The organism is Nemorincola caseinilytica (genome assembly GCF_039540515.1).
In the GTDB taxonomy this organism is placed as follows: Bacteria; Bacteroidota; Bacteroidia; order Chitinophagales; family Chitinophagaceae; genus Nemorincola; species Nemorincola caseinilytica.
Window position 1 is genome coordinate 230,687 of the sequence record NZ_BAABFA010000019.1, and the last position, 57,671, is coordinate 288,357.

The window sequence follows — 57,671 nt, forward strand, 5'->3', positions numbered from 1 at the left end:
CGATGATGATGCTCTTCTGCGGGAATCGTTTTGCCATCTTTACGGCAAATGTCAACCCGGCTATGCCCGAGCCTATGATAAGCAGATCTGTCTTCATAAGTATGTGTCCGTTACCCAAATGTAGGTCAGTAGGCCGAAGTAAATTTCATTAGACATCTAAAGTAGGTACGAAAATGTGAGACAGGGCACCTTAAGATCTATCTCCTCCCCACGGGGGAGGCCTGGAGGGGCTAAAGGGAGGTGACGAATATGCGGTTCTCTCCCTTGTCTATGATGGTATGCCGGGGAAAGACGATACTGAACGCATCGCAGGCCTGCTGCCACTCCTGCTCATCGTTGATGATGTAGTTGAACGCGAGGTGACCGCCGGGCGCCATAGCTGCGCGGCACTGCCGCAGGAACGCCAGAGAGATAACGAATGACGGAACCCGCCTGCCTATGAAAATGTCTATGAAAATAAGGTGGTATGTGGCGCTATTCTGCGCCATATGCTGTTCCGCATCGGCACATACGGGCTCTATATGGGCTGCAAGGCCGGCCGGTGCGAATTCCAGCGCCCATTGCAGTATGGTCTTATCGGCCTCTACCAGTGTATAGCGAGGGGTATAGCCCCGTTCTGCCAGTATCTGCATGGTGCTGCCCATGCCCGACCCCAGAATCAGCATATTTTGCACGCCGGAAAGTACATTGCGGAAATGATGTGCCACCGCCAGCGCGGGCATATACCTGTTGCCATCAGAGTAGAGGGCATCTGCCGTGCCTAGCTGCAGCCGGTCCCGGTATAGTATCAGTTCGGTAAATGCATTGCCGGTCCCAGTATGGCGCAGCCGTACAGGGAAAAGATAACTCAGGTACTTCTTGTAGGCAGGTATGCTGATATGATGCGTATTGGCTATCGCTGTTTTACTGGCGCATGCGGCGCTTGCGGAAGAGCGGCACCTTGCTCTCGTTACCGCTTATAAGGCGGCTTATGTTCTTATGATGCGTCAGCACTACCAGGAAGGCCGTAGCTATGGCGAACAGCCTGTAGCTGAGCTCTTGCGCCTGTGCATTGAAAATGAACAGTATAAGCAGCGGGAAGGCTATGCTGGCAGCTATGGAGCTGAGCGACACATAACGTGTGAGCAGCAGCATCATAACGAACACCAGCACCAGGCTTACGGCCACTATGGGGTGTATGGACAGTATCATGCCGAAGAGGGTGGCTATACCCTTGCCGCCACGGAAATCGGCCCATATGGGGAATATATGGCCTATGACGGCCGCAAGGCCCAGGAATATCTGCAGGTTCACGAAAGGCTCGCTTGTCCAGGCGTAGGAGGAAAGTATAGAAAGCTTCACTGCTATGAAACCCTTCATCATGTCGGCTATCATCACACCCGAACCCGCCCTCGGACCTAATATCCTGAAGGTGTTGGTAGCACCGGCATTGCCGCTGCCATGTTCGCGGATGTCTATGCCATATATCCATTTGCTCACCCATACCGCAGACGGTACAGAACCAAGAAGGTAAGCCAGAACTATCAATATTGCTATGGTCATTTCCACTTATTCGAATTGGCGAAGGTAACAAATATAGACCTTGTGTTTCAGAAATCCTAACCGACACGCTCCCCTACTCACATTCTTTTAACATTGCGCAGGCACATATTATACTATTGCTTTATCGCTTTTACCGATATCCAGCCATTCAGTTGTTCTACCGCCTCTATCACGAAGCCGGCCTCTTTTGCAGCATCGGCTATCACGGCCTCATCCTCGGTGAGCAGGCCGCTCATCAGCAGTATGCCCTTGCTTACCAGCATACCATACATGGCCGGCATATGGTGCAGCAGTATGTGCCTGTTTATATTGGCCAGCACCACATCATATTCCTGTGCCTCTATATCCTCCAGCGATGCCTGTGCTATCTCCATTCCCACACTACCGTTCCGCTCGGCATTCTCGCGGGCGTTCTCTACGGCCCATTCGTCATTGTCTATGGCCACTGTCTTAGCGGCGCCCAGCATACCGGCCAGTATGGCCAGCACACCTGTACCGGTGCCAAAGTCCAGTACGGTCTTGCCGGAAAAGGGTATATGGCGCATGGCCATCATCATAAGCTGCGTAGTGGCATGGTGGCCCGTACCAAAGGACATTTTGGGTGTTATCACCACGCAGTAGGGCGTATCTACCTCGGGGCTATGGAAATGGGCGCGCACCGTGCAGAATCCATCTACCACTACAGGCTGTATACCGGCCTCCCATACCTCGTTCCAGTTGCGCGGCTCTATGGTCTCGGCAGCATGCTGCACCTGGTACATGCTTAGTGTTTCTGCCACCTGCGCAGCATCATACGCCTCTTCGGGCACATAGGCATGCACCACGTTATCGGTCTCCTCAAAGCCCTCATAACCCGTATCGGCCAGCAATGCTATCAGCACATCCCGCTCATCGCCGGGCGGCACCTCGAAAGATATCTTTATATGTCGCATTGGTATGTATTATGGCGGCAAAGGTCGTCATAAAAAGCAGGAATAGCTAGGTGGTAAGCCCGGCCTATGGGTTATAGTACTTCATAGCCTCGGGCAGGAAGCCCTGTATGTCCTTTATGCGCTGGTCGTCATTGGGGTGCGTACTCAGGAATACCGGAGGCTTGGCGCCACTGCTGCTGGCCTTCATCCGCTCCCAGAACGATACCGCGGTATTGGGATCGTAACCTGCGGTGGCCATTATGTACAGACCCATCTCATCGGCCTCGGTCTCCTGCTTGCGCGAGTAGGCCAGCACACCCAGCGTACTGCTGATGCCATATACGTTCGAGAACAGCTCGCGCGTTTCCTGCGGCTTGGTAGAAAGCATGGTAGAAAGCGCAGCGCCGCCATACTGCACCAGCAATTGCTGGCTCATACGCTCATTGCCATGTTTCAGAATGGCATGGGCTATCTCGTGGCCCATCACTACGGCCAGGTCGGCATCGGTAGGCATCAGCGGCATTATACCGCTGTATACCACTATCTTGCCGCCGGGCAAGCACCATGCGTTCACCTCAGCATTGTTCACCAGGTTGAATTCCCACTGGTAGCCGCTCACCAGGTCGCTCTTGCCCTTACCGGCCAGGTAGGTGTTCACTGCGGCCGTCAGCTTGGCACCTACACGCTGCACCATAGCGGCCTCGGGCGTACCTGTTACAGGCGGGTTGGCCGCCATGAAGGTACCATACTCCTGCGTGGATAGCGACAACACTGTAGCATCATCTACCAGCGACAGCGTATTGCGCCCGTTAGCATTCTTCTTGCAGGCATAAAAAATGCCCCCTGTTACGAACAGGCAGGCGATACATGCATATGTCAGTAGCTTTTTCATGAGTGGCATGTTTTACCTGCAAAGGTCGGCAAAGGAGCCGGTACCCGTTTACAAAATGTACCTTTGCCTTTATAATATTTACACATGCCAGTGTACCTGAATAGAAAAAGGGCAGAAACCTTACGCTTGCTGCGCTTTGTTTCTGCCCTTTAGTGGTGGTGTGGGAGGGAATAATTTTTTAACATATAAACAACCGCATGTGTATTCAAACGCATACTGGGCAACAATTTAGCGAATATCGAGGTTTACCTTTATGTTGCTTTAGACACGATTGAGGAAGGCAGAACTGCCACCTTTCTGCCACCTGTAGGGTTAAAACAAACCCATACTGATTTATAGAAAGCAGCCGCAGTACTGTTGTTTGGATTAAACAAAATCTCCCAATAGCATTAAGTAAAGTTGTGTCTTCACAACGAACGAAAATTAAGTCTTCCTATTTAAACAATTCTGTTCCATATGTATTATGTTGCAATCGTCCTTAAATAATTCATTATTCAACGTTACTTATGAAGACAGACCTTACCCTATTTTTTTTGTTTTCTCTCTTTTCAGTCTTCTTATTCACCTCAGCATCTTCGTCTATTTCGCCTGGGTCAGTATCTTTCTCATTATCCTCTTCGTCATTTTCTTCTTCGCTTGCAGCCTTTACGTTTACCGCAGTTGTTGCAACTGTGGTCAAAGTTTCGTCAGCAGCCTTTTCTTCGGCAAGTGTCTTTTCGAGAATAGAAGCTACATCTGCTAATCCGAGCGTTGCAGCAAATTGACGCAGTGTGCCATACGTGGCGATTTCATAGTGTTCCACCTTTTGTCCGGCCGAAATGATGCCAGCATCGCACATTGCGCCAGCGTCACATTCTTCCATAATCTCTTCAGCCTCTTTGATCAATCCTTCCATTGCTTCGCATTTTTTTGCCACAGCTTTTTTGCCTATGATCTGGAAGACCATCTCAAGGCGAATAACATGTTCGTGGGTTTCTTCAAGATGGCTCTGTAATGCCTCAGTCAGTTCCATGGCCGTTGCATTCTTAATCATTTTAGGGATTGCCTTTGTCAGCGCCTTTTCTGCCCAATAAATATCTTTTAATTCATCCTCGAACAGTTTCATCAGCTTAGATGCTTCTATTGCCGTGTTGTCGGATGTTTTTTGCTTCGCATTCTTCTCAGTAGCGCTTACTGCTTGCTTTTTCATATGGTTATTTAAAATCGGGAATTTTACCCATTTAATTGATTCATCAAAGGTGGCATATTGCTGCATGTGTTTAGTTGTGCAACTTAAAGTAATGATTACATCAATCACACCTTATCACTATAACTGACACATAGCATTTGCAAACGGGTATGTTATAACAGCCCTCATCATCAATGGAATTCGTCTTTACAGTTCACATGGACAGTACGATTTAACAAAGCACTTCGGTAATGACCGATGTGTTATAGCTAACTTTACTAATGTCGGTACTTTGACTCTACAACTTTAGACCATACGTGCATGCACTTTACACAAATTCCCTATCATGCCTTTATTCTCTTCTTTTACCAAACCGTTTGCCAGCGCCGGAGATCAGGCAGTTTTCCTTGGTCACTTTTTCCGTAATATTTTTCAGCGTGGTTTCGAATGGAACGAATTCTTACGCCAGTGCTATATAATTGGTAATAAGTCTCTTTCCCTGGTCGGCATTACCGGTTTTATACTGGGTTTCGTACTTACGCTACAGTCCGAACCTACTTTGAAAGCATTCGGAGCAGAAAGTTTTGTGCCAAGCATGGTGGCTATATCTGTGATAAGGGAAATAGGCCCTGTTATTATTGCCCTTATATGTGCGGGTAAAATTGCTTCAAGCATTGGCGCAGAACTGGGCAGTATGAAGGTAAGCGAGCAAATAGATGCCATGGAGGTATCGGGCGCTAATCCAGTGCAATACCTTGTGGTAACGCGTATACTTGCGTGTATCATAATGATTCCCTTGCTGACGCTTATAGCCGATGCACTGGCCCTTATAGGAGGATATTGCGCATCCAATATCAGTAACAAAGTAAACCTCACGCTTTATTTCAACAAGGCATTCTCCTCATTGAGCTTTACAGACCTTATACCGGCAGTTATCAAAACAATATTCTTCGGGTTTGCTATAGGGTTTGTGGGATGCTACAAAGGGTATAATTCTGACAGGGGGACTGAAAGCGTGGGCGTAGCTGCCAATTCAGCCGTGGTATCTGCATCCTTGTGGGTCATTTTGCTGGATGCCATTGCAGTTCAGCTCACTTCCGTATTTGCCTATAACTAAACTACTATGAACGATGCATATCACGATAACAACAACTTTCTGTGTGAAGCCCCGTCAGCTGCTGCAAATGATACAGTGATCGCTATTTGTGATCTTAAGAAAGCATTTGGTGACAAGGTGGTTCTTTCCGGCATTGATATGAATCTTTTGCGCGGAGAGAACTTAGTGGTGTTAGGAAAGTCGGGCTCCGGTAAATCTGTGTCTATAAAATGTATGGTAGGATTGTTGACGCAAGACTCCGGCAGTTTAAAGATATTCGATAAGGAGGTCAGCGAACTTTCGGTAACAGAATTAAAAATGCTGCGTATGAAAGTGGGTTTTCTTTTTCAAAGCGGGGCATTATATGATTCCATGACTGTGGAACAAAACCTGGAGTTCCCCCTTACGCGTGTGCTGAAACTAAAAGACAAAAACGGGATACGCGCAAGCGTAGAAGAAGTGCTGGAAGGGGTGGGATTGCTGGACGCTATCAACAAAATGCCGTCCGACCTTTCGGGCGGCATGCGCAAGCGTGTGGGGCTTGCACGCACCCTGATATTAAGACCCGAGATAATGCTATACGATGAGCCTACAACCGGTTTGGACCCCATTACATCGCGCGAGATAAGCGAGCTCATTCTACAGATGCAGCAGAAGTATAAAATATCGTCAATCATCATCACTCACGATATGGCATGTGCCAGGATAACAGCAGACAGGTTACTCGTTCTCAACCAAGGAAAGTTTATAGCAGAAGGTAATTATGAACAATTGGAGCACAGCCCGGATGAGCTTGTTCGTTCATTTTTTAAATAGAAACACTATGAAAGCAACTACAGGGCAAAAAATAAAGATCGGCATATTTACCATCTCCGGTTTGCTGATACTCGTAGCGGGTATCTTCCTTATCGGCAGCAAGAAGAATATGTTCAACGATACCTTCATTATATATGGCACGTTTAAGAACGTAGGTGGATTGGAAATAGGAAATAATATCCGTTTTGCAGGCATCAATGTAGGCACCGTGAAAGATATACGCATTGTTGCGGACACACAGATACGGGTGGATATGCTGATGAAAGAAGAAGTGAGGCCTTTTCTTAAAAGCGATGCACTGGCATCAATAGGCTCTGACGGGTTGATGGGAGATAAACTGATAACTATTGTATCGGGTTCAGACAATGGGATGAAATTGCTGTCGGGAGGTTCGCGCATCAGAACCGTAGACCCTATAGACCTTGATAGGGTGATATCCCAATTTACTCACATTGCCAGCAATGCAGAAATTATTACCGGTGAGCTTGCCAGTATGGCGGTGCAAATAAGAAAAGGAGATGGCACTATCAGCAGGTTGCTATATTCTGATGATCTGTCCGAAAGCATGGAAGGCACAGCTCGTAATGCAGAGAAGATCACAGGTTCATTGGCCGGTATCGCATCCCAATTGCAGTCCGGCAGGGGATCTGTCGGCCAGCTGATATATACGGACTCATTTTCGAACCTGCTTACATCTGCCGGTACAATAGCTAATTCTGCAATGCTCACTATACAGGAAGGCGCTTCAGGATTCAGTGAGAACATGAAAGCACTGCAAAGCAATTTCCTGTTTCGCAAATATTTTAAAAATAAGACCAAACAGCCGGATAACGGCCTACTTGTAGAAGACACAGCAGCATACAGCGAGGCAGATGAAGATGAATTACGCACAATTATTAGCGAAGCTCAAAAGGCACTGGATGCCAAACAAAAGAAAAAATAACTGCTGACTAAAGGAATACGGCTTTATGGCCTATATCCGTTTTGAGTACATAGAATCCTATCACGAATACATTTTTCTCTTCGCCTATGCTTACGGAAAGATATAAACACATGAACTAATTGACAGGTCGTACTGCAGCTATCTTTTGATCTCAATTTTTTAAGTTCCCATCACATTTATGAAAAAAGTAACTGCCACAGTTTTTGATGTTCTATCCCAATTCCGCAAGTATTTTCAGGAAGACAGTGGTTCTGCTGAAAGCAATGAAGACCCATTTTTCTCTGAGCTCTACAGCTCGGAGAAAATGAATAAACATGGCATCGCGATAGCAACATCGCATAAATTGCTGACTGCAAAAAAGCATAAAGACCAACTGTTGGGCCGGCTGGACGACAATGAAGAAACTCTTCTGAAAGTGCGACAGTTATTGGTTGAAAATATCAGGTCGGGGAAGGCGATAACCCCCGGTGCTGAATGGCTGCTCGATAATTTTTATCTTATAGAAGAGCAAATATTGCTGGCAAAAAAGCACTTGCCTAAGGGATACAGTCAGGGGCTTCCATATCTTGAAAACGGTATAGCTCCTTCCAGGCCGCGTGTATACAATATTGTGCTGGAGATCATTTCTCACAGTGATGGAAGGGTAGATGTAACTAATCTGAGCAGCTTTATCTCTGCTTATCAATCATATGCGTTGCTTACAATAGGTGAGCTATGGGCAATACCAATAATGCTGCGGCTGGCGGTAATAGAGAACCTCAGGAGAGTGTGCGCAAAGATAGCGCTTGACATGGTAGACAATAACCTTGCAGAATATTGGGCTGAACGTATGATGGTAACCGCAAAAGAAGAACCGGCAGACCTTGTCTTGACCATATCCGACATGGCTCGGTCAAATCCTATGCTCAGTAACACTTTTGTGGCAGCTTTCACCCGGTATTTACAGGGCAAAGGCCCGGTATTGGCATTGCCACTTAGCTGGATGGAGCAACAATTGTCGCGCGTGGGAGCAAGCAGCAACGAGATGGTGCGGCAGGAAAACCAGAAACAGGCAGCAGACCAGGTTTCGGTTCGCAACAGCATAGGGACCTTACGGTTTATTGGTGCTACCGACTGGCGTGAGTTTGTTGAAACACTCAGCAGCATAGAACAGGTTTTACGCCTGGATCCGGCAGGCATCTATTCTTTAATGGACTTTGCGACACGGGATAAGTACAGGCATGTGGTAGAAGCCATTGCAAAAAGATCATGCCTGTCAGAAACTGAAGTGGCGCAAAAGGCATTGCAGTTAGCGGCAGCGAATGAACATAGAAACGCACCATTTTACAGGCAAAGGCACATAGGTTACTTCCTTTGGGATCACGGCAGAAAACAGCTGGAATCACTGGCTGAAATAAAGTATACGGTAAGAAATAAGTTGTTACACATCATCAAAGCCAAGCCTTTGTGTGTGTATATGTTCTCGATCTTTTTGTTTACAATGCTGTCCGTAACCTTTTTATATTCCCTTGTTCATAGTTATTATACCGGAAGCGAATGGATTTTGGTTATCACATCGCTTGTCATTTTATCAGGGGCGGTACAATTAGCCGTTTCCATCGTCAATTGGTTGTCTGCAATTCTGGTTCGGCCGCAGCTGTTGCCGCGCATGGACTTTTCAAAAACCATTCCCAATGAGTGTCGCACACTTATAGTGGTGCCCACTATGCTTTCTGGCAAAAGATACATCGAAGCGCTTATAGAAGGACTGGAGATACGTTTTCTTGCCAACAAAGGAACGAACCTGTATTATGGTCTGCTTACAGACTTTCTGGATGCTGACAAAGAAATACTTGATGAAGATCAGGAATTACTTAGGTTCGCTAACGAACATATTCAAGCATTGAATGAAAAATATAAAGGAGATGGGGACACTGTTTTCTTTCTATTTCACAGATCACGTTTATGGAATGCATCTGAATGTAAATGGATGGGATATGAGCGGAAAAGAGGAAAACTGTATGCGCTGAATGCCTTTCTGCGTGGCGGAGAAGAAGGTCAATTCTCTTTTATCAGCAAAGATAGCGACACGCTCAAAGGAATAAAATATGTCATAACGCTTGATTCAGATACACAATTGCCGCGTGATGCCGCGCGAAAATTAATTGCAACAATGGCACACCCGCTTAACACCGCGGTGTATGACACAGTAAAGAAACGGGTGACAGAAGGATACGGTATTCTACAGCCAAGATTGGACTCTGCCATTCCACAGATGGGCACCTCGCTTTACCTGCGCATGCAGGGCGATATGGCCGGAATAGATCCTTATACCCTAGTATCCTCTGATGTTTATCAGGATCTTTTCGGAGAGGGCTCTTTTATAGGTAAGGGCATTTATGATGTAGATATATTTGAACAGGCAGTCGCCGGTGTATTTCAGGAAAACAGGATATTGAGCCATGACCTTATAGAGGGATGCTATACACGTTCAGGATTGGTGAGCGATGTGTATCTATATGAGAATAATCCTGCTGAATACAGTTCCAATATAAAGCGGCATGAAAGATGGATAAGAGGAGACTGGCAAATAGGCGCATGGATGCTGCCTTTTACCACAACAGGCAATGGCCGCCTTACAAAAAACAAGTTGTCTACAATATCACGTTGGAAGATACTCGATAACCTCCGGCGGAGCCTGTTGCCCTTATCTTCTTTAATTCTGTTATTGCTGGGCTGGACAATATTGCCGCATCCGTGGATCTGGACGATCACGGTCGCTGCAATGCTACTGCTGCCTGCCTTGTTCGCTTCAGGGTGGGAATTGTTACATAAGCCTGTTGATCTTACGCTGAACGCACATTTGAGGGAAGTAGGTGTAACAATTCGTAATAGCATGTTACGGTTTGCTTTCAACATTTCGCTTTTGCCATATGAAGCATACAAATACAGTGCAGCCATAGTGCGCACCAACTGGCGTATGCTTATCTCTAAGAAAAAGCTGCTTGAATGGATGCCCTCTGCAGCTATCTCTGATAACAGTTCGTATAACAGTGTATGGGCTTCTTATAAAGCAATGTGGGTAGCACCGGTGCTCGCTCTTATATGCTTCGCCTTATTGTATGGTAGGTCAGATGCCCTGCTTACAGCCATACCCATTCTTATATTGTGGAGCTTGTCTCCTGCATTGGTGTGGAAGCTTTCCGCACCTGAAACTAACGAAGAACCCGCATTGCCCGAAGAGCAATTACAATTTTTAAACAAGACGGCGCGTAAAACATGGGCCTACTTTGAAGCGTTTGTAACTGCTGAAGATAACTGGCTTCCCCCAGATAATTTTCAGGAACATCCCGCTGCTGTAATAGCACACAGAACATCACCCACCAATTTGGGTCTTGCTTTGCTTGCAAATATAACAGCGTGGGATTTTGGCTACATATCGGGCGGAAGGCTCATTTCCCGCTGCAATGATGCGCTGCGGTCAATGCAGAAGCTGGAAAGATACAGAGGTCACTTCTTAAACTGGTACGACACCGAAAGTTTAGCTCCGCTGAAGCCAAGGTATGTCTCTGCTGTTGACAGTGGCAATCTTGCAGGACATTTACTGACCTTACGCCAGGCCCTGCTCGGGTTGTGCGACCAGCCTGTATTTGGCATCCATGTTTACACCGGACTGAAATCTACAGTCGAAGTTATACGGAGTATTCCCGGTGGAGTGAACGCAATAACAGACAGCATACTGAGTAAGCTCCAAATGGCGATGAACGACAGCCGTGGAACACTTGACGTTGCAAACGAACACTTAAATGAGCTGGCGAGGCTTATCAGTGAATTGAACATGCTTCCTCATGATAACGGCCCCGTGTTTGCTACATGGATGAATAGGCTGTTATTACAGATAAGCGATCTGAAAGATGACCTGATCTTAATGGCTCCATGGCTTGCAGGCATGCCATCACAGCACGGTTTTGCTGCATTGAACGAAATACCCACATTGTCCGCATTGATAAACGACCAGGATGTATTCCTTCATCAAATAGATGCATATGAACAGCTGGAGAACAGTATTGTAGAAAAAGAATGGCTGGCACAGGTACGCAGGCACATTGCCACCGCTTCGGCAGAGGCCAGGAGGAGAAGTGAATTGCTGAAAAGCATGGCTGAACAATGTGAGCAAATGAGTCAATTTGAATATGGCTTTCTACTTGACGCTTCCACCTCCCTGCTGAGGATAGGATACAATATAGATGACCAACGGAAAGACAACAGCTTTTATGACCTTCTGGCATCGGAAGCCCGGTTGGGCATATTCACAGGAATAGCTCAGGGAAAGCTGCCACAGGAAAGTTGGTTTGCATTAGGCCGCTTGTTGACAAACTCTTCCCGCGATCCGATACTGCTTTCATGGAGCGGCTCCATGTTTGAATATCTCATGCCTCAGCTTGTGATGCCTTCATATGAGAACACCCTGCTGCATCAAACAAGCAAGGCCACTGTAAAGCGACAAATAGAGTATGGCGCTCAGAAGGGAACTCCATGGGGTATCTCAGAATCGGCCTACAACGCGGTCGATACGAATATGAATTATCAATACCGGGCCTTCGGTGTACCCGGGTTAGGATTAAAGCGAGGCTTGGAAGAAGATCTGGTAATTGCTCCATATGCAACCATGATGGCATTGATGGTATCGCCTGCCAAAGCAAGCAGTAACCTTCAACTATTGGCAGAACGAGGCATGGAAGGCGAGTTTGGCTTTTATGAGGCAATAGATTACACCAAGGCGCGTTTGCCACGCGGCCAGACACACAGTGTCATACGGTCTTATATGGCGCACCACCAGGGCATGGGGCTGCTTTCACTTGCTTATCACCTATTGAACCGGCCTATGCAAAAGAGATTTGTAAGGGATCTGCGCTTCCAGGCCACCCTGCTGCTGTTGCAGGAACGTATACCGCGTGCCACAGTTTTTTATGCGCACACTGCCGATGTGGTCAGGAAAACAACTGTGTCTACCGACATCCCGGTACGTGTTATTTCCACCCCTCACACAGCCGCGCCCGAAGTGCAGCTTTTGGGAAACGCACGCTATCATGTTATGGTCACTAATTCAGGCGGTGGTTACAGCCGCTGGAATGACTTGGCTGTAAATCGATGGAGGGAAGATACCACAAGGGATAATCACGGTATTTTCTGCTACATTAAAGATGTGCAGACCGATGACATATGGTCGAACACCTATCAGCCAACTCAGCGGCCGGGCAAAAATTACGAAGCAATATTTTCACAGGGACATGCAGAATTTCGCCGGCACGATCACGGTATTGATACAAAGACCGAGATAATAGTGTCGCCGGAAGATGACACGGAGATAAGGAGGATCAAGATCACAAACAGGACCTTATCAGTGAAACAGCTTGACATAACCAGCTATGCAGAGGTGGTGCTGGCAAAACAAAGTTCCGACGAGGCGCATCCGGCATTCAGCAACTTATTTGTTCAGACAGAAATTCTCCGGGAATACAAAGCCATCCTTTGCACACGTCGCTCCCGTTCAAAAGAAGAGCACCCACCGTGGATGATGCATATGATGGACGTGCGTGGCGTAAAGGCTGAAACTGTATCTTATGAAACTGACAGAATGAAGTTCATAGGCAGAGACAGGAACCTTGCAAACCCACAGGCTATGATTGGCGCAACTCTTTCAAACAGCCAGGGCGCGGTATTGGATCCCATTGTTGCCATTCGCTGCCGTATTAGTTTGAAGCCTAACCAGGCTGTTACTGTCGATCTGATCTACAGCATGGGAGAAACAAAAGAAATGTGTGAGCGGCTTATATATAAATACCGAGACCAACATCTTAAGGACCGTGCCTTTGAACTTTCATGGACGCACAGCCAGGTACTTTTGCGGCAGATAAATGCTACAGAGGCTGACGCTTTGCTGTATGACAAGCTAGCTGCCTCAGTGATCTATAATAACCCGGAACTCCGGGCAGCAGCTGCAGTTATCCTCAACAATGCCAGGGGGCAATCCGGACTGTGGAGTCATTCTGTGTCAGGCGATCTGCCTATAGTGCTGTTACATATATATGATGCGGAACATTTTGACATTGTAAAGCAAATGGTTCAGGCACATGCCTACTGGCGCTTGAAGGGGCTTAAGGTCGATCTCGTTATCTGGAATGAAGACCATGGCTCTTACCGCCGCTTATTACAGGAGCAAATAATGGATCTTGTTGCTTCAACCGGCAGCACTCATGATAGTAATGGCACAGGTCATATTTTTGTCCGGTCTGCCGACCACATATCAGCTGATGACCGTCTTCTTTTCGAAAGCGTGGCACGTGTCATTATTTCTGCCAATAAGGGTACTTTATCCGAACAGGTAAACAGACTTGGCTCTAAAAAAACTACGCCACCCTTATTAGTTACCAAGCCGATCATACAAAACAGCAATTCTACAATAGCATTACCTCACGACCTTTTTTTTCCAAATGGCATAGGAGGATTCACCCCATGTGGCAGAGAGTATAAAATAATAACCGACTATCAGCAAACAACACCTGCACCATGGGTAAATGTTCTTGCCAATCCGAAATTCGGCACTGTTATTTCCCAGAGCGGATCGGCTTATACGTGGGCTGGCAATGCGCATGAGTATCGCCTCACTCCCTGGAGCAATGATCCGGTAAGTGATATCGGAGGGGAAGCGTTTTACGTACGTGATGAAGAAAGCGGACAGTTTTGGTCGCCTATGCCTTTTCCAGCTGTTGGCCTGTCGCCCTATGTTACAACACATGGATTTGGCTATTCTGTTTTTGAACACACTGAGAACGGCATTGCCACCGAAATGCGCGTCTTCGTCGATAAAGAGTTGCCTGTCAAGTTCATAAGCCTTAAAGTGAAAAATGTGTCTGCAAGACACAGAAGCCTTTCCGCCACAGGATTTATGGAGATCATACTGGGTGATGTGCGTGCGAGAACTAATATGCATATCATTTCAGAATATGACAATGAAACCAACACGGTGCTGCTACGCAACAGATATAATACCGCATTTGCAGACAGGGTAACTTTCTTCAGGGTAAATGACAATAGTCAACTCAGTTTTACAGCCGACCGCACTGAGTTCATAGGTCGCAACAAGGATCTTACCGACCCTCAGGCATTGTATTATAAAAGGCTGCTGGGGAAGGTCGGTGCGTGTATGGATGCGTGTGCAGCCCTACAACTTAAATTCGAACTGCAGGATGGGGAAGAGAAAGAGATCGTCTTCCAGCTGGGCAGCGAAGAGAACAATACAGCTGCACGGCTGCTCATAAGGCAACTGATGAACGTAGATATAGCTGAGAGTACGTTGCAAAATGTTATAGCATACTGGAAAGACATCCTTGGCGCTGTGCAGGTGTCCACTCCCGATCCTGCTCTGAACATACTGGCAAATGGTTGGCTCACTTATCAGGGTCTTGCGTGCAGAATATTCGCGCGGAGCGGCTTTTACCAGTCAGGTGGCGCATTCGGGTTCAGAGATCAGTTACAGGACGTTCTGGCCTTGCTGCATACCCAGCCGCAGCTGGTGCGCGAACAGATATTATTGCACGCATCAAGGCAATTCAGCGAAGGAGATGTGCAGCATTGGTGGCACCCGCCTGAAGGCAAAGGCGTGCGCACCAGGTGTTCCGATGATATGCTTTGGCTGCCATTTGTGGTCTCAAAGTATATTAGCGCCACAGGTGATATTGAAATACTGAAAACATCAGTAGGATTCCTGGAATGTCGTCCACTGCATGAGAATGAAGATTCACTATATGATCTGCCTGTTAGCGGCAATCTGGAAGGGTCATTGTATGAACACTGTGTGCGTGCTATAAAGCACAGCCTTCATTTTGGAAAACATGGCCTGCCTCTTATGGGTTCAGGCGACTGGAATGATGGAATGGACCGTGTGGGTAATAAAGGCTTGGGGGAAAGCGCGTGGCTTGCATTCTTTTTGTATGATATACTTCAAGACTTTTCCAAACTTGCCGCTGACCATGGTGACACTGACTTCGCTGACATATGCGCGAATGAGGCAGTCCTTCTACAGACCAATATTGAAACATCGGGCTGGGATGGACAATGGTACAAACGTGCATATTTTGATGATGGGCATATTTTGGGGTCAAAAGAGAACAATGAATGCCGCATAGATGCTATCGCCCAATGCTGGGCTGTTCTGTCCGGTGCAGCAAGTGATACGAGGGCACGCATGGCCATGGCATCGCTGGACAAACATCTGGTGAAACGGGAACTCAGGCTTATTCAGCTCCTCGATCCGCCGTTCAATTCAGATGAGCTGGATCCCGGCTATATCAAAGGGTACGTAACAGGAGTGCGCGAAAATGGGGGACAGTATTCTCACGCTGCCGTTTGGACATTGATGGCATTTGCGGCCTTAAAAGACAGGGAGAAGGTATGGGAACTGTTCAATATGATCCACCCGATAAACCACACTTTGGATGCTGATGCGGTGCAACTTTATAAAACGGAACCGTATGTAATGGCCGCTGATGTTTATGCAAATGAACTGCACAAAGGACGTGGAGGATGGACATGGTACACTGGTTCTGCAGGCTGGATGTATCAGTTCATTATCGGTTCACTATTAGGCATGCAGCTACGCGCCGACAAATTGGTGTTTGATCCATGTTTTCCGCTGAGCTGGCCTTCTGTATCAATAACATATCGTTACATGTCCACAGTTTACAATATAGAGGTCTTTCAGGTTCACAACAATTCCAGCCCATGTTGGGAAATGGACAGTAGGCAAAGAGAAGGAAATGAAGTGCAGCTGACAAATGATGGCTTTACCCATAAAGTTGCAGTTTACACTTAGTTTCATTTTAGGAGACGTGTGAACTATACAACTAATACATTTAATTGTGTACAAAGGGGCATCACGCCAGAGATACCTTTGCATAGCGCAGACCAACATTCATTTCTCAGGAATATCTTGATTCCTCTGTGCACTATCACGTCACAATTAAAACCATCACATGAAAAAAAAGTACTTTATTCTACCAGTAATAATGGGGTTGCTGTCGTTACCGTCATATGCTCAGCGCATGATGGGCGTGGCCACCGGCAACTGGAGCGGCACAACAGGATTGTATTTGAACCCGGCTTCCATTGCTGATTCCAGGAACAAACTGGTTATAGACCTGTTTGCCATAAACGGATTTGCAGAAAATGACCTTGGCACATTAAGCAAGGACAATTTGCTGCAGAAAATAAACAATCGCAGTGTATTGAGCGTAAACGATGTGTTCAAGTTCGACAACAAAACATCTGTAAACCTGATGGCTCCCTATGCCGAAGTACGCGGTCCGGGGTTTATGTGGAATATAGACCATAAGAACAGCATAGCGCTCACCACGAGGCTGAGAGGAGCTAACCAGTATACAGATGTAAACCAGAAAGTGTACCGTTCCATACTGGACCCACAATTTGCCGTTAACGGCGGTGGTAATTACACCGTTAACTCAAAAGACTTTCAATGGAATGCTGCCACTTGGAGCGAAATAGGTCTATCATACGGACGAGTTCTGGTGGACCATGGCAAGAACTTCCTGAGCGTGGGTGTTACAGCACGTTATTTGGGAGGCATAGGCTACCTGAGTATGCAAGGCGATAATATTGACGCCTCTTATTATACATCCAGTGATTCTCTGCAGTTGAATAACACCAAGGTGTCTTATTCCAGCAACATTCTTAACAGTACAGCCACAGTAAACGAAGGCACTTCCAATTCCGAACTGTTCAGCCGCTATTTCGGTAAAAAAGGAGGCTCAGGAATAGGCGGAGATGTTGGCTTCTACTACGAATTCCGACCCAACCATGAAAAATACCAGTATGACATGGATGGTAAAACAAAGATCACCGATCACAGTGTTCCCCGGTACAAGCTCAGATTATCTGCGGCTATCACCGACATTGGCGGTATAACTTTTAAAACTGCCGACAACAGGCAAGCTGCGCTTTCCGGCAATGGTTATTTAAGGGGAAGTGAATTGGCCAACAGCGTTAATAACTACAGAGACTTCAAGGCATATGCACAATCTCGCGGCTTTACGGTGGACTCCAGTGTGAAGAGCACGGTATATCATATGCCTACGGCAATGTTGCTGGCTCTGGATTATAAAATAAGCGGTGATTTCTACGTGAATGTCACCTCTCTTACAAACCTGGCAGACCGCAAACAAATAGGCAACTATTACTACAGCCAGATAACTGTAACCCCCCGGTACGACACGCGCGTTTTCAGCGTTGGCCTACCTGTAACCTATAATATGCAATCTCAATCCATCAAGGCTGGCATAGGTGCACGTGTTGCTGGCTTCTTTGCAGGCAGCGACGATATGCTGGGGCTGCTGGGCAATAACCAGTATGGTGTTAACTTCTATATGGGGGCTTTTGTTCCCATCAACTACCGTAAGCCAAAAGACAGCGATGGCGACCGAGTATCGAATAAAATAGACAGCTGCCCAGGAATTGTAGGCGAATGGGCGTATAAAGGATGTCCTAATCCCGATACTGACAAAGACGGCATATTCGATTCTGTAGACAAATGCCCTACTGTTGCAGGCATGCCCACAGCAATGGGCTGTCCTGATAAAGATCTTGATAGTGTTGCTGATGCCTCAGACCGCTGCCCTGACCTTGCCGGTCCAGTTGCAATGGGTGGCTGCCCCGACCGCGACAAAGACGGCATAGCTGATATAGACGACATTTGCCCTGACCAAGCTGGCACTGCGGCATTTAAAGGCTGCCCTGATACAGATGGCGATGGGATACCCGACAACACAGACAAATGTCCGCTGAAAGCTGGCCCAATAGCCTTTAACGGATGCCCGGACACCGATGGTGATGGCGTGCCTGACAATACCGACCGTTGCCCCACAAAACCTGGAACAATAAGTAATTATGGCTGCCCTGAAGTGAGCGTGCAAGTGAAAAAACGCCTGGCATTTGCAGCCACAGCGCTGGAGTTTGAAACCGGCAAAGCCATAATCAAGAAGAAATCTTACGTGCTGCTGGACGAAATAGTGGGCATATTGAACGAGTACAAAGATTACTACATGTTGATAGATGGTCACACTGATGACGTAGGCTCTGAAGAAAATAACCTCACTCTTTCAAGAGACCGTGCAGCCTCTGTGAAAAACTACTTCGTAAGCAAAGGAATAGCAAGTGATCGCTTAGACACTGAAGGTCACGGTGAATCAGTACCCGTAGCAACCAATAAGACCGCTGCCGGAAAAGCTAAGAACCGCCGTGTGGAAATGAGTCTGAAACTTCGGGACAATAAATAATTACCGGAACACTCAGAAAAGTTTACGTTCACAACACTTCAAACACACTCATTCAAAAGAATGAGTGTGTTTCTTTCTACACAATTGGATTTTCCTTAACCTTGATTTAGCTAATTTTACTATCGTTACAAGCAGTAACACTCAAGACACGATTTTCCATTCTTTGCGGTCCTTTGCTCATTCTTCCTATCAATGCAAGGCCATTCATAAAATGTACTTCCTTTCTTGAAATTTTCTTCACTCCTTCAAAAAAGGTTAAGTATGTCTATTGTCATTTTGTTTATTACCGTATGGTATTTGTCACTTTTTGCCCAAACCTTCTTCCATCATCGTTATGCTTCACACGGGGCATTTACCATGAGCAAAGGTTGGGAGCGTTTTTTCTTCATTTTCACTTACATTACACAAGGTCCCCACTACATGAGTCCTCGAGCATATGCCATTATGCACCGCCTGCATCATGCCCATACCGATACAGAGCTTGACCCTCACTCTCCTGCTTTCTCCTCTAACCTGCTAAGTATGATGCTGCGTACACGTCGTTTTTACTGCGATGTGGTAGAGGGTAAGCTGCAGGTTGAGAAACGCTTTATGAAAAACCTGCCTGAATGGAAAGGTTTTGATAAATGGGCCAATTCTACGCCCTCACGTATACTTTGGAGTGTTGCATATCTTACATTCTTCTTCATCTTCGCCACTAGCTGGTGGATGTATCTCCTGCTTCCGGTGTTATTGGCCCTTGGCGCTTTCCATGGCGCGCTTATCAATTGGTTTGCTCATAAATATGGCTATATCAATTTCAGGCTAAAGAACACTTCTCGCAACTTGCTTTTTATAGATGTGCTTATGCTTGGTGAATCTTATCACAACAATCATCACAAACGTCCTTCAGCCGTCAATTTTGGCAAGCGCTGGCACGAGATAGACCCTGTGTATCCGATTATTCGCCTTATGGTTTGGATGCGCATCATAAAATTGTCGAAACTCTCGGTAGCGCCTGCTGAAAATATTGTCCACCTACATACTGATAAGCACTAACATGATCACAGCAGCTATAATAATCTTCATCTGTAAGTACCTGCGCAAGCGCGGATATAACCTTACATTCAGCCTTAAGCCGGTGAAAATCTCATTGCTAAGAAGAGCAGAACTCTAAAAATAAAAAATATGCATTTATATAAAAGCTTGCAGCGTACAACTCAGGTTGCTTGCAAAAAAGTAAACCTGTTGATATTCCTTTTGTCGTTATCATGTTACCCAGCCTTGGCAAATGAATGGCAGCTAAAGAAAAGCGGCTCAGGCATCAACATTTATACTAAAAGCCAACAGGCTTCGGAAGTAAAAGTCCTGAAAGCAGAATTCGAAGCCGATGGGACTGTGAAGCAATTGGCTAACTTACTTGCCGATGTAGACAAACAGAAGAACTGGGTATATAGCACTAATTCTACCAGATTGATAAAACGGCTGAATGATAATGAGCTTATATACTATACTGAGAAAGCAATGCCTTGGCCCCTTAGCCATCGGGATGTTGTAATGCAGATGAAATGGATGGTGGATACCATTGTGGGCACATTGACCATGAATGCCCACAGCATTGAAAATTCAATTCCTCCCCCAAAAGGAATGGTAAGGGTGCCTGTTTCGAAAGTCGTCTGGAAGGTATCAACTATAAAGCCCGGCACAATAAGAGTTGAATATTTTGCAGAAGCAGATCCTGGCGGAGTAATACCCGCATGGGTAACAAATATCTTTTTGACAAAAGGGCCGTATGAAACTTTCTTAAACTTACGAAAGCAACTTGTCAACTATAATTAATGCCACATATTATGACGCAGAAGACTAACAGAATTAAAAGTCGTACTCAATCTTGTCAGAAGTCTCCTCCAGATCAAGAGTGAATTCATAGTCGGCGTTGGGCATAAGCATTTGAACCAAATCGCCCCCATCAACTTGAGCAATTAAGCCATCATTATCAAAAATGTAATAAATATCTGTACCGTGTGTATGCCTCACTAAAGTTGCATTCTTAATTTTCTCTCTTAATTTTTCGAGATTTTGGCCGCCGTTTTCTGACATTAAATAGATTTTGACCGATTATATGAATGTTCTGAACCTAAATTTAGATAATTCTATCTAAAGTCGACAAAGCCAATTAGTAGTTCGGCATTGGGTGTTTTACCCGCTGTTACCCGCATCAACTCAGCGATCTTTTTTATGCCTCATTTTATTGAACAGCGGAATCCAATTTCATCAAAATAATGCTGCATAAAATTTCTTATTTCCTCCTTCTGCGATTGTTTTACACGTAAAGCATCATGAACGGTAAATATCTCGTAGCCTTTATTTATAAGAAAAGGTAGTAGGCCATCTATCATTATCTCCGCTTCTTTTCTCTGTAACAGGTTTGAGAACATCTTATAGCCATACTGCTGTTTGTAGGTATCAACCCACTGCATGAATTTCGGAAATAGCTTTCTTAGGTTCTCAAATTCTGTTGTTGTTTTAGCCTTGTCAAAGGCTACACGGAACATAAGTTGTTTACCTCCTTTGGGCTCAAGACCTAATTGCTGTTCTATGTATTGGTACAAGGTGCCGTTTTGAGCATGATATTTGAAGCTATCATCGATATCACCGTTTATATACGCCGCAATAGCAAACTGAGCATTAGCTATATCCAGCTCAGCAAGATGTTCACTATCGAAAGTTAGTTTGGTACTTGGGATAAGAACAAGCTCAACCTTCAAGAACAATTTAAAATCCTTCTTTTAGATACCGACATGTCATGTCTAGGTGTTTCGCTTATTTGTTCTGGTGGCATTGCCGCCTGCGGCGTTGATAAAAGGCTGGTCTTTGCCTTGGCGTTAAAGGCTAAAGCAACAAAGCTCGTGTTGGCTCACAATCACCCAAGCGGCAACTTGAAGCCAAGCCAATCCGACATCGAGATAACGCAGGACTTTAACCGCGCAGGCGAAATCCTGAACATCAATATTCTCGACCATCTAATCATTACCAACGACAGCTACACATCATTAATGGATGAAGGTCTTTGTACAGGCTCACCCATTCACCTGCACGACAGCAAAGCCATTAGCTGCCTCTAAGTAACAATCCCACGGAGAAAATGAATGAAGCACGGAAGCTTGTTTTCCGGAGGCGGCGGCTTTGACCTTGCCGCTGAAATGGTCGGCTGGACGAATATCTTTCATTGCGAGAAAGACCAATTCTGCCAACGCGTCCTTAAATACTACTGGCCCAATGCCGCAACCCATACCGACATAAAGGAGTTCAACGGTGAAACTTATGCAGGACAAATCGACGTACTCACAGGGGGATTTCCTTGCCAGCCATTCAGTACAGCCGGCAAGCGCCGCGGCACGAAAGATGACCGTTATCTCTGGCCGGAAATGCTTAGAGTTATTGGAAAGATCAAGCCACGCTGGGTCATTGGCGAAAACGTTTACGGCATTGTTAATTGGAGGCATTGTTAATTGGAGCGACGGACTGGTATTCCGTCAGGTCTTACTTGACATGGAAGCTCAAGGTTACAACGTCTGGCCTTATGTACTGCCAGCTGCAGGTATCAACGCCCCGCACCAGCGCGACCGCGTTTGGTTCGTGGCCAGAAGACGCAACAACGCAAGCCCAGTACCTTCAGAAAACTTGGCTCAGGCTGGCGCCCACCCCGATAGCGATAGATGCAACAGGCTTCACGGCAAACGTAAAAAGCTCGCAAACGAAAGCCGGGAAAATGCACAGCATGACGTTAAGCCGCTGGGTATCTCTATTGCCGACCCCGACAGCAAGAGACTGGAAAGGCGCAAGAACGCCCGAAACGCTAAAGCGCATTGGCAGAAGCACATCGAACAGCTTGCCGGATTTTATCCGCTCGGAAATTGGCGCGACTGGCAAACTCAATCCCCGGTTTGTGGCGGAGATGATGGGCTTCCCCTTCAACTGGACGGAATTACCTTTTCAAAGTGGCGAATGAACTCCATCAAGATGTACGGCAATGCAATAGTGCCACAGGTAGCCTATCGAATATTCAGAGCCATCAAGGATTTTGAAGAACACCACATATAACCTGAACTGAAATAGCCTGCTTCCTATCGAATATTCAGAGCCATCAAGGATTTTGAAGAACACCACATATAACCTGAACTGAAATAGCCTGCTTCCTTTCATTGTCATCAGCAATCCCCTTGTGCCGATGAAATACCAAGCGGGCAAGTCTAACCCCTCGCATCCACAGTTACTTCCTGCATCAAGAAGAAAATCGGCTCCCCCTAAAGGTTGCCCCCAATTTTCTTCTTGACGCCGTAACTGTTCCTGCGTGGCCGGGGTATGCCCGCAAGGGTGATTTCAACAAAAGGAGAAATAAACATGACAACAACAGAAAAGAAAAAACCTGACTTCTTCGTATTCAAGCAAGTGGACGGAAAATCGCAAATCGTTGGCTCTGGCTTTAAGCATCGCAACGGAAAAAGCATCAACCTTTATATTGGCGACCTCAAGTGCGTCATTCATCCGGCAAAGGCTCAACCCGTTCAGGAAGGGGAAAGCGGTTAATCCGCTTCCTACAACTCCTCTCCAAAATCATTTCCTGAAAGGTAACTGACATGAGCCAACAACAAGACGTTTATACCCGCATTACAAACAAGATCATTGAAGACCTGGAGAAAGGTGAACTTACATGGCGTAAACCTTGGAGCAGCGACAACCTTGCTAATAATATTGTCCGACCGCTTCGCTGGAATGACAAGCCTTACAGCGGCATTAATACAATTATCCTTTGGGCGAACAATCGGACATAGACATACTTATAGAATTCAACACAAAAGACTATAAAAAGCTGAAGCCCGAAAGTTATCGTACTCAACTGCTCAAATTTGCTGACCAAACCTATCGTAAGTCTGTTGTCGGCAAAGATCATCCCTCTATCGTGATAGAACTCAATTTTATCAAGTTCGACCTCGTGCCATGCATTTTCGACAAGGGGTTTTTCTACGATAGCATAGAAATACCCGATAAAAGCGGAGGTTGGATGGAAACAGAACCAGACGAATTCAACAAAACGCTCACGAAAGCAAACCAAAAGTACAATTCCGTGGTTAAGCCGATTATCCGCCTATTGAAGTACTGGAACGCATGCAATTCTTATCCTTATGCATCCTATGATTTGGAAACGAAAATCGCGGACATGAACTTTAATAATGACAACCAGGAAAGCGGTCTTTTATATGCAATAGATAAACTTTCAACAAGCAACTTGCCATCATGGGCGTCGAATAAAGTAAATACGCTAAAAGCAAATGCTGAAAACTTAGATAGCTATTTGGATAAAGGAGATGTAGCTAAAGCCGATAAAGCACTTTCAAAAATACTACCCTGAAATTAAATATACCGCGACTGAGACTAAAATGAGGTGCATGCAATGTTTCAACAAACCGCCATAAAACAGCACATATTTTTAGGACTTAGAAATTTACCACAGCGCATTGTTTGACCTATGTTTGACCTGAAAAGAAAAACGACTTGTGATTTTTGTCACAAGTCGTTGATTTTCTTGGTGGTGTGGGAGGGAATTGAACCCCCGACACAAGGATTTTCAGTCCTTTGCTCTACCAACTGAGCTACCACACCGTTTCCCTGATGGGAGCGCAAAGATAACAGGCGGGTATCGAATTTCAAAATAAATTCTCAAAGCCTTTCTTACGCCTCTTTCCAGGCGTTCTGCATAGTGTGTGCCGGCGTGTCGCAGGGGCACACCGGTGTGCCACATGTGTACACCTACGGCCCGCTTTGCAACACATACGTCTTCTTTTTAACGTAGCTTTAACCCCCTTCTTTCTTCCATCCATGGGCATACGGATTATTTTTGTAGCCGTCTCAAAATGAAACGCATTATACATAATATGTGGCGTTGTTGCTTTGTATTGCTCTTGCTTACAGGTAGCTGCTATATGGTGTATGCACAGAATGTGGTATTCACAGCTGTGGCCGGCGCTACCAAAATGGGTATAAGAGACCAGGTAAATGTGCAATACACCATACGCGATGCACAGGATCTGCGTACCGTCACCAATCCTTCGGACGCAGACTTTGTGATAGTAGGTGGCCCATACCAGTCTCAAAGCTCCAATACCTCTATATCGGGCAACAGGGTGGTGACCTCGCAGGCCCTTACGCTCACCTACACACTACAGCCACGCAGAGAGGGCACCTTTACCATACCGCCTATAGTGGCCAAGGATGGCGCAGGGCATTCTTATCAGTCCAATTCGGTGACCATACAGGTGGTGGCTGGCTCTCTGGCCCAGCAGCGCCCACAGCAGCGTGGCGGTTTCGACCCCTTCTCTGATGGCGATGATGATATAACCGCCATGATGCGCCAGATGCAACAAATGCAGCAGATGCACATGCAGCAGCTACAGCAGCGGGCACAGGCCGCAAGAGGCCAGCAGCCACAGCAGCAACCCCAGGCTCAGGCCGATGCCGACCCTCCTGTGAATGATGCCGAGATAAAGAAGGACCTCTTCATAAAGGTGACCGCCGACAAGAGCAAGGTGCGCCTGGGCGAGCAAGTGACCATAAGCTACAAGCTGTATTCGCGTGTGCCTATGCAGGTATCTATATCCAAGCTGCCTACGCTGAACGGCTTCTGGGCACAGGACTTCGACATACCCAAGCAGGCCAAGCCTACCGAGGAGGTTGTGAATGGCAAGAAGTTCCAGGTATTCCTGCTGAAGAAATCGGCCCTGTTCCCTACACAGGCCGGTACGCTGGAACTGGACCCTGCCGAGGCAAAGGGTATGGCGCGTGTGGTGCAGCAGGTGCGCCGCAAGATGTCCGACCTCTTCGACCCATTTGGTGCCGGTACGCTGATGATGGATGATCCATACTTCAACAATACCTACTACAATACCATGGTGTATAAGGATGTGCCTGTACACCTGCAGAGCGCACCTGTGAAGATAGAAGTAGCACCCCTGCCCGACAAGAACAAGCCGGAGAGCTTCAGCGGTGCGGTGGGCAATTTCTCCATAACCGGGAAGATAGACAAGCGCACACTTACCACCGACGATGTGGCCACTTATACACTGGATATAAATGGTAACGGCAACCTGAAACTGATAGAGGCGCCGCGCCCTACCCTGCCCAATGGCCTCACCACCTACGACCCTGTGATAATAGATACCATCACAGGGCGCAGTACTACTATATCGGGCTCCAAGATAGTTACCTATGTCATCACCCCGCAAACACCGGGCGACTATACCATACCCCCCGTGACGCTATCCTATTTCGATCCGCAAACGGGTAGCTATACTACCGTGCAGACCAACGAAGTGAAACTGCAGGTAAAACCCGGCAAGAACTACATGAGCCGCAAGCCTGATAACAACGTAAGCAGCTACAAAGACATACACGACATACTGAAACAAACTCCGCCGGAACTGACCTTCGATAGCGGCCCCATTATGCACAAGCCCGGGTATTGGTCGCTCTATGTGCTGCCTATGGCCCTGCTGGCAGGCTATGTGGTATGGCGCCGCAGGGACGAGGAGCTATCGCGCGATACGGTGGCCCTGCGCAAGAAACGCGCCAATAAGGTGGCCTTTCAGCGCCTGGCCACTACACGCACCCTGCTGCAACAGAAGGACAAAAAACCATTCTACGAAGAGATATCTAAGGCCATATGGCTCTACCTTAGCGATAAGCTGTCCATACCACTCTCGGCCCTATCGAGGGAAACGGCCACAGAGGCCATGAACAGCCGCAAGGTACCTGACGATGTACAGAAGAGGCTGGAGCATGTGATAACAGAATGCGAGACATCGCTCTATGCCAGCGGTGGGCTTCGCACCATGAACGATACCTACGAAGATGCCGTAAAAGTGATAAGCGACCTGGAAGATATATTCAAAGCATGAACCGTATAGCAGCCATATTAGCCCTTGTGATGCTGTCGCTGCACGGCATGGCCGCCGACTGGCAGGCCCACTGGAAGAAGGCCACCGGCTACTACATACAAAAGCAGTACGACAGCGCGGCCTGGTACTACGAGCAGGTAGCGGCCCTGCATCCGCACAATGCCGAAGTATACTACAACCTGGGCAATACCTACTACCGCCTGAACAAGATAGCACCCGCCGTGCTGAACTATGAGCGTGCCCTGCATGTGGACCCCGGCCACCGCGATGCGCACGACAATCTCACCATCACACAGGCGCGCATCAGTCACCAGGTAGCGCCGGCAGAAGATATATTTTTCGTAACATGGTGGCGTGGCCTCACCGCCCACACCATGGCAGGTACATGGGCCGCTGTAGCGCTCATAGCCTTCCTTATGGCGCTGGGTATATACTGGGCTCGCCGTTACACACAGGGCGGCGGACGGCTACCCATGCAGCTACCCGGCATACTGGGCTTCGTCAGCGCATGTGCCATCATCTTTGGCCTGGTGGCCGCTGCCAATAGTGTGAACCCGCGCAAGGCAGTTGTCTTTGAGCAGGACACCCCGCTCATGAACGCCCAGCAGATAAAGGGCAAACCCGCCGCCCTGCTGCCCGAGGGCACCACAGTACGCATAATAACCGATGGCGGCAACTGGCTGGAAGTAGCCCTGCCCGACAACCGCACCGGCTGGGTACAGGCCAGCCAGGTGATGAAGGTGTGAGATGTGTTGAACCATACGGTTCCGACAGCGTTTTTCAGGTCATATAGGCGGCAATTATTTATCTTTACAAAAAAGTACCCTATGGATGCGTTGATAAAAATTAAGGTCTCTGAGTTGAATACTGCTTTCCTGGAAAAGCTAAGAGCGCTTTTCAAAGGAAATGATGATGCTGAGTTGACCATATCTTTCAATGAGTATTCGCGGAACTATATGGAAACATTGAATCGCTCCAAGGCAGACCTTGAACAACGCAATGGACTCGTTTCCTTTACTATCGATGAACTGGAAGCCTTTTCAAACAAAAAGTCTGCATGAGAAGGGTGACATTCACTCCTGATGCATTCAGAGAATATAATGAATGGATGGAGGCCGACCCTGAGATCATACAAAAGATCATACTGCTACTGCGAAACATTCAGAATACCCCCTTTACCGGTCTGGGTAAACCCGAACCGCTTAAAGGTGCTTTTTCAGGGTATTGGAGCAGGCGCATCACTCACGAGCACAGGCTCATTTACAAGATCACGAACACCGATATAGAGATAATAAAGTGCAGGGGCCATTACCAGTAGCCCTTCCCGACAACTTCACCATCTGGGAATAAGTACTACCTCAGAGCTGCATACTCCATCATATTACTCCTTGTTTTTTAACCCGAGAGCCATATTGCTTAAAAACGATCTGTTAATTTTTATACTACGCTGCCGGAAACATTGCCAGAATATAGGTTAGCTTACTTTTGCACCACAATTTTCCACACATGCGTTCCCTGCTCTCCCTGTTCTTTGTTTTTCTTTCCACCATAGTATTGGCCCAGCAAAAAGTATCGCTCAGCGGCTATATGCGCGATGCCGCCACGGGCGAGTCGCTCATAGCCGGTACCGTATACATCAAGGGTGCCGACCAGGGTGCCACTACCAACAATTATGGCTTCTACTCTGTTACTGTGCCTGCGGGCAAGTACACCGTCATATACTCCTATGTGGGCTACGAGTCCATATCTATGGAGATGGACCTCAGCGCCAATAAGAAGTATAATGCCGAGCTCTCCAATGGTACCACCATGAAGGAGGTGAAAGTGACCGCCGGACGCAAGGACGAGAACGTGAAAAAGGCCGACATGGGCACCATAAGCCTGTCCATAGGCCGCATAAAGCAACTGCCCGTGCTCTTTGGCGAGGTAGATATACTGAAGACCCTGCAACTGCTGCCCGGTGTGCAGAGCGCAGGCGAGGGCAACTCGGGCTTCTATGTGCGCGGTGGCGGCCCCGACCAGAACCTGGTGCTGCTGGATGATGCCGTGGTATACAATACCGGCCACCTCTTCGGCTTCTTCTCGGTGTTCAATGGCGATGCCATAAAGGATGTGACCCTCATAAAGGGTGCGCCACCTGCCAACTATGGCGGCCGCCTGTCATCGGTGGTAGATGTATCTATGAAGGATGGCAACCTCAAAGAATACCATGCCGAGGGCGGTATAGGTCTCATAGCCTCACGCCTTACCATAGAGGGCCCTATCAAAAAAGAGAAAGGCTCCTTCATGGTATCGGGGCGCAGAACGTATATCGATGTGCTGGCGCGCCCTTTCTCCGACAGGCTGCAGAACACAGGCTACTACTTCTACGATGCTAACCTGAAGGCCAACTACATACTGGGCACCCGCGACAGGCTATACTTGAGCGGCTATACAGGTGTAGATAAATTCAAGTTCGCCAACTCGCGCGGCTCCTTCCAGGCCGATATACCCTGGGGCAATAACACCGCCACCCTGCGCTGGAACCACCAGTTCACCGATAAGCTCTTTGCCAATACCACCCTTGTATACAACGATTACGATTTCGCATCTACCTTCAGCCTCAGCACCTTCTCGGTAAAGCTGTCATCGGGGATAAGGGACTATAATGCCAAGACCGACTTCGACTATTATACATCTTTCAATCACCATATAAAGGCAGGCGCTGCATACACCTACCATACCTTCATACCCAACCAGGTATCGGGCCAGCTGGATACCATTACACTAGAGCCCAGCAATGCCTTTACCAAGTATGCACATGAGGGGGGTATATATATACTGGACGACTTTGACCCTACCGACTGGCTGAAGGTAAATGTAGGTCTGCGCTACTCTGCCTTCGGACAGATAGGCCCCTATACATCGCTGAAGATGGATGCAGCAGGCAATGTGACCGACAGTGCCAAGTACAAAAAGGGAGAACTGGTGAAGACCTATGGCGGCTGGGAGCCACGCCTGAACCTTCGCTTCGCCCTTACGGACAGGTCTTCTATAAAGGCCAGCTTTGCGCAGACCTACCAGTATATACACCTCGTTACCAACAATGGCTCTACCCTGCCTACCGATGTGTGGGCGCCCAGCACTGCCCTGGTGCAGCCGCAGAAGGCACGCCAGGTATCGGCAGGCTACTTCCACAACTTCCTCGACAACAAGCTGGAGACATCGGTAGAGGTATACTATAAGAATATGGAGAACCAGCTACAGTACCGCGAAGGCTATACGCCTAACTCTCTGCGCGATCCCGAGCTGGAGTATGTCTTCGGTAAGGGCGAAAGCTATGGCGCCGAGTTCTTCATCAATAAGACACAGGGCAAATTCACCGGCTGGATAGGCTACACACTGGCCTGGACCAACCAGACCTTCACACAACTGAACGGCGGCGAGACCTTCCCGCTGAAGTACGACCGCAGGCACAATATATCTGTTACCAGCAGCTACAACGTGAACAAAAAGTGGACACTCTCTGCCGTGTTCGTATTCGGCTCGGGCAATGCCGTTACGCTACCTACCGCCTACTACTTCATAGATGGCGAACTGGTGCAGCTCTACAGCAAGATAAATGCATACCGTATACCTGCCTATCACCGCCTGGACCTCTCTGCCACCTACACCCCGCAGCCAAAGAAGAAGCGCAAATGGGAAGGCAGCTGGGCATTCTCGGTATACAATGCATACAACCGCAAGAACCCTTACTTCCTTTATGTGGACAATTCGGGCAATGTGAACCAGGGCATAGATATAAAGGTGTACCAGGTATACATACTACCCATCATACCTGCCATCACCTACAACTTCAAGTTCTAAGCTAACGACATATAAAACGAAAAGGGGTCTCAACGCTGCTGAGACCCCTTTTCTATATCTCCATTGTGTAGTTGCTATCATGCATCACTGCACATATATCTCGTCGCAGGCTATCATAGGTTTCTTGTTCTCGCGGTGGCGCCATGCAGGCAGCGCAGGTATATTGGTGGCCGTTACTCTTACAAAGCGGGCCTTTGTCTTACCTTCTGCCATAAAGGGCGTTACTGCTACGGCATAGTGTTCCTCATCGGCAGGGGTGGCTATGGTGGCATATGGCCTGTAGGTAGCGCCATCATCCGACACCTCTACCACTATCTTCGATGGCAGGAATATCCAATGCCTCGGGTCGTCCAGGAAATGCATCTTTACGCCTGTCATGTTCCTGGCAGCACCCATATCTATGGTAGCCACCATATCGGTACCATAAAAGCCCAGCCAGTTGTAGCTGAAATCGTTATAACCCGGCGTACCGTCCGTAAGCGTACGCGTGCCCTTTGCGGGGTATTCCGGCACAAAGGGGTATTTCAGAGTTACTGCAGCGCCTGTGGCTATAGACGGTGTAACGCCTGCGGCAAATATGGCATCCCATTCGGCCTTATAGGCATCGGGACCTATTCCCCCTTCCGACAGCTCTGTCACCTTTGCTTTCTTGCAGTCAGCTACAAAGCGCGCTACTTTTTCTTTCAGCCCGGATTTTATTGTCCACACACCCTTGCTGTCTTTCTCAAATACGCCATACTTCTCTATACCGTAGAAACGTGTCTGCTGCAGCACCGTATATTCCAGCGGCAGCCATACCCGGGCCACGCGCTCTGCATATATGGGCTTTGTTTCTACCGCTGCGGCTGCAGCCTCCAGTATCTCGCTATAGGCGTTCAGCTTCTCGGGCGCCAGGTAGCTGTTCCATTCGTTCACAGGGTTACCATAGATGTCCAGCTTGCGTTTGCTGTCCTCCATATTGCCATGCAGTTGCCCTATATACTGCAGCAGGAATTTTGCCGCAGGCCCATAGTAGCCCTGCAGGAATTCCCCGGTCAGTTCTTTCACATCGGCCTTCTCATTGTTCAGCAGCCTCGCCTCCAGGTAGCAGCGCAGCTCGGCCCATTCGCCATAGGTATCGCCACTACCCTGCGCGAACACACCCTTTATTCCATTCTCCTTGTAGTACTGCATATTAGGCTGCAGGGTCAGGAAGTTGGGGAAAGGAGCAAGATAGTTGGTGAACTGTGTTATATAATCCCACACAAAGAGGTTCTTTGTAAGCGCGCCCCACTGTTTCACATCATTGCGAAAGGTAGCTGCCGTACCCTCTTGCGCCAGCGGCTTATCGCGGTAGGCATCTATATTGCTCAGGAAGATGTACACATTATCGCCGGGTTCCAGGCTCTTTGGCGCACGGTGCGTATAGCCATAGGCCAGTGTGGTGATGCGCTTGTCGGGAAACTGCTTCGCTACCCTGTTCACGAATTTTATGAGCGAGCCCGCATGTGTGCCCTGCTCATCGTCGGCGGCCTTGCACTGGCCGCATTCGCACCAGCCTATATCATCATTCGGGCTTACAGACCAGTACAGCGCATCGGGGTTAGCGGCCATACGCTTCCTCAGCTCGGCCACAGTAATGTTGAAGACCTCCTCATTGCTCAGACATAGCTGCGTGCCCTGCCTTACGCCCTTTACCAGTGCATAGTACTCCGGGTGCGCTTTGAAGTAAGTACCCACAGGCACCAGCTTATTGTAAGAGTGCCCCCACAGCCCCCACAGGTCTTCGAACTGCTGCAGCCTGTGCCATTCCAGGTACTCCACATCGCGCAGGGCCGGGTAGTATGTTTCGCGGTATACGAACAGGGGCCTGCTTTCGTCCTTCATATCGGCAGGTATCTTCAGCTTCTTTAGCCCGGGTACTACAGCAGGCACATCGGCAAATTTTCGTGCGCCTATATACTTTTCTATAAAGGCATATACACCATATATAAGTCCCCTGCCGCTGCCGCCACATATCACCAGGTCGTTGCCCATCATCTGCAGGCGATAGCTTTCATCGGGCAGCCGGCCCGGCACCAGTATACCTTCTTTTTTGGTGTTGCCTACATATATGGCATTGGCGGTGGTCTTGCGCGGCTCGTTCACTATGGCCAGCTGCATGCCCGTGGCACGCTTTATGTAGTCTTGCAACACTGTTGCAGAGCGCTGCTCCAGATTCGTAGGCTCGGCAGGTACAACTATGGAATAGGTAGAGGTACCGCCATCTATCAGGGTCACTTCCTGGGCGCTGCCGCTGCACGCGCTCACACCCACCAGCAGAAAAGCCAAGTGATATATAAGTTTCATTAGAGTATGTATACTAGAATTTCCTCAGCAAAGTAAGATAAATATCGTATTGGTTCCTGAAGCTCGTCTCGTTCGTCTTCATGTTGTACCAGCTCGCATTCACACCAAAGGTGGTACGATAGTGGAACTGCCTGCGGTAGCCCACGCCACACGTCACTGTCTGGTACTTCGCAAATCCGGTCAGGAAGTAGTTGGTACTGAAATCGTCCGGCACATTACCATAACCGGCAATGAAAGAGAAGTTCTCACTCCTGTTATCGCGCAGGTAATACCTGGCGGTAAATATGCCGGATAAATAGCTATCGTTGATGGTAGTATTGGTATTGGTGTCGTTATAGTTTATCTGCATATAGAACACTCTCATGTTCAGTAGGAAGTCGCCCACTTCCTTCGACAGGCCCACTACCGGAGATGTAGATGTGCTATTGTTCTGCAGTTGCAGGTAGCGCGCACCCAGCTCTACCGTATAGCCATTGCTCAGGGCTATATTGCCCGAGTACGCTAACCTAAGCCCCGGGAACACCAGTGATGTGGGGGAGTAGGCGATAGCCAGGTGAGAGAAGAACTTCTTGGAATGGTTGTAGTAGGTCTCCCCTTCGAACTGGTAACCCGTACCCGTGAGGCGGCCGGCATAGTTCATACGCAGGTACACCACCCCCTTTTTTATATAGCGCCCATACTGTACGGTGGCTATACTATTGATGATAGGTGGCAGGGTAGCCGCCTGTATTATCTTTGAATGCAGGTAGAACAAGCCTATCTCGTTCTTCAGCCTGCGGGCGTACAGCAGCGCTGCATAATCTACATAGCCCGGGCGCTGGCTCATCTTGGCCAGTGTATCGGCGGTACGCCATGCCTCCTCATACTTGCCCTGTGCCTCCAGTACCTCTGCCTTCCTGTGCAGGAAAAAATAGTTCTGCGGGAAGAATGCCCTGCCCCTGTTCAGCAGGGCTATAGCAGTATCGTACTGCTTCATGTCTATCTGCAGGTTTATGGTATGGTATAGCGGTATGGTGTCCTTGGGCGCCACCGATAGTGCCTCGTAGAACTCTACCAGTGCGCTGTCCTTATTGCTCTTTTCCAGGTACTCGCGGCCTGCGCCCAGGTGCTGCTCCATGTATGCCGCCCTGTAACGTATATTGTACGGGTATGCCTTGTATAATGGCCCCGATATCTCGTAGGCCGTCTTGTATTGCTTCGCATCGGCATACACCAGCGACTTGCGGAAAAGCAGGTCCTTGGAATCGGGATAATACCTCAGCCCCTGGTCCACATAGTACAATGCAGAGTCATAGTCCTTTATGGCACTCTCTACATTGATGATGTAGTTCAGCGCATCTATATTGTCGGGTTGTTTGTCCAGTACATCGCGCAGTACTTTCAGCGTATTGTAATAGTCGTCGTACTGCATGGCCTGCCTGCCTGCTGCCAGCGATTGCTCTATGAGGCTGGCCAGGTATTGCCTGTTCTCAGGGTGTGCCTCCAGCAGTTGTTTCGATATGGCCGCAGCATCGGCATAGCGCTGGTAGCCATCCAGCACCACCGCCTTCTTGAAGAGCAGGTGCTCATCATCGGGGTAAGAGGCCAGCGCCTCGTCTATAGTACGCAGGGCATCGTCATAGCGCTTCTGTATGGTATAGATGTTTATCAGGTAATTGGTAGCCGCTATATTGGCCCTGTCGTAAAAGAGTACCGACCGCAGCGCTACTATGGCGCTGTCGTACTCCATTTCGTTCATGTATTGTTTTGCAGCCAGGGTGCGCAGCTCCAGGAAGTTCGTCTTATTGAATTCGTTGGGGTTGTCCCTGAACATGGCCTCTGCTATCACCGATGCCGCACCATAGCGTTTCAGCTCTTCCAGTATGCCCAGCTTCCTTTTCAGCAGCTCAAAATCATTGGGCGATGATCTGAGTCCAAAATTCACCCACTGCAGTGCCAGCAATTCATTGCCACGGCTAAAGCATATGTTGATCATATAGTTCAGCGCGTCGCGATTAGATGGCTCACGATCCAGCACCGCCGCGAATAGCAGGTAGGGGTCGGTATTCATATAGAATTTGCCTGCCGCCATGCGTATATAGGTGTTCAGGCGTTGCACATCGGCATTGGTGGGGTATAGCTTTATCAGCTTCTCTACTACCTCTATCGCCTCTACATAGCGCGACATGGCCTCCAGTATGCCCACCTTCTTCATCAGGTATTCATAAGAGTTGGGGGTAGACTGCAGCGCCCTGTTCGTGAACTGCAGTGAGCTCTCGTAATTGCCCGACCGGAGGTCGAGCCCGAAGATGGCCGTAAGCGCCTCTTTGTTCAGCGGGTCTTGTTCCAGCACGGCCTCATAGGCTCGTTTTGCTATCTCTATATATCCCCTGTGCGAATATTGCCGTGCCACGGCCAGCTTATAGTCCAGATACACACTGCGAATGAAGGGGTCGGCAGAGAAACGGTCGAAGAGGTAATCGGCCAGGCGGTTGCTCTCCATCCAGTCGCCCATCTTCACATATATGTTCAGCTTCTTCAGCAGCAGGTCCCTGTCGTTGGGAAAATACTTCAGGCCCATATCGGCATACTCCAGTGCCTGCAAGTAGTTACACGCCAGGTCTTCCATGTTCACCAGGTATATGTAGGCATCGCGGTAGCGGGGGTTCTTGTTCAGCACATAGTTCAGCTCTGCACGGGCGCTGTCTATTTTCCCTGCCAGCGAGTAGGCATGGCCCAGCAGCAGGTGTATGTCCAGGTTCTTGGGCGATATGTCTATCGCCTTATTGCACATCACTATCGCCTTCTGGTAGTGCTTCAGCTCTATCTCCTTCTTCGCTTCGTTGTACAGGTTATCGGAAGACTCGATCATCTTGAGCCACTGCGCCTGCACGGGCAGCCCCACGAACATCAAGACCAATAATACCGGCAACAACCGTGTCACAAACTTCATTATATATACTCCTTTTACTTTTTTACTACTTCGTAGCGGCCATAGCGGCTGCATCTGTCTTCTTCTTGGTAGGCTGCATACCAAAGCCCTGCCGCTGCATATTGCCCCACACATGCTTACGCCCTGTCACAAAGTTGAAGTAACCCTTGATGGCAAAGAACATGATGAGCGGGTGATAGATGAAGGGCTCCAGGAAGGCCATCAGGCACAGGCCTATGGTCTCGCCCCACGTTTTATAATACTTGAAAGTGAGCTGGTCCCACAGCAGGGCCAGTGTAGTGATCATTACCGAATAGGTATAAACGAAAACGATAAGGATGATGGCGAACGGCCAGTTGATCTGCCCGGTGATGATGAGGTAGATATAGAACAATATACCCGTGAACTCTACTATAGGCGCCAGCAGCTCGTACAGAAAGTTGTAGGGGAATACTATAAGACCCAGCCTGCCGTAGCGGGGGTTGCCTATTATCTTCCTGTGTATGCTCATTATCTGCGCCAGTCCGCGTCCCCAGCGTGAGCGCTGGCGGCCGAACACCTTCAGGGTAGTAGGTCCTTCCGTCCAGCACAGGGTAAGGGGCACATAGCGTACAGAGTATTTCCTTTTGTTGTCCTTCATGAAGGCGCACATACGCGTCACCATGTCCATATCCTCGCCAAAGGATTTAGAGTCGTACCCGCCCGCTTTTACGGCTATCTCCTTATCGAACATACCCAACCCGCCCGATACGTTGGGTACGGCATTGATGAAATCCCATCCCATTTTACCCAGCATGTAGGCGCGTATATACTCCATCTCCTGAAAACGGGGTATGAGCCTGCGCGGCGGGCGCACGCGTATCATCAGGCCCTCGTCCACATCGCAGGAGTTCACCATGCGCAGTGTGGCTCCCGATGCTATGACACGCCTGTAATCCTCTTCTATATGCACATAGCCACACTCCTGGCAGGGTGCGCCCACCTCTTTCACCTTGGTGGTCTCCTCGTCCATGAAGGGCTTTATCAGCTTTATGAGGGTATCCTTGTCCAGTATACAGTCCACATCCGTACACAGGAAGTAGTCGTAAGAAGATATATTGATGCCCGCGTTCGATGCATCGGCCTTGCTCTTACCGTTCACCTTATCTACCACTACCAGCTTCTCATACGCCCTGTTCGTCGATTTGAATATCCTTTTTATAGGCTCGCAGTTCAGCTTCTCCCTGAAGGCATATTCCACATGCACCAGCTCATATTCATCTATCAGTTTCTCCAGCGTATCGTCGGTACTACCGTCGTTCACTATTATCACCTCGAACTTCGGGTAGTTGAACGTAAGCAGCGAGCGCACGTTCGATATGATGGTAACACCCTCGTTGAAGGCAGGCGCTATCACCGATATGCCCGGCGCTAGCGGCGACTCCACTATCACCTGGAAATCTACAGAGGCGTTCTTCTTCATGTACCGCTGTATGGATATCAGCGACATGATGGCCAGCATGGCATATGCCATCAGCAGCGATGTACCATATATGAACACCGCCGACTGGTAGAACACACCTACGGCATCCCAGAACGTACCACCAGAAAAGAGATCATAAAAAAGCTTCATACCTTATCCCTACGTCCTTGTTATATATTTTATGTTGCTTGTGTGGTCGGTGATTGGGGCAAAGTACTCTTCGATTTCTTGAAACCTGCACGCTGCATATTGCCCCACGAGTGCTTGCGGTTGGTAAGCTGAAAATAATAACCTCTTATAGAGAACACCACTATCAGCGGGTGGTATATGATCATTTCTATGAACACCATAGCGGCTATCCTGGCCACATCGCCCCACGTCTTGTAGTACTGGAAAGTAAGCTGGTCCCACAGTACCGACAGCGTAGATATCATTACCGAATAGGTATAAACGAATATCAGCAGTATGATGGCATAGGGCCAGTTCACCAGCCCGAAGTAGATAAGGAATATGTAGTAGATGATACCCAGGAACTCTATAACCGGCGCCAGCAGCTCGAAAAAGAAGTTGTAGGGGAACACTATGAAGCCAACCCTGCCATATGCCGGGTTGAAGAGCATTTTTTTGTGTGCCAGCATCAGCTGTAGCAGGCCGCGCGCCCACCTGGTACGCTGCCTCATGAATATCTTCACCGATGTGGGGCCTTCCGTCCAGCACAGGGTAGTAGGTATATAGCGTACCGATGCATCTATCTTGTTGTCGTACACATAGCGCGACATACGCATACGCAGCTCCATATCCTCACCAAAGGAGGCGGGGTCGTACCCGCCTGCCTTGATGGATATCTCCTTATCGAACAAGCCCAGGCCGCCCGATACGTTGGGTACGGCATTGATGTAGCTCCACCCCATCTTACCCAGCACAAAGGAGCGGATATACTCCAGCTCCTGGAAGCGGGCCAGCAGCGGGCGCGGCGCCTTTATGTTTATCAGCACACCCTCATCCACCTCGCATGAATTGGCCATGCGCAGCGTGGCGCCGGTGGCTATCACGCGCTTCTTCTCCTCCTCCATTATGGGCTTCACCAGCATTTGCAGGGTCTGCGTATGCAATATGCAATCCACATCCGTACACAGGAAGTAGGGAAATGCCGAAACGTTTATACCCACATTCGTGGCATCGGCCTTTGCCTTACCATTCTCCTTGTCCACCACCAGCAGCTTGGCATATGCCTCGTCCGACGATTTGTATACACCCCTCACCGGCTTCGATGTCAGCTTCACGTCATAGGCAAAATCCACTTTCACCAGAGAGAATTCCTTGATCACCTTCTCCAGCGTATCATCGGTACTACCGTCGTTTATGATGATCACCTCATAGTTCGGATAGTCGAACGTAAGCAGCGAGCGCACATTGGATATGATGGTAAGACCCTCGTTGAACGCCGGCGCTATCACAGATATGCCGGGGGCCAGCGGCGAGCCTACTATCACCTTATAGTCGGTATAACTTTCCTTGCGCAGGAAGAGGCGTATGTTCGCGAACGACAGTATGGCCAGTATAGCATAGATAAGCAGCAGTCCCACACCATATATGAATACGGTGGTCTCGAAGAACCAGGAAGCATATTCTATGAATGTGGCGCCCATTAATACTTGATAAGCGGGTTAAGACAGTGTTTTATTATCAGTTGGTTCTCTTCATGGGTCATTTCCATCAGCTCTTCCACCAGCAGCCTGGAGTGTTGTGTATTGTGCCGTATGATGGCTCTTGCCGCATTCATGCGTATATCGAAGTTGGACGAATACAGGAACTCTGTCTTCAGGAACTCCAAGTACTTGCCCGATGCTATGCTGCCCATCGCCTTCAGTATCTCTATCTGGCAGTTCAGTGGCTGGTGGTTGTATATACGCACCATCTTCTCCTCTGCCACCTCTGCCGATAGCTTGCCCAGGCAGGCTATCGCATCGGCGCGAAAGTAGTGGTCCTTGTTGTTCAGCAGTTCCATTACCGCGGGTATGGCGCTCTGCTGGTCGTAGTGGGCTATCAGCTTCAGGCAGAAGGATACCACGCTCTTGTTAGATGAATAGCTCACCCAGCGCGAGAAGTTGGGGATGGCTATGTCCTTCGTAGTGGTGATGATCTTGAACATCTCCAGCTGGTCCCATGGCAGCAGCGGCTCTGTGGCTATATCAAAGAATTTGAAAGGCTCGTTCTTGCTGAGCTGTATGTAGGCATTTCGTGCGGCCGCCCTCAGCGATGGGTTGGTACTGTTGGTGAGCGGCAGTATGGTCACGTCCGATATGGATATGTCCATCTGTGTCAGCTCCACCACCGCCTTTATCTTGCGCTCCCACCTCATAGACTTCATTTTGGCAAATGAGTCTTTCTGCAGGTCCATATCTATGTACAGCTTCCTCAGCAGGTCGCCCACCTCTCCACGAAAGTTCTTGCGGTACTGTATCAGGGTATCTATCAGTATCTGCCGTACGAAGGGCTTTTTGTATACCTTATTGGCCAGCGCCGCCTGGTCGAACTCTATTTCTTCTATCAGTACGTCCTTGCCCAGGTTCTCGTTCAGCAGTACCTGCTCGGTTATCAGTTCTTCTATTATGGGGCTTATAAAGGCCACCCTTTTCTCGTGCACATAGCTGCGGTAACGTTTGTACATTATCACGCCATAGGCTACTATCGTGGCCACAATGGCTATCACGATGAATGCCAGGGCTATCTCAATAAAAAGTGGGAGCAAACTGAATTGCTCATATGCCTGGAATAATAGGTCTACCAGATCTTTCCACATGTCGCTCTACTCCTCTATTATTTTTTCTTGGTTACAAGCTTTAGGTTGCTGCTTCTATTGGCCAGCAGCTTGCGGATGCGTATCATCAATTCACCCGCCATTATCGGCTTCTTCAGGTAGTCGTCTGCGCCCAGCCTGAAGGCCTCGGTTATGGTCTCCTCATTACCTACCGACGAACATACTATTATACCCACATGGCGCTTTTCGGTATTGGCGCGCAGGCGGCTCACTACTTCCAGTCCGTTGGCGTACGGCATCATCAGGTCGGTTATCACCACATCGTACTGCTCATTGTCCAGTTTTTCAAAAGCTTCCTTACCATCCTTGGCCGTCAGTACCTCATGTCCGTCCTTCCTCAGAATGTTCCGAATAGCTTTCAGCATTATATCGTCATCCTCTATTACTAATATATTCGACATACCTTGTGTTGATAGCTTTTTAGGCCTATTAGTTAACTACGAAAAATACACCTTGCCCGTCGTTTTCGCCCTGCAAATATCCGCTTTATATCTTAACATCTATAGCATTTACATTATATTAACGAAAACGCTATAAATTAACAAACGGAAAACATGAGGGGTTACCGACAGGCATGTTTGATATAAAATTAGCCCTTACGGCGCTAATAAGCAAATCTCCCGCCCCAATGAATTAAACATTAATACAACATGTGACATATCCCTTCTGCAAACTGCCAAAATTTGTCACAACAGGCCCTCGGAACTGCCATTTTGAACGAAGTAGGTGCCAAAAAGAACAGATAGCGGCTATGGCACAATATGTGATGAACCAAATCAAAACAACCATCCTTAAACACTTAAAATTTTATAAGTCATGACAAAGAACGTGAACATTACTCCATTGCACGACAGGGTAATAGTGAAACCCGCTGCCGCAGAAGAGAAGACCGCAGGTGGTATCATCATCCCCGATACAGCTAAAGAAAAACCTCAGCGTGGTACTGTAGTAGCTGCCGGCCCCGGTAAGAAGGACGAGCCGATGACCGTTAAATCTGGCGATACCATTCTCTATGGCAAATATGCCGGTACCGAAGTGAACTTCGATGGCCAGAACCTCATCATCATGCGCGAAAGCGATATATTAGCGGTGATATAATTAGGGCATGTACCAATGAGGCAATGCGACAATCGCCTGTTCACCATAAAACAATTAAAATAAAAAACATCTATAATTGGCTAATTGCCAAATTGTAAAATCATAAAATTAAAAAAAACATGGCAAAACAACTTTTCTTCGACATCGATGCACGCAACAGGATGAAGCGTGGTGTAGACGTACTGGCCGATGCAGTAAAGGTGACACTGGGCCCAAAGGGTCGTAATGTAGTGATCGAAAAGAAATTCGGCGCTCCCGGCATCACCAAGGACGGCGTTAGCGTGGCAAAGGAAATAGAACTGGAAGACGCTATAGAGAACCTGGGCGCACAAATGGTAAAGGAAGTAGCATCTAAGACCGCCGATATAGCGGGCGACGGTACCACTACTGCTACCGTGCTGGCACAGTCCATCATCAGCGAGGGTCTGAAGAACGTAGCCGCAGGCGCCAACCCCATGGATCTGAAACGCGGTATAGACAAGGCCGTGGCAGCCGTGGTAGACAACCTGAAGGCACAGTCTGAAAAAGTAGGCAACGACAACAAGAAGATAGAGCAGGTAGCCTCTATATCGGCCAACAACGACAACGCTATAGGCAGCCTCATAGCCCAGGCAATGGCCAAGGTAGGCAACGAGGGCGTTATAACCGTAGAAGAGGCGAAAGGCACCGAGACCACTGTAGAAGTGGTAGAAGGTATGCAGTTCGACCGTGGCTACCTGAGCGCATACTTCGTTACCAACTCTGAGAAGATGCAGGTAGAGCTTCAGAACCCCTACATCCTCATATACGAGAAGAAGGTAAGCACCCTGAAAGACATACTGCCCATACTGGAAAGCGTGGTACAAAGCGGCCGCCCCCTGCTGATAATAGCAGAAGACGTGGATGGCGAAGCGCTGGCCACACTGGTGGTGAACAAGCTGCGTGGCTCGCTGAAGATAGCCGCCGTTAAAGCTCCCGGCTTTGGCGACCGCCGCAAGGAAATGCTGCAGGATATAGCCGCTCTCACAGGTGGTACCGTTATCAGCGAAGACCAGGGCTACAAGCTGGACAATGCTACTATAGCATCTCTGGGCCAGGCCGAAAGCATCACTATCGATAAGGACAACACTATCATAGTAGGTGGCCGTGGCGAAAAAGAGGTGATAACTGCCCGTGTGAACCAGATAAAGACACAAATAGAGACCACTACCAGCGACTACGACCGCGAAAAGCTGCAGGAACGCCTTGCCAAGCTGAGCGGTGGTGTGGCAGTGCTGTACATAGGTGCCGCTACCGAGGTAGAGATGAAAGAAAAGAAAGACCGCGTGGACGACGCCCTGCACGCTACACGCGCTGCGGTGGAAGAAGGTATAGTGCCCGGCGGTGGTGTGGCCTACATACGCGCCATCGAATCGCTGGCCGGTGTATCTGCCGACAACAACGACGAAAAGACCGGTATAGCCATAGTGCGCCGCGCACTGGAAGAGCCGCTGCGCCAGATAGTAGGCAATGCAGGCCTGGAAGGTTCTATCATAGTACAGAAGGTACGCGAAGGCAAGGCCGACTTCGGCTTCAACGCCCGCACCGAGACCTATGAGAACATGTTCGCAGCCGGCGTTATAGACCCTACAAAGGTGAGCCGCGTAGCGCTGGAGAATGCAGCTTCTATAGCCAGCATGCTCCTCACTACAGAGTGTGTGATAGCCGACAAGCCAGAGCCTAAGAGCGCTGCACCTGCACCGGGTGGTATGCCGGGCGGCATGGGTATGGACTATTAATAGGTCATTATTGGAAGTATTGAAAAGCCCCGGGAGTTCCCGGGGCTTTTTGCTGTTTATCAGCTATGTATATTTTATACCGGATCGAATTCAATATTTTTTAACCTAAAGGATCTGGGCTCGGCATTTCAGCACAGTTAACTTTGATGATACTGGGCGGGTGTCTACTGGCGGGCCTTTATACTTTGGTGCGTTTTATCTCATCTACCACGGCAGGGTCCAGCAGGGTCGATGTATCGCCCAGAGCATGCATCTCTCCCTCGGCTATCTTGCGCAGTATGCGGCGCATTATCTTGCCACTGCGCGTCTTGGGCAGGCCACTCACGAACTGTATCTTATCGGGCCGCGCTATGGGACCTATCACTTCCGTTACGGTCACCAGTATCGCTGCGCGCACATGCATGTGCCTGTCATCATCGGGCATGCTTTCCATTATCACATAGGCATATATGCCCTGCCCCTTCACATCGTGCGGAAAGCCTACTACCGCGCTCTCCAGCACACCCTCGTGCATGTTTATGGCGTTCTCTACCTCGGCCGTGCCTATACGGTGGCCGCTCACGTTCAGCACATCGTCCACGCGGCCGGTTATGCGGTACATACCCTGTTCATCGCGGTAGCAGCCATCGCCGGTGAAGTACATATTGTCATAGGCCGCAAAATAGTTCAGCCTGCAGCGCTCATGGTCTCCCCATGTAGTGCGTAACATGCCCGGCCACGGAAAGCGTATGCACAGGTTACCGCTCACATCGTTCCCCGTTATCACATCGCCCTTTTCATCTACCAGCACCGGCTGTATACCGGGCAGCGGCAGTGTAGCATAGCCGGGTTTTGCCGGTGTCACACCCGCCAGGTTCGATATCATGATCCCTCCATTTTCCGTCTGCCACCAGGTATCTACTATAGGGCAGTTCTTCCCGCCCACATACTCGTTGTACCAGTGCCATGCTTCTTCGTTTATGGGCTCCCCTACCGTTCCCAGTACCCGCAGCGATGCCAGGCTTCTACCCTGCAGTGGCGCCGTACCATAGGCCATCAGGCTGCGTATGGCCGTGGGCGCGGTATACAGTATGGTGGCCCTGTGCTTGCCCACTATATCCCAGAAGCGGCCCGCATCGGGCCATGTGGGAATGCCCTCATACAGCAGCGATGTACCGCCCGCGCACAACACCCCATACACTATGTAGGAGTGCCCTGTTATCCACCCTATATCGGCCGTGCAGAAGTGTATATCATCCGCCCTCACCTGAAAGACGTTCACAAAGCTGTATGTGGCATATACCATATAGCCTGCTGTGGTATGCACCACGCCCTTTGGCTTGCCCGTAGAGCCCGATGTATATAGTATGAACAGCGGATCCTCTGCATCCATTTCCTCGGCCGTGGTCACGCTGCCCTCCGTAGCAGCCACTTCATCGTGCCACCACACATCACGTCCCTCCGTCATGGTCACCGGTATGCCGGTACGCTGCAGCACTATCACCCTTTTTACAAAGCCGCAAACCGATAGCGCATCATCTACCGTTGCCTTCAGGGGTATGTCCTTGGCGCCACGGTAGCCGCCGTCGCAGGTTATCATATATTCTGCTCCGGCATCCTGCAGCCTGTCGGCTATACTCTGCGCGCTGAAGCCGCCGAATATCACCGAGTGTATGGCCCCTATGCGTGCGCATGCCAGCATGGCCACAGGCAGCTCAAGCACCATACCCATGTATATGCATACCCTGTCGCCCTTCTGTATGCCATTGCGCCGCAGCACGGCCGCAAACCGGCATACCTGTTCGTGCAGCTCGCGGTAGGTTATGGTCCTGTGCGGCTCGCCGGGGTCATTGGGCTCCCATATTATGGCAGGCTTATCACCCTGTGTGGCCAGGTGACGGTCCAGGCAGTTCTCCGTTATGTTCAGCCGTCCGTTCATGAACCACTTTACATCGGGCTTGCGAAAGTCCCATTCCAGCACCTTGTCCCACTGCCTCCGCCATAGGAACTCCTCTGCCACACCTGCCCAAAACCCCGAGGGGTCGTTCACGCTGGCGGCATATGCCTGCTTATATTCTTCGTACGAACCTACCCGGAACTTCATTATCATCTGCTATTGATCTTCTATAAAAATAGCGATACTTTTGCCATTTGCGGTAGGCGTACCTATATTTACACATCGACAATAGATAATGGATCTCGTTTTCTGGCAGGGTATCATCAGCATTCATCAAAAGACTTTCCTCGAAGCGTTGGCTAGGCATCCACGGGTGCGAAAAGTTATGTTGGTGGTAGAACGTGATATATCGCCATACCGCGAGAACATGGGCTGGGAAGTACCGAAGATAGAAGGCGTGACAATAGAGGTAGCGCCAAGCAGAGAACGGATAAAAAAAATAGTAGATACAAATAGGGACGCCATTCATGTGCTCAGCGGTATAAAAGGCAGCAAAATAATGAATGTGTCCATGAAGCGGGGCGCCAAACGAAAAGTGAGAATGGGCTCTATGTCGGAACCATACGACCGAACCGGCATAAAGGGCAGGCTAAGAGATGTGAAATACTGGTATACCGGACTGTTCTTTTACAGGCATTTCGATTTTTTGCTGGCCATAGGCAAAGAGGGTGTGAATACCTATACCCGTATCGGCTTCAATGCAAAGCGTGTTTTTCCGTGGGCGTACTTTGTGAGTGTGGATGCCCCCGAAAAACAGCAGACAGCCGATGGTATCACCAAGATCATTTACGCAGGCAGGGTAGAAAAAGGCAAAGGCATATACCCATTCGTTACAGAGCTTGCCAAGGCTGAAAATAAAAGATACCGGCTGGACATATATGGTAGCGGCCCCGATGAGGACAAACTGAAAGAGTTCGTACAGGATAATGCACTTACCGGGAATATATACTTTCACCCATTTCTGAAATACAATGAAATGGTGAAACAGTATACCAATTACGATTGGGTAGTGCTTCCCAGCACCCGGAAAGATGGCTGGGGCGTAATAATAAACGAGGGCCTGCTGAACGGACTAAAAGCCATATGCAGCAATATATGCGGCGTTAGCTGGGCTATTGCCGACAAGCGGAATGGCGTTACCTTCGACTGGCGCAAGCATGGCAGCTGCAGCAATGCTATAGATACCATGCTTGCGGGAACAGGATTTGCAAATGCGGCAGATATACAAGAGTGGGCCCGGCGCTCGCTGAGCGGAGAAGCAGGCGCTGCATACTTTCTGGAAATAATGGACAATGTATATGACAAAAAAGATAAGCCTTCTCCTCCGTGGCTGGCCAATAAAATATGAACGCGTATAGCTGATGAGCGACCGACCCGTAGAGTACTACAAGGATGTGAAACGTAAAAAGGCGCCTTTAAGGGGTTACCTGCGCGATATTGCCCTTACCTATCTTGCCAGGTTCGCCGACGAAAGCTATCTGGCCAGGCCTCGGGTACAGTTCCTGTACCTGCACCACATCTTCAAAGATGAGGAGGCCGGGCTCGATGCATTGCTTCAGCGCCTGGGCAAAGACCACGAGTTCATCAGCTATTCCTCAGCGGTAGATAAGGTCTTATCGGGCAATATCGACAAGCCCTATATCTCGTTCAGTTCCGATGACGGATTCAGGAACAACCTTAAAGCTGCCGAGATAATGAACAAGTATGGTGTAAAGGCATGCTTCTTCATAAACCCGGGCATAACCGGCGAGACCGACCCCAACAAGATAAAGCGACATTGCTCAGATACATTGCATTTCCCTACGGTAGATTTTCTCAATTGGGACGATGTGAACACCCTTCTGTCCATGGGACATGAGATAGGCAGCCAGACAATGATGCACATGAACATGGCCAGAACACCGGCCGCCATTGTAAGCGAAGATGTACAGCGGTCGTTCGACGTACTAAGCGCAAAATGCGGCGATGTGAAACATTTCGCCTTCCCATATGGCCGTTTTTCTGACCTCAACAGCAACGGGAAGAAAGCTGTGTTCGATGCCGGATTTACCTCTTGCGCCTCTGCTGTGCGTGGCTGCCACATCACATCGGGTGGCCCCATACCGCATACACAACTATGCATCAGGCGCGATCATATAGTGCTTGCATGGGACATCGCGCATATCATGTATTTCATCACCCGAAACGCCCGGAATGCAAATTCTGTCAATAATTTCTTTCCTTCAGAACTGCGATGACCGGCAAACCATTATCGCCCTCACTGAAAATATAATTAAGACAGTATGATACTCATAGATGCAGTGTTCATAAACAAGGGCGGCGGCGCGGTATTGCTGCAATACCTCATAGACACCATGCTGGCCGGGCCGCACAAGGATAAGTTCTTCTTCCTGCTCGATCCCCGCTTCGAGCGGCCTGCGGCACTTACAGCTAACTACGAGGTGATACCCAACAAGATAAGTGAGCGCATAAAGTACTACAAGCAGAACAAAGGCAAATACCAGACCCTATTCTGCTTTGCCAATACCCCGCCACCAGTGCGCATAAAAGGCAAGGCGTATACCTACTTCCACAATCAGAAACTGCTGGAAGCGCCGGGCAAAAAATTCCGGAAGATGTTCTGGTCGCAGTATGTGAAGTACCTGTATGTAAAGCTGTACAACCGCAATACCGACAAGTACATAGTGCAGACACCGCATATGGTAGAGATGCTGGTAGATGTAGGACTGAAGAAAGATGCCGACTGCCTCACCATACCATTCTACGACAACAGGAAGTATATAAGTGGCGGCAAGCCTTTTGCAGAAAGGGCCAAGGACGAGTTCGTCTTCATTAGCAACCCATCGCCGCAGAAGAACTACCCCAACCTGCTGAATGCCTGGGAACACCTGCTGAACAATGGGCACACGCCGGTGCTGCATGTGACCATAGACGATACAGCGCCTGCCTTCATAGAGCGTGTACGCCAGCTCAATGAGCGCGGCGCGCGCATAGTGAACCATGTTTACCTCGATCCCCGCGAGCTGTACTTCAATTGCCCCTACCTCATATTCCCGTCTTTGATGGAGAGCTTCGGCCTGCCGCTCATAGAGGCCGCAGAAAGCGGCATGAAGATACTGGCATCAGACCTGCCATTTGTGTACGATGTGGTAAAACCCAGTCTCACCTTCGACCAGGGATCGCCCACGGCCATAGCCGATGCCGTGCTCAGGGCCATGACCGACCCCGCACTACCCATGCCACAGGTAGTAACGAAGAACGAGATAAATGAATTGATAACCCTGCTTGTTGCCTAGGCCTGCGCTACACGCGTACCGCCATTTTCGCCAGTACCTGCCTTGCTATATTGTCGGCGGTTATGGGCATACCGTCATAGTTCAGCACCGATACCAGTTTGGCCGGGTCTATGCCCAGCTCTATCATCAGCAGGCTGCGCATCTGCGCATCGCGGTTCTGGTCTATCACAAACACACGCTCGTGCGCGTGTATGAAAGCCTCCACATCCCTATTGAAGGGGAATGCCTTTATACGCATGGCATCCAGCATCACGCCTTCCTGTTCCAGTATATCCATCGCCTCCTCGGCAGCATACTGCGATGTGCCATAGAACAATATAGCTGCCGATGTTTTGTGCGCCATATCGTACCGCTGTGGTGCGGGCACATACTCTTTGGCCGTTTCCCATTTGCGCAGCAGGCGGTCCATATTGCGCTTATATGCCCCGCCATCCTCGGTATACACAGCATACTCATCGCGCGATGTACCGCGCGTGAAGAAAGCCCCCTTGGTAGGGTGCGTACCCGGGTATGTACGGTAAGTGATGCCATCATTGTCCACATCCAGGTAGCGGCCAAAGCGCTGTATGCCTTCCAGCTCTTCGGCCGTTAGCACCTTGCCGCGCTTGTAGTCACGGCTATCATCCCACTCGAAAGGGGGCGACACATGGTCGTTCATACCCAGGTCCAGGTCTGTCATCACTATCACCGGTGTCTGCAATTGCTCTGCCAGGTCAAAGGCCGTGGCCGTCATCTCGAAGCACTCCTTAGGTGTGGCCGGGAAGAGCAGTACCTGCTTGGTATCGCCATGAGAGGCATATGCGGCCTCCATCACATCGCTCTGCTGCGTGCGTGTGGGCATACCTGTAGATGGCCCTGTACGCTGCACATCTATGAGCACAGCAGGTATCTCGGCAAAATATCCCAGCCCCAGGAACTCGTTCATCAGCGACACTCCCGGCCCGCTGGTAGCTGTGAAGGCCCGTGCGCCGTTCCAGCCTGCGCCTATCACCATACCTATTGCTGCCAGCTCGTCCTCGGCCTGTACTATGGCCACATTGCGCTTGCCGGTAGCGGCATCGGTACGGTATTCATCCGCATAGCCCATGAACGCCTCTACCACCGATGTAGATGGTGTGATGGGATACCATGCCGCTACTGTAGCGCCCGCATATATAGCACCAAGCCCGCAGGCCGAATTGCCGTCTACCATTATCTTATCGCCCACCAGGTCGCGGCGCTCTATGCGCAGGTCCAGCGGGTAGCTGAAATGGTCGTGCACATATTGCACACCCATCTTTAGCGCCTTTATATTGGGTGGTATCAGTTTCTCCTTCCCGGGAAACTGCTCTGCTATCAGCTGCTCCAGCACCCCGAACTCTATACCGAAGAGCGCCGATAGCGCACCCACATAGACGATGTTCTTGAACAGTTGCCGCTGGCGCGGGTCGGTATACTCACGGTTGCATAGCTCCATTAGCGGTATGCCTATGTAGTGTATATCATCGCGCAGCATATCGGCATGCAGCACCCTGGTACTGTCGTAAAGAAAATAACCTCCTGTTCTTACCGATGCCACATCGCCTGCCATGCTTTGCGGGTTCATGGCCACCATCAGGTCTATACCTTCGCGCCGGCCCAGGTAGCCCTTCTCGCTTATGCGCACCTCGTACCATGTAGGCAGGCCTTGTATATTCGATGGAAAGATGTTCTTGGGCGTTACAGGAACACCTATACGGAATACCGACTTCGTAAAGAGGAAATTGGCGCTGGCAGAGCCCGTACCGTTCACATTGGCGAACCTCACTACGAGGTCGTTCACCTTGCTGGATGCTGACATAGATGGATCGCGGGTTGAAGTAATTGAACAATATACTGATGCTGTCTATCGGCTTGTCAATTGTTCCGGTCTATCTTGCTATGTTCCTGTTCGCAGAGCTGCTCCTGTACAAGTATCCTTATGCTGTACAGTAATATTAATGAAATTTATTGGAAAGAGGAAATACGCATACACTACCCTGTTACCAGCCGCGCACCTTGTGCATTATCTTGCCTGCCGCATGGGTAAAAGCGCCCGTCACCACTGCCGATAGCAGCGCATTGAACATACCCAGGAACAGCATGGCCCGCGGCACTGTGATACCATACACTTTGGCCAGTTTGGTATATGGGTCGGTACCATCGGTATGATGGGCCACATAGCTCTCCCACAGGGTAATGCATATGAGTACCGACCATGCCGTGCTGATAAGCCCTACCAGCATACCATGAAGAAAATGCCTGCGCTCTATGAAGCGGGCCAGCATATAGGCTGAAAAAAGATAGATAGGCGTGGCCACTGCCGACTCATACTTTGCCGGCAGCACGAACACCACTGCCAACCCTGTGACAATGCCGCAAAGCGACAGCATAAGTATAAGTTTCCAGTTCATCATGGACTCAAATGTAACCATAATTAGTGGCGATATCTGTAGCTTTGGGCATATCACATCATTATGAACGATACAGTAGTTGCTTTTGCTGCAGAGTTCGGCGATCAGTGCATATTGCGTATGCGCGAAAGCACCGAACGTATAGAACGCTGCCTTGGCGAGTTATCTGAGACCGAGATATGGCGCCGCCCGAATGACCAGCTGGCAAGCGTAGGCAACCTGGTGCTGCACCTCTGCGGCAACATAGGACAGTACATCTTATCGTCGCTGGGCGATAGACCCGACAGTCGCATACGCAGGCAGGAGTTCGACGCCATGGGTGGCTATACCCGGCAACAACTGCAAGACATGATGCATACTACCGCCGAAGAGGCCATAAAGATCATAGCCGCCGCCACACCACAAGAAATGATGCGTGTGCGCATGGTACAGGGCTTCAGCATGAGTGGCATAGGTATATGTGTACACGTTACCGAGCATTACTCCTACCATACAGGGCAGATAGCGCTGCACACCAAGCTATTGCGCAACAAAGACCTGGGTTTCTACGCCGGGCAAGACCTGGATGTGAAGAACGATAGCGGGGTGTAATGGTCATATTACATATATTTTTCGGCAGGTGTCCATGTTGCGTATTCTCTGCCCGATCCCCTACATTTGTGTCCTAAATATTCATTTAGATGTTGTTTCTCGATTTTGAAAAGCCACTGGAAGACCTGCACAACCAGATAAACAAGCTGAAAGAGATAGCTGCCAAGAACAAGGTAGATGTGTCGAACAGTATTCGTGAGCTTGAGGCCGCAATGGAAACGACCCGCGGAAAGATATATGCCGACCTCACACCATGGCAGCGCGTACAGCTCAGCCGCCATCCCGAAAGGCCATATACGCTTTATTACATAGAGCAGATATTCACCAATTTCACAGAGCTCTTTGGCGACAGGCAGGTAAAGGACGATAAGGCCATGGTAGGCGGTATGGCCGAGCTGAACGGCCAGCCCGTAATGGTGCTGGGCCAGCAGAAGGGCACCAATACCAAGCTGCGCCAGCTGCGCAATTTCGGTATGGCCAATCCCGAGGGCTATCGCAAGGCGCTGCGCCTTATGAAGATGGCCGAGAAGTTCAACAGGCCCGTTATCACCTTCATAGATACCCCCGGCGCATTCCCCGGCCTTGAGGCCGAAGAACGCGGACAGGCCGAGGCCATAGCACGCAACCTCTTCGAGATGATGAACCTGCAGGTGCCTGTCATATGCGTTATCATAGGCGAGGGCGCATCGGGCGGCGCACTGGGCATAGGTATAGGCGACAAAGTGGCCATGCTGGAGAACACCTGGTATTCTGTCATATCACCCGAATCATGCTCATCTATACTCTGGCGCAACTGGAACTTCAAGGAGAAGGCCGCAGAACAATTAAGGCTTACCTCTAAGGACATGAGCAGCTTTGGCCTGGTAGACGATGTGATACCCGAGCCGCTGGGTGGCGCTCATGCCAACCCCGAGGCCATGGCCGCTACCCTGAAACAATACCTTACTACTACACTTGCGGGCCTGCAGCAGGTAGCTGCCGATACCCGCATAGAGCAGCGTATCGGCAAGTTCTCGGGTATGGGCTTCTACAACGAAGTACCGCTTGAGGATACCACTGCCTGATGCCTTTACATACCCACTTCTTATGGCTCGTATACCCCTCTTAAGGCAGGTATACCTATATTCCTTTTGCACTACACATTTCTATGTATACACCATTTAACAGGTGAACATTATATGGCGTTCCACAAAATATATGTTCTTTTTGTTGAATAACATTTGTTTATTATTAAACAATTTGTTACTTTTATTGCGTAACATTAACATTGAAAAGCTAACGAAAAACTAACGACAGATATCAAAGTACTCCTTAGAAGAGATAACCCATATTGAACTTAGTACAGTAACCCATGCCGCTCACTACGGTTAAAAAATAAGAAACGACTCTACAATGGCTTATCAGCAATTCAAAGGGACCGGCGTAGCGCTGGTGACACCCTTTCTCAAAGATGGCAGCGTTGATCACCCTGCCCTTGAAAAACTTACTGCACACGTCATCAAAGGCGGTGTCGATTTTGTAGTGGCCCTTGGCACCACTGCAGAGACACCTACTTTGTCTGCACAGGAAAAAGCCGATGTACTGGCCACCGTGCTGCGTGCCAATGATGGCCATGTACCCGTGGTATGCGGCATAGGCGGCAACAACACCACCGAGACCGTGCAACAGCTGAAAGATATGGACCTGCGCGATGTGGATGCCATACTCAGCGTGGCGCCATACTACAACAGGCCATCGCAGGAGGGCATATACCAGCACTTCAAAGCCATAGCCTCCAATACCAACAAACCCATCATACTGTACAACGTGCCCGCACGCACCGGCAGCAATATAATGCCTGCTACGGCCATAAGACTGGCCGGAGAGTACAACAACATCATAGCCATAAAAGAGGCCAGTGGCAACATAGCCCAGTGCCTGGAACTGATACACGGCAAGCCCGATAATTTCACCGTCCTATCCGGCGATGACAACCTGGCGCTGGCACAGATGGCCATAGGTATGGAAGGCATCATATCTGTAGCCGCCAATTGTTTTACCAAGGATATGACCGATGTCATCAATCTGGCCATAGTAGGCAAATTCGATAAGGCCCGCAAGGTGTTCTACAAAATGCTGCCCGGTATAGATATGCTTTTTGCCGAGGGCAACCCCACCGGTGTGAAGTGTATGCTGAAGCATATGGGCATATGCGAGCAGTATGTGCGCCTGCCACTGGTACAGGCCAGCGATGCGCTCTCTAAAAAAATGGCGCAATACCTCAACGGCAATTAGTACGCAAGTATATAAGATACGCATACCGGCATCTGCAAAAGCAGTTGCCGGTATTTTTTATGGTCGGGTATGAGAAAGAAGATGTACCGTGGTAAAATAGCCAGGTAATTGGCTCACCTCATCGCATAGGCATGCAACGTGAACACGTCACATTCTGTATGCAACAAATAGAGGGGTAAGAACGGTATGGAGGAAAAATTAGCGTGTAAAGACAGGGTTCATAAGGGCTGTTTTTTGTATTTCTATAACAATATTCATGCCAGATCTTATTTTTCTTTATGAAATAGCAATGAAATATTTAAACAGTAATTAAATTCTGTTTCAAAGCGTAATGAGATAACTAAATTATTGACCATCGGTTAAAAACGGAATTACAAGGAATTAGGTATTTGGAATTGGGTATTAGGGACAAGGGATCAGGACTTGGTGTTGAGGGCACCGGGCAACAGCATATCTCGGGGATCTCCAATTAGAAGTATCCCTTTGAATTTTGACACCTGAAATTTGGAATTTCCCCCTTGGATCTACTCCCTTGAAATTTGGGGTCTGAAATTTGGAATTCGAACCTTCCTATTTCATCATGGCTATCAGCTTCGCATCGCGCTGGTATATGTCGCGGGCAAAGCGTATGTGCGTGCTGGTACTATCCTCGAACGCTGTCAGATAGGTGATGCATACCGGTATCTTGTTCTTCAGCGTCTCCCAGCGTGTTTTGTGCGTCATGCTCAGGCTGTCCAGCTTGCCCTGTGTATACTGCTTCTTGTTCTCAAAACCCGATAGTATGAGCTCTGCCAGTTCCATAGGCTTATGCACACGCACGCAGCCCGAACTCAGCGCTCTGTCGCGTTTGGCAAAGTCTTCGCGGTGGGGTGTATCATGCAGGTATATGTCCCATTTATTGGGCATATTGAATTTCACATACCCCAGCGAATTATCGTGCCCCGGTGCCTGCTTGTAATTATACCTGCGGTAGTTCTTGGCATTTATTGTAGCCACGTTCACTGCCTTGCCTTTGTTGTCGTATACCTTAAGCCCTTTCTTGGCCAGGTACTTATCGCCGCTCTTCTGTATGCCGGGCAGCACATCGTTCTTCAGTATGGTAGGCGGTACGCCCCATGGCGGGTTTATCACCACATTGGCCATATTGGCCTGCAGCGATGGGGTCTGCCTTGCAGGTCTGCCCACTACTACTCGCTTATGCATTATCTCCTCGCCGTTCCTGCGAAAGAAAAGCTCCATCAGCGGCACATTCACTATTATGAAGGTATCGGCCACCTTGCGCCTCATCCAGCGTATGCGTTCCATATTTGCGCGCAGCCTTTTCATATACACCTCGGGCGTAGTGCCCAGGCCGGCTATGGTAGCGCTGTCGGCCTTACCTGTCACCCGCAGCGACAGGTAGTTCTGGTAGGCCATTATACGTTGCTTTTCATCGCTTATGGTGTCATTGGGCACTATCTGTAGCCAGGGCAGCTCTTTCTCTATTATGTAGTGCATGCTGGTGTGCATCACACTATCGTTCTGGCCGGGCTGCATATTGAAGACCGCATTCAGATAGTTACTGTCGGTGCTCAGCTCGTAGTAGTGTTTATATGCTTTGCGCAGCAGCCTGTAAGTGGGCCATTCGCTGCGGTAATATTCATCCAGCGCGGGGTAGCCGCCCTCTGATGTTGCCAGTAGCTGCGGCGCGCTCCATTCCGAATCATTGGCGTGGTACCACAGCGAATCGGCCCTGCGTGGCAGCAGCTCCCCGAACAGCAGGAACTTGGCCGCCGCCAGGTAGCGACGCGTGAGCATGGTATCGAAACGTATGGCATCCTTTACCGAGTTCTTCTTCGTAGTGTCCAGCTTTTCGCGCAGCAGCTTTATGTCTGCCATATCGTATATGTGGGCCGGTGCGCCATCCCACTGCATTTCTTCCAGTTCCGCTATCAGCGTTGCCGCTGCCTTGTTCGATGAGTAGTTCTCCCTCACCCATATAGGCTGGTGGTCGTCGGTGGCATAGGCCAGGCGCACATCCTGTTCTGTCAGGTTGGCTCCGGGCTTCACACATACGGTATCGGGCGCTGGCATCACAGTACTCAGCTCATCGGCAAAGGACACATCGGCAAAGCCCGATGGCCCCGGGCGCGTATGACGCTCGCGGCAGGAGAACAATACTACAGTAAGGAAAAATACAGGAACAACTTTCAACAACATTCCCGGCCTTGACATGAAAAGATGCATATATGGCGGCGCAGTGCGCCTTTTTGGTGTGCTTTTTATAGTGTTCAAAAATTATTCCGCCGGTTGCCAACGTATAGCCAAAACAGCCCTTACGAACCGTTAAAAAAATGCTGCCACACCGGCATTGGGATAGCAAATGTAATGAAATGGCCACGCGGATGCCTGACACACAATATTTTGTGGACAAAAGAGCTTATGCATGACATAAGTGTGAATAAATGATGCACCTGGCATACCCCTAGTGGAAGACAGAGATCTTCATCGACTGCCTGCCAAGGTCAGAATTGAAAGTAGCGATATATACACCACTTGCCACTTGCAGCTTTATCTCGTGGTAGCCGCTGCCTGCCAGTTGGTACCGCCCTACGGTACGGCCCAGCAGGTCGCTCACGGTCACATCGCACTCATCGGTAAGTGTATGCACGAACAGGCTCCCACCCGATGTATAGGCGTTTATAGCGCCATTCACCACAGGCAGTTCTTCTTTGCCCCTGCGGGTCAGCATCAGGTAGAAACGACTATCGTAACTGCCCTTGCCCAGCGACACCTCATAAGCAGGATCGTTGCGCAGGTCGCGCACTATTTTTGCATTGGCATCGTAAAGGAAGATATGCACATCATCAGGCACGTTCTCTATGCTGCGCGCACCTATCCATACCCTGCCCTCTTCCGGCATCTGTATACCTACGGGCACTATCTCTATGCTATCGGCCACTGTCCTCACCGCCTGTATCGATAGTTTATTCTCGTCCTTCGATATAGTATACAGGTTGGGCAATGTAGAGTCCGTGTTCATCAGCTTCAGCGCATCCAGTTCCGGGTCGAACATACCATTGCCGGCCTCGCTGAAGTATACTACCGTCGGGTCATACAGCGCAGAAGATACATACTTCGCCCCCAGCCTTAGCAGAGGCATACTGCCTGTCGTGCTCTTATGGTATGTTGGGGTCAGGTTGTTCACGCGCACATTATTGTTCATGCCAAAGGAGCCCGTTACCGGGTAGCTGCCGTTAGATACATGCACAAAGAAACCTTGCATAGCGGGTATGACATTGTTGGCCACACCATCGCTGGATACACCACCTACATATGAGCTGTATATACCCGTATACTGGTTGGTATCGCTGGCGTTGAAGTAGTAGACCGCATTATCTATGTTCGTCTTTGTCCAGCCGGTAGAGGCGTTCCAGTCTATGGGCGATGGGTAAGGATTGCCTACCAGGTTGAAGCCTTTCGTATACGTCCTGTTACGGTTGTACAGTGTGGTAGAGAAAGGCCCGTTGTTCACCACACCTGTCAGGCTTACTGTGACCGGCGATGACGATGTACCGAAGTTGGCCGCATAGCCCGTCATGGGCGTAAGCGTGCTGGCCGTAGTGGTATACGTTACCCAGCCTGCAGTGCTCAGGCTTTCGTTGTAGTAGTAGAATGTAGGGAATGCTGCGCCGAGGTCCACATAGCTTCCGAATGCACCCACCGTCAGGGAAGTGAAAGGCGAGCTCACATACTTATAGCCATAGTCTCGTGTCACATAGCGCTCTACTATGGTGTTGCCTGTCACAGAGCCGCTGCCGCTGCCATCTATCAGCGCTGTCTGCGCCGCGGTAGAAAGCAGTGTCAGGTAACCATTCGATGCTATGTTGCCGCTGGCGGCCTTCACCACACCTCTTATCTTCAGCGCACCACCCAGGCTCACACCTGCAGCATTGCTTACCGTAAAGTTGTTGATGGTATTGTTAGCAAAAAGGTTAGCGCCCATAGCTTGCAGCGTAGAGCCATTCATCTCTATGGTACCACCTGTCACACTGAAGGTGCCTGCTGTAGCTATGGTACCGCTCACCCTGAAGGTACCTCCCGTTACAGTAAGCGTGGCAGATGAAGCCACTGTTATATCCTTTACCGATGCCGTACCCGATGCTACCAGCGGCGAGTATGGTGTGCCCGCTGGTATGGTGGCCGTAGTGGTGGTGGTAGGCACGCCACTGCACCAGTTGGACGCCGTGTACCAGTCGCTACTTACAGTGCCCAACCAGTTATTGCCACCGGGCCTAATGGTCACCTGCGTAGTATATACCGTAGATG

The 57,671-nt window shown here is 49.2% G+C and carries 45 protein-coding genes and 1 tRNA gene (2 of these 46 running past the window's edge); 26 read left to right on the forward strand and 20 right to left on the reverse strand.

Annotated features, from left to right (window positions below; all coding sequences use genetic code 11):
* The 6 genes from nadB to ABD843_RS13875 form a co-directional block, all read right to left on the reverse strand.
* Positions 1-97 carry the 5' end (the start) of an L-aspartate oxidase gene (gene nadB, locus ABD843_RS13850; RefSeq protein ID WP_345084231.1) on the reverse strand. 1,499 nt of this gene lie to the left of the window's left edge, so only the first 97 of its 1,596 coding nucleotides appear in the window; its start codon is at positions 95-97; its stop codon lies beyond the left edge, outside the window.
* A gap of 133 nt (positions 98-230) precedes the next feature.
* The gene (locus tag ABD843_RS13855) at positions 231-665 is read right to left on the reverse strand and encodes a polyamine aminopropyltransferase (RefSeq protein ID WP_345084234.1); all 435 of its coding nucleotides are present in this window, start codon (positions 663-665) and stop codon (positions 231-233) included.
* A 238-nt stretch (positions 666-903) separates the two neighbouring features.
* Positions 904-1,542: a glycerol-3-phosphate 1-O-acyltransferase PlsY gene (gene plsY / locus ABD843_RS13860; RefSeq protein ID WP_345084237.1), complete on the reverse strand. Its 639-nt coding sequence runs from the start codon at positions 1,540-1,542 to the stop codon at positions 904-906.
* Positions 1,543-1,655: 113 nt separating this feature from the next.
* Entirely contained in the window at positions 1,656-2,474 is an 819-nt protein-coding gene (prmA, locus tag ABD843_RS13865) for a 50S ribosomal protein L11 methyltransferase (protein WP_345084239.1), read from the reverse strand.
* 64 nt (positions 2,475-2,538) lie between these two features.
* Positions 2,539-3,345, reverse strand: a complete 807-nt coding sequence (locus tag ABD843_RS13870) for a M48 family metallopeptidase (protein WP_345084242.1) — start codon at positions 3,343-3,345, stop codon at positions 2,539-2,541.
* Between the two features lie 490 nt (positions 3,346-3,835).
* Positions 3,836-4,600, reverse strand: coding sequence for a YciE/YciF ferroxidase family protein (locus ABD843_RS13875; RefSeq protein WP_345084245.1), 765 nt, complete (start codon positions 4,598-4,600; stop codon positions 3,836-3,838).
* A 259-nt stretch (positions 4,601-4,859) separates the two neighbouring features.
* Here ABD843_RS13875 and ABD843_RS13880 point away from each other — a divergent pair, with 259 nt between their 5' ends.
* The 7 genes from ABD843_RS13880 to ABD843_RS13910 all read left to right on the forward strand — a co-directional run bounded on the left by ABD843_RS13880 (position 4,860) and on the right by ABD843_RS13910 (position 20,516).
* Positions 4,860-5,630 carry an MlaE family ABC transporter permease gene (locus ABD843_RS13880; protein WP_345084248.1) on the forward strand — a complete coding sequence of 257 codons (771 nt, stop codon included), beginning with the start codon at positions 4,860-4,862 and terminating at the stop codon, positions 5,628-5,630.
* Positions 5,631-5,636: 6 nt separating this feature from the next.
* The gene (locus ABD843_RS13885; RefSeq protein WP_345084251.1) at positions 5,637-6,425 is read left to right on the forward strand and encodes an ABC transporter ATP-binding protein; all 789 of its coding nucleotides are present in this window, start codon (positions 5,637-5,639) and stop codon (positions 6,423-6,425) included.
* A 7-nt stretch (positions 6,426-6,432) separates the two neighbouring features.
* On the forward strand, positions 6,433-7,368 hold the full coding sequence (locus ABD843_RS13890; RefSeq protein ID WP_345084254.1) for an MlaD family protein: 936 nt from the start codon (positions 6,433-6,435) through the stop codon (positions 7,366-7,368).
* Positions 7,369-7,546: 178 nt separating this feature from the next.
* Positions 7,547-16,222 carry a GH36-type glycosyl hydrolase domain-containing protein gene (locus tag ABD843_RS13895; protein ID WP_345084257.1) on the forward strand — a complete coding sequence of 2,892 codons (8,676 nt, stop codon included), beginning with the start codon at positions 7,547-7,549 and terminating at the stop codon, positions 16,220-16,222.
* A 160-nt stretch (positions 16,223-16,382) separates the two neighbouring features.
* On the forward strand, positions 16,383-18,698 hold the full coding sequence (locus tag ABD843_RS13900) for a DUF5723 family protein (protein WP_345084260.1): 2,316 nt from the start codon (positions 16,383-16,385) through the stop codon (positions 18,696-18,698).
* 261 nt (positions 18,699-18,959) lie between these two features.
* Positions 18,960-19,736, forward strand: a complete 777-nt coding sequence (locus ABD843_RS13905) for an acyl-CoA desaturase (RefSeq protein ID WP_345084263.1) — start codon at positions 18,960-18,962, stop codon at positions 19,734-19,736.
* 129 nt (positions 19,737-19,865) lie between these two features.
* On the forward strand, positions 19,866-20,516 hold the full coding sequence (locus tag ABD843_RS13910; protein WP_345084266.1) for an START domain-containing protein: 651 nt from the start codon (positions 19,866-19,868) through the stop codon (positions 20,514-20,516).
* Positions 20,517-20,549: 33 nt separating this feature from the next.
* On the opposite strand, the gene ABD843_RS13915 is transcribed toward ABD843_RS13910, so the two are convergent.
* On the reverse strand, positions 20,550-20,777 hold the full coding sequence (locus ABD843_RS13915; protein ID WP_345084269.1) for a hypothetical protein: 228 nt from the start codon (positions 20,775-20,777) through the stop codon (positions 20,550-20,552).
* 143 nt (positions 20,778-20,920) lie between these two features.
* Complete coding sequence (locus ABD843_RS13920; RefSeq protein ID WP_345084272.1) at positions 20,921-21,445, reverse strand: hypothetical protein; 525 nt, start codon at positions 21,443-21,445, stop codon at positions 20,921-20,923.
* 33 nt (positions 21,446-21,478) lie between these two features.
* Between ABD843_RS13920 and ABD843_RS13925 the strand changes: the two genes are divergently transcribed.
* The 6 genes from ABD843_RS13925 (at position 21,479) to ABD843_RS13945 (ending at position 24,090) form a co-directional block, all read left to right on the forward strand.
* Positions 21,479-21,802, forward strand: coding sequence for a JAB domain-containing protein (locus ABD843_RS13925; protein ID WP_345084275.1), 324 nt, complete (start codon positions 21,479-21,481; stop codon positions 21,800-21,802).
* Between the two features lie 24 nt (positions 21,803-21,826).
* On the forward strand, positions 21,827-22,189 hold the full coding sequence (locus tag ABD843_RS13930; protein ID WP_345084278.1) for a DNA cytosine methyltransferase: 363 nt from the start codon (positions 21,827-21,829) through the stop codon (positions 22,187-22,189).
* Positions 22,190-22,229: 40 nt separating this feature from the next.
* Complete coding sequence (locus tag ABD843_RS13935) at positions 22,230-22,781, forward strand: hypothetical protein (RefSeq protein WP_345084281.1); 552 nt, start codon at positions 22,230-22,232, stop codon at positions 22,779-22,781.
* 300 nt (positions 22,782-23,081) lie between these two features.
* Positions 23,082-23,267, forward strand: a complete 186-nt coding sequence (locus ABD843_RS13940) for a hypothetical protein (protein WP_345084284.1) — start codon at positions 23,082-23,084, stop codon at positions 23,265-23,267.
* A gap of 50 nt (positions 23,268-23,317) precedes the next feature.
* Positions 23,318-23,512, forward strand: coding sequence for an ArdC-like ssDNA-binding domain-containing protein (locus tag ABD843_RS16440; protein ID WP_425575756.1), 195 nt, complete (start codon positions 23,318-23,320; stop codon positions 23,510-23,512).
* Positions 23,491-24,090, forward strand: a complete 600-nt coding sequence (locus tag ABD843_RS13945; protein WP_345084287.1) for an SMODS domain-containing nucleotidyltransferase — start codon at positions 23,491-23,493, stop codon at positions 24,088-24,090. The genes ABD843_RS16440 and ABD843_RS13945 overlap by 22 nt, the downstream gene beginning before the upstream one ends.
* Before the next feature lie 175 nt (positions 24,091-24,265).
* Here ABD843_RS13945 and ABD843_RS13950 read toward each other — a convergent pair.
* Positions 24,266-24,341: transfer RNA gene (locus tag ABD843_RS13950), tRNA-Phe, on the reverse strand.
* Between the two features lie 251 nt (positions 24,342-24,592).
* Here ABD843_RS13950 and ABD843_RS13955 point away from each other — a divergent pair.
* From ABD843_RS13955 to ABD843_RS13975, 5 genes are all read left to right on the forward strand, one after another.
* Positions 24,593-26,632 (forward strand): BatD family protein, encoded by a 2,040-nt coding sequence (locus ABD843_RS13955; RefSeq protein ID WP_345084290.1) that lies wholly within the window; start codon positions 24,593-24,595, stop codon positions 26,630-26,632.
* Positions 26,629-27,378: a tetratricopeptide repeat protein gene (locus ABD843_RS13960; RefSeq protein ID WP_345084293.1), complete on the forward strand. Its 750-nt coding sequence runs from the start codon at positions 26,629-26,631 to the stop codon at positions 27,376-27,378. The genes ABD843_RS13955 and ABD843_RS13960 overlap by 4 nt, the downstream gene beginning before the upstream one ends.
* Before the next feature lie 81 nt (positions 27,379-27,459).
* Positions 27,460-27,693, forward strand: a complete 234-nt coding sequence (locus ABD843_RS13965) for a hypothetical protein (RefSeq protein WP_345084296.1) — start codon at positions 27,460-27,462, stop codon at positions 27,691-27,693.
* Positions 27,690-27,950: a Txe/YoeB family addiction module toxin gene (locus tag ABD843_RS13970; protein WP_345084299.1), complete on the forward strand. Its 261-nt coding sequence runs from the start codon at positions 27,690-27,692 to the stop codon at positions 27,948-27,950. Before ABD843_RS13965 ends, ABD843_RS13970 begins: the two co-directional genes overlap by 4 nt.
* A gap of 188 nt (positions 27,951-28,138) precedes the next feature.
* Complete coding sequence (locus tag ABD843_RS13975; protein ID WP_345084302.1) at positions 28,139-30,478, forward strand: TonB-dependent receptor; 2,340 nt, start codon at positions 28,139-28,141, stop codon at positions 30,476-30,478.
* Between the two features lie 84 nt (positions 30,479-30,562).
* Here ABD843_RS13975 and ABD843_RS13980 read toward each other — a convergent pair whose 3' ends face one another.
* From ABD843_RS13980 to ABD843_RS14005, 6 genes are read right to left on the reverse strand one after another with little or no spacing between them, the layout of a single operon-like run.
* Entirely contained in the window at positions 30,563-32,806 is a 2,244-nt protein-coding gene (locus tag ABD843_RS13980) for a DUF4838 domain-containing protein (RefSeq protein WP_345084305.1), read from the reverse strand.
* 13 nt (positions 32,807-32,819) lie between these two features.
* A complete protein-coding gene (locus tag ABD843_RS13985; protein ID WP_345084308.1) occupies positions 32,820-35,738 on the reverse strand; it encodes a tetratricopeptide repeat protein in 2,919 nt (972 codons plus the stop codon).
* A gap of 25 nt (positions 35,739-35,763) precedes the next feature.
* A complete protein-coding gene (locus ABD843_RS13990; RefSeq protein ID WP_345084311.1) occupies positions 35,764-37,329 on the reverse strand; it encodes a glycosyltransferase family 2 protein in 1,566 nt (521 codons plus the stop codon).
* A 29-nt stretch (positions 37,330-37,358) separates the two neighbouring features.
* Positions 37,359-38,828, reverse strand: a complete 1,470-nt coding sequence (locus ABD843_RS13995; RefSeq protein ID WP_345084314.1) for a glycosyltransferase family 2 protein — start codon at positions 38,826-38,828, stop codon at positions 37,359-37,361.
* Positions 38,828-39,982: a HEAT repeat domain-containing protein gene (locus ABD843_RS14000; RefSeq protein ID WP_345084317.1), complete on the reverse strand. Its 1,155-nt coding sequence runs from the start codon at positions 39,980-39,982 to the stop codon at positions 38,828-38,830. The genes ABD843_RS13995 and ABD843_RS14000 overlap by 1 nt, the downstream gene beginning before the upstream one ends.
* Positions 39,983-39,999: 17 nt before the next feature.
* Complete coding sequence (locus ABD843_RS14005) at positions 40,000-40,401, reverse strand: response regulator transcription factor (RefSeq protein WP_345084320.1); 402 nt, start codon at positions 40,399-40,401, stop codon at positions 40,000-40,002.
* A gap of 415 nt (positions 40,402-40,816) precedes the next feature.
* Here ABD843_RS14005 and ABD843_RS14010 point away from each other — a divergent pair, with 415 nt between their 5' ends.
* Together ABD843_RS14010 and groL are read left to right on the forward strand one after the other, a co-directional pair.
* The gene (locus ABD843_RS14010) at positions 40,817-41,098 is read left to right on the forward strand and encodes a co-chaperone GroES (RefSeq protein ID WP_345084322.1); all 282 of its coding nucleotides are present in this window, start codon (positions 40,817-40,819) and stop codon (positions 41,096-41,098) included.
* Between the two features lie 119 nt (positions 41,099-41,217).
* Complete coding sequence (groL, locus tag ABD843_RS14015; protein WP_345084324.1) at positions 41,218-42,855, forward strand: chaperonin GroEL; 1,638 nt, start codon at positions 41,218-41,220, stop codon at positions 42,853-42,855.
* Between the two features lie 178 nt (positions 42,856-43,033).
* Here the strand turns inward: groL and acs are convergent, their stop codons facing one another.
* Positions 43,034-44,938: an acetate--CoA ligase gene (acs, locus tag ABD843_RS14020; RefSeq protein ID WP_345084327.1), complete on the reverse strand. Its 1,905-nt coding sequence runs from the start codon at positions 44,936-44,938 to the stop codon at positions 43,034-43,036.
* 178 nt (positions 44,939-45,116) lie between these two features.
* Between acs and ABD843_RS14025 the strand changes: the two genes are divergently transcribed.
* Genes ABD843_RS14025 through ABD843_RS14035 form a run of 3 tightly spaced genes read left to right on the forward strand, consistent with a single transcriptional unit; the run spans position 45,117 to position 48,087 of the window.
* Complete coding sequence (locus tag ABD843_RS14025) at positions 45,117-46,139, forward strand: glycosyltransferase (RefSeq protein ID WP_345084330.1); 1,023 nt, start codon at positions 45,117-45,119, stop codon at positions 46,137-46,139.
* A gap of 13 nt (positions 46,140-46,152) precedes the next feature.
* Positions 46,153-47,028, forward strand: a complete 876-nt coding sequence (locus tag ABD843_RS14030; RefSeq protein WP_345084333.1) for a polysaccharide deacetylase family protein — start codon at positions 46,153-46,155, stop codon at positions 47,026-47,028.
* Positions 47,029-47,073: 45 nt separating this feature from the next.
* Complete coding sequence (locus ABD843_RS14035) at positions 47,074-48,087, forward strand: glycosyltransferase (protein ID WP_345084336.1); 1,014 nt, start codon at positions 47,074-47,076, stop codon at positions 48,085-48,087.
* Positions 48,088-48,094: 7 nt separating this feature from the next.
* Here ABD843_RS14035 and ABD843_RS14040 read toward each other — a convergent pair whose 3' ends face one another.
* Positions 48,095-49,906, reverse strand: coding sequence for a 2-oxoacid:acceptor oxidoreductase subunit alpha (locus ABD843_RS14040; protein WP_345084339.1), 1,812 nt, complete (start codon positions 49,904-49,906; stop codon positions 48,095-48,097).
* Positions 49,907-50,087: 181 nt separating this feature from the next.
* A complete protein-coding gene (locus tag ABD843_RS14045; protein ID WP_345084342.1) occupies positions 50,088-50,501 on the reverse strand; it encodes a hypothetical protein in 414 nt (137 codons plus the stop codon).
* Positions 50,502-50,561: 60 nt separating this feature from the next.
* On the opposite strand from ABD843_RS14045, the gene ABD843_RS14050 reads away from it, so the two are divergent.
* From ABD843_RS14050 to dapA, 3 genes are all read left to right on the forward strand, one after another.
* A complete protein-coding gene (locus ABD843_RS14050; RefSeq protein ID WP_345084345.1) occupies positions 50,562-51,089 on the forward strand; it encodes a DinB family protein in 528 nt (175 codons plus the stop codon).
* An 89-nt stretch (positions 51,090-51,178) separates the two neighbouring features.
* The gene (locus tag ABD843_RS14055) at positions 51,179-52,153 is read left to right on the forward strand and encodes an acetyl-CoA carboxylase carboxyltransferase subunit alpha (RefSeq protein WP_345084348.1); all 975 of its coding nucleotides are present in this window, start codon (positions 51,179-51,181) and stop codon (positions 52,151-52,153) included.
* A gap of 328 nt (positions 52,154-52,481) precedes the next feature.
* Complete coding sequence (gene dapA / locus ABD843_RS14060; protein ID WP_345084351.1) at positions 52,482-53,363, forward strand: 4-hydroxy-tetrahydrodipicolinate synthase; 882 nt, start codon at positions 52,482-52,484, stop codon at positions 53,361-53,363.
* 570 nt (positions 53,364-53,933) lie between these two features.
* Here the strand turns inward: dapA and ABD843_RS14065 are convergent.
* Together ABD843_RS14065 and ABD843_RS14070 are read right to left on the reverse strand one after the other, a co-directional pair.
* Positions 53,934-55,562, reverse strand: a complete 1,629-nt coding sequence (locus ABD843_RS14065; RefSeq protein ID WP_345084355.1) for a L,D-transpeptidase family protein — start codon at positions 55,560-55,562, stop codon at positions 53,934-53,936.
* Positions 55,563-55,827: 265 nt separating this feature from the next.
* Positions 55,828-57,671, reverse strand: partial view of an Ig-like domain-containing protein gene (locus ABD843_RS14070; RefSeq protein ID WP_345084357.1) — the 3' end only. 5,191 nt of this gene lie beyond the right edge of the window; 1,844 of the gene's 7,035 nt are visible here — the last part of the coding sequence; its start codon lies beyond the right edge, outside the window; it ends in the stop codon at positions 55,828-55,830.

Coding starts and splice junctions, on each gene's coding strand:
- acs (WP_345084327.1), bottom strand. CDS start 44,938: ATGAAGTTCCGGGTAGGTTCGTACGAAGAATATAAGCAGGCATATGCC.
- dapA (WP_345084351.1), top strand. CDS start 52,482: ATGGCTTATCAGCAATTCAAAGGGACCGGCGTAGCGCTGGTGACACCC.
- ABD843_RS14000 (WP_345084317.1), bottom strand. CDS start 39,982: ATGTGGAAAGATCTGGTAGACCTATTATTCCAGGCATATGAGCAATTC.
- ABD843_RS14040 (WP_345084339.1), bottom strand. CDS start 49,906: ATGTCAGCATCCAGCAAGGTGAACGACCTCGTAGTGAGGTTCGCCAAT.
- ABD843_RS13990 (WP_345084311.1), bottom strand. CDS start 37,329: ATGAAGCTTTTTTATGATCTCTTTTCTGGTGGTACGTTCTGGGATGCC.
- ABD843_RS13965 (WP_345084296.1), top strand. CDS start 27,460: ATGGATGCGTTGATAAAAATTAAGGTCTCTGAGTTGAATACTGCTTTC.
- ABD843_RS13855 (WP_345084234.1), bottom strand. CDS start 665: ATGCTGATTCTGGGGTCGGGCATGGGCAGCACCATGCAGATACTGGCA.
- ABD843_RS13930 (WP_345084278.1), top strand. CDS start 21,827: ATGAAGCACGGAAGCTTGTTTTCCGGAGGCGGCGGCTTTGACCTTGCC.
- ABD843_RS14010 (WP_345084322.1), top strand. CDS start 40,817: ATGACAAAGAACGTGAACATTACTCCATTGCACGACAGGGTAATAGTG.
- ABD843_RS14035 (WP_345084336.1), top strand. CDS start 47,074: ATGATACTCATAGATGCAGTGTTCATAAACAAGGGCGGCGGCGCGGTA.
- plsY (WP_345084237.1), bottom strand. CDS start 1,542: ATGACCATAGCAATATTGATAGTTCTGGCTTACCTTCTTGGTTCTGTA.
- ABD843_RS14045 (WP_345084342.1), bottom strand. CDS start 50,501: ATGATGAACTGGAAACTTATACTTATGCTGTCGCTTTGCGGCATTGTC.
- ABD843_RS13910 (WP_345084266.1), top strand. CDS start 19,866: ATGCATTTATATAAAAGCTTGCAGCGTACAACTCAGGTTGCTTGCAAA.
- ABD843_RS13975 (WP_345084302.1), top strand. CDS start 28,139: ATGCGTTCCCTGCTCTCCCTGTTCTTTGTTTTTCTTTCCACCATAGTA.
- ABD843_RS13960 (WP_345084293.1), top strand. CDS start 26,629: ATGAACCGTATAGCAGCCATATTAGCCCTTGTGATGCTGTCGCTGCAC.
- ABD843_RS13940 (WP_345084284.1), top strand. CDS start 23,082: ATGACAACAACAGAAAAGAAAAAACCTGACTTCTTCGTATTCAAGCAA.
- ABD843_RS13900 (WP_345084260.1), top strand. CDS start 16,383: ATGAAAAAAAAGTACTTTATTCTACCAGTAATAATGGGGTTGCTGTCG.
- ABD843_RS13985 (WP_345084308.1), bottom strand. CDS start 35,738: ATGAAGTTTGTGACACGGTTGTTGCCGGTATTATTGGTCTTGATGTTC.
- ABD843_RS14065 (WP_345084355.1), bottom strand. CDS start 55,562: ATGTTGTTGAAAGTTGTTCCTGTATTTTTCCTTACTGTAGTATTGTTC.
- ABD843_RS14050 (WP_345084345.1), top strand. CDS start 50,562: ATGAACGATACAGTAGTTGCTTTTGCTGCAGAGTTCGGCGATCAGTGC.
- ABD843_RS16440 (WP_425575756.1), top strand. CDS start 23,318: ATGAGCCAACAACAAGACGTTTATACCCGCATTACAAACAAGATCATT.
- ABD843_RS14055 (WP_345084348.1), top strand. CDS start 51,179: ATGTTGTTTCTCGATTTTGAAAAGCCACTGGAAGACCTGCACAACCAG.
- ABD843_RS13995 (WP_345084314.1), bottom strand. CDS start 38,828: ATGGGCGCCACATTCATAGAATATGCTTCCTGGTTCTTCGAGACCACC.
- ABD843_RS14005 (WP_345084320.1), bottom strand. CDS start 40,401: ATGTCGAATATATTAGTAATAGAGGATGACGATATAATGCTGAAAGCT.
- ABD843_RS13870 (WP_345084242.1), bottom strand. CDS start 3,345: ATGAAAAAGCTACTGACATATGCATGTATCGCCTGCCTGTTCGTAACA.
- ABD843_RS13890 (WP_345084254.1), top strand. CDS start 6,433: ATGAAAGCAACTACAGGGCAAAAAATAAAGATCGGCATATTTACCATC.
- ABD843_RS13970 (WP_345084299.1), top strand. CDS start 27,690: ATGAGAAGGGTGACATTCACTCCTGATGCATTCAGAGAATATAATGAA.
- ABD843_RS13880 (WP_345084248.1), top strand. CDS start 4,860: ATGCCTTTATTCTCTTCTTTTACCAAACCGTTTGCCAGCGCCGGAGAT.
- ABD843_RS13925 (WP_345084275.1), top strand. CDS start 21,479: ATGTCATGTCTAGGTGTTTCGCTTATTTGTTCTGGTGGCATTGCCGCC.
- ABD843_RS13980 (WP_345084305.1), bottom strand. CDS start 32,806: ATGAAACTTATATATCACTTGGCTTTTCTGCTGGTGGGTGTGAGCGCG.
- ABD843_RS13875 (WP_345084245.1), bottom strand. CDS start 4,600: ATGCAGCAATATGCCACCTTTGATGAATCAATTAAATGGGTAAAATTC.
- ABD843_RS14030 (WP_345084333.1), top strand. CDS start 46,153: ATGAGCGACCGACCCGTAGAGTACTACAAGGATGTGAAACGTAAAAAG.
- ABD843_RS13895 (WP_345084257.1), top strand. CDS start 7,547: ATGAAAAAAGTAACTGCCACAGTTTTTGATGTTCTATCCCAATTCCGC.
- ABD843_RS13905 (WP_345084263.1), top strand. CDS start 18,960: ATGTCTATTGTCATTTTGTTTATTACCGTATGGTATTTGTCACTTTTT.
- ABD843_RS13885 (WP_345084251.1), top strand. CDS start 5,637: ATGAACGATGCATATCACGATAACAACAACTTTCTGTGTGAAGCCCCG.
- ABD843_RS13915 (WP_345084269.1), bottom strand. CDS start 20,777: ATGTCAGAAAACGGCGGCCAAAATCTCGAAAAATTAAGAGAGAAAATT.
- ABD843_RS14025 (WP_345084330.1), top strand. CDS start 45,117: ATGTTGGTGGTAGAACGTGATATATCGCCATACCGCGAGAACATGGGC.
- groL (WP_345084324.1), top strand. CDS start 41,218: ATGGCAAAACAACTTTTCTTCGACATCGATGCACGCAACAGGATGAAG.
- ABD843_RS13955 (WP_345084290.1), top strand. CDS start 24,593: ATGAAACGCATTATACATAATATGTGGCGTTGTTGCTTTGTATTGCTC.
- ABD843_RS13935 (WP_345084281.1), top strand. CDS start 22,230: ATGGAAGCTCAAGGTTACAACGTCTGGCCTTATGTACTGCCAGCTGCA.
- prmA (WP_345084239.1), bottom strand. CDS start 2,474: ATGCGACATATAAAGATATCTTTCGAGGTGCCGCCCGGCGATGAGCGG.